The 57,671-nt window shown below is 59.6% G+C and carries 42 protein-coding genes, 1 other RNA gene and 1 pseudogene (1 of these 44 running past the window's edge); 17 read left to right on the top strand and 27 right to left on the bottom strand.

Annotated features, from left to right (window positions below; all coding sequences use genetic code 11):
- The 7 genes from ACIPIN_RS16595 to ACIPIN_RS16565 all read right to left on the bottom strand — a co-directional run.
- On the bottom strand, positions 1-622 hold the 5' end (the start) of the coding sequence (locus ACIPIN_RS16595; RefSeq protein WP_401120260.1) for a molybdopterin-dependent oxidoreductase. The gene continues 2,096 nt to the left of window position 1, outside the view; 622 of the gene's 2,718 nt are visible here — the first part of the coding sequence; its start codon is at positions 620-622; its stop codon lies beyond the left edge, outside the window.
- A complete protein-coding gene (gene nirD, locus ACIPIN_RS16590; RefSeq protein ID WP_054593246.1) occupies positions 622-939 on the bottom strand; it encodes a nitrite reductase small subunit NirD in 318 nt (105 codons plus the stop codon). Before nirD ends, ACIPIN_RS16595 begins: the two co-directional genes overlap by 1 nt.
- Positions 936-3,389, bottom strand: coding sequence for a nitrite reductase large subunit NirB (gene nirB, locus ACIPIN_RS16585; RefSeq protein WP_401120258.1), 2,454 nt, complete (start codon positions 3,387-3,389; stop codon positions 936-938). Before nirB ends, nirD begins: the two co-directional genes overlap by 4 nt.
- A gap of 369 nt (positions 3,390-3,758) precedes the next feature.
- A complete protein-coding gene (locus tag ACIPIN_RS16580; RefSeq protein WP_401120257.1) occupies positions 3,759-5,429 on the bottom strand; it encodes a protein kinase in 1,671 nt (556 codons plus the stop codon).
- 7 nt (positions 5,430-5,436) lie between these two features.
- Complete coding sequence (locus ACIPIN_RS16575; RefSeq protein ID WP_401120256.1) at positions 5,437-6,648, bottom strand: nitrate/nitrite transporter; 1,212 nt, start codon at positions 6,646-6,648, stop codon at positions 5,437-5,439.
- Between the two features lie 320 nt (positions 6,649-6,968).
- Positions 6,969-7,547, bottom strand: a complete 579-nt coding sequence (locus tag ACIPIN_RS16570; protein ID WP_401120255.1) for an ANTAR domain-containing response regulator — start codon at positions 7,545-7,547, stop codon at positions 6,969-6,971.
- Positions 7,548-7,562: 15 nt separating this feature from the next.
- Positions 7,563-8,774, bottom strand: coding sequence for a CmpA/NrtA family ABC transporter substrate-binding protein (locus ACIPIN_RS16565; protein ID WP_401120254.1), 1,212 nt, complete (start codon positions 8,772-8,774; stop codon positions 7,563-7,565).
- A 249-nt stretch (positions 8,775-9,023) separates the two neighbouring features.
- Here ACIPIN_RS16565 and ACIPIN_RS16560 point away from each other — a divergent pair, with 249 nt between their 5' ends.
- A complete protein-coding gene (locus ACIPIN_RS16560; protein WP_401120253.1) occupies positions 9,024-10,043 on the top strand; it encodes a quinone-dependent dihydroorotate dehydrogenase in 1,020 nt (339 codons plus the stop codon).
- A gap of 290 nt (positions 10,044-10,333) precedes the next feature.
- Here the strand turns inward: ACIPIN_RS16560 and rmf are convergent, their stop codons facing one another.
- On the bottom strand, positions 10,334-10,549 hold the full coding sequence (gene rmf, locus ACIPIN_RS16555) for a ribosome modulation factor (RefSeq protein ID WP_003223300.1): 216 nt from the start codon (positions 10,547-10,549) through the stop codon (positions 10,334-10,336).
- A gap of 546 nt (positions 10,550-11,095) precedes the next feature.
- Between rmf and rlmKL the strand changes: the two genes are divergently transcribed.
- Both rlmKL and ACIPIN_RS16545 read left to right on the top strand, forming a co-directional pair.
- Positions 11,096-13,366: a bifunctional 23S rRNA (guanine(2069)-N(7))-methyltransferase RlmK/23S rRNA (guanine(2445)-N(2))-methyltransferase RlmL gene (gene rlmKL, locus ACIPIN_RS16550; RefSeq protein ID WP_401120251.1), complete on the top strand. Its 2,271-nt coding sequence runs from the start codon at positions 11,096-11,098 to the stop codon at positions 13,364-13,366.
- Between the two features lie 138 nt (positions 13,367-13,504).
- Positions 13,505-15,904, top strand: coding sequence for a diguanylate cyclase (locus ACIPIN_RS16545; RefSeq protein ID WP_401120250.1), 2,400 nt, complete (start codon positions 13,505-13,507; stop codon positions 15,902-15,904).
- 109 nt (positions 15,905-16,013) lie between these two features.
- On the opposite strand, the gene dacB is transcribed toward ACIPIN_RS16545, so the two are convergent.
- Positions 16,014-17,474, bottom strand: a complete 1,461-nt coding sequence (gene dacB / locus ACIPIN_RS16540) for a D-alanyl-D-alanine carboxypeptidase/D-alanyl-D-alanine-endopeptidase (RefSeq protein ID WP_401120249.1) — start codon at positions 17,472-17,474, stop codon at positions 16,014-16,016.
- Between the two features lie 233 nt (positions 17,475-17,707).
- Between dacB and ACIPIN_RS16535 the strand changes: the two genes are divergently transcribed.
- Complete coding sequence (locus ACIPIN_RS16535) at positions 17,708-18,052, top strand: YggL family protein (RefSeq protein ID WP_401120248.1); 345 nt, start codon at positions 17,708-17,710, stop codon at positions 18,050-18,052.
- Between the two features lie 136 nt (positions 18,053-18,188).
- On the opposite strand, the gene ACIPIN_RS16530 is transcribed toward ACIPIN_RS16535, so the two are convergent.
- Complete coding sequence (locus tag ACIPIN_RS16530) at positions 18,189-19,379, bottom strand: benzoate/H(+) symporter BenE family transporter (protein ID WP_401120246.1); 1,191 nt, start codon at positions 19,377-19,379, stop codon at positions 18,189-18,191.
- A gap of 356 nt (positions 19,380-19,735) precedes the next feature.
- Between ACIPIN_RS16530 and ACIPIN_RS16525 the strand changes: the two genes are divergently transcribed.
- Positions 19,736-20,500, top strand: coding sequence for a GntR family transcriptional regulator (locus ACIPIN_RS16525; RefSeq protein WP_401120245.1), 765 nt, complete (start codon positions 19,736-19,738; stop codon positions 20,498-20,500).
- 207 nt (positions 20,501-20,707) lie between these two features.
- Here ACIPIN_RS16525 and guaD read toward each other — a convergent pair whose 3' ends face one another.
- The 4 genes from guaD to xdhA all read right to left on the bottom strand — a co-directional run bounded on the left by guaD (position 20,708) and on the right by xdhA (position 26,848).
- Entirely contained in the window at positions 20,708-22,012 is a 1,305-nt protein-coding gene (guaD, locus tag ACIPIN_RS16520) for a guanine deaminase (RefSeq protein ID WP_401120244.1), read from the bottom strand.
- A 9-nt stretch (positions 22,013-22,021) separates the two neighbouring features.
- Positions 22,022-22,864, bottom strand: coding sequence for a xanthine dehydrogenase accessory protein XdhC (xdhC, locus tag ACIPIN_RS16515; RefSeq protein WP_401120242.1), 843 nt, complete (start codon positions 22,862-22,864; stop codon positions 22,022-22,024).
- A 137-nt stretch (positions 22,865-23,001) separates the two neighbouring features.
- Positions 23,002-25,401 carry a xanthine dehydrogenase molybdopterin binding subunit gene (gene xdhB / locus ACIPIN_RS16510; RefSeq protein WP_401120240.1) on the bottom strand — a complete coding sequence of 800 codons (2,400 nt, stop codon included), beginning with the start codon at positions 25,399-25,401 and terminating at the stop codon, positions 23,002-23,004.
- Positions 25,394-26,848, bottom strand: a complete 1,455-nt coding sequence (gene xdhA / locus ACIPIN_RS16505; RefSeq protein ID WP_401120239.1) for a xanthine dehydrogenase small subunit — start codon at positions 26,846-26,848, stop codon at positions 25,394-25,396. The genes xdhB and xdhA overlap by 8 nt, the downstream gene beginning before the upstream one ends.
- 266 nt (positions 26,849-27,114) lie before the next feature.
- Here xdhA and ACIPIN_RS16500 point away from each other — a divergent pair, with 266 nt between their 5' ends.
- The 6 genes from ACIPIN_RS16500 (at position 27,115) to ffs (ending at position 36,683) form a co-directional block, all read left to right on the top strand.
- A complete protein-coding gene (locus ACIPIN_RS16500; protein WP_401120238.1) occupies positions 27,115-27,774 on the top strand; it encodes a GntR family transcriptional regulator in 660 nt (219 codons plus the stop codon).
- Positions 27,775-27,776: 2 nt separating this feature from the next.
- The gene (smc, locus tag ACIPIN_RS16495; RefSeq protein ID WP_401120237.1) at positions 27,777-31,265 is read left to right on the top strand and encodes a chromosome segregation protein SMC; all 3,489 of its coding nucleotides are present in this window, start codon (positions 27,777-27,779) and stop codon (positions 31,263-31,265) included.
- Between the two features lie 256 nt (positions 31,266-31,521).
- Positions 31,522-32,370, top strand: coding sequence for a cell division protein ZipA (zipA, locus tag ACIPIN_RS16490; RefSeq protein ID WP_401120236.1), 849 nt, complete (start codon positions 31,522-31,524; stop codon positions 32,368-32,370).
- 177 nt (positions 32,371-32,547) lie between these two features.
- Positions 32,548-34,905, top strand: a complete 2,358-nt coding sequence (ligA, locus tag ACIPIN_RS16485; RefSeq protein ID WP_401120234.1) for an NAD-dependent DNA ligase LigA — start codon at positions 32,548-32,550, stop codon at positions 34,903-34,905.
- A 237-nt stretch (positions 34,906-35,142) separates the two neighbouring features.
- Entirely contained in the window at positions 35,143-36,309 is a 1,167-nt protein-coding gene (locus ACIPIN_RS16480) for a putative zinc-binding metallopeptidase (protein WP_401120233.1), read from the top strand.
- 277 nt (positions 36,310-36,586) lie between these two features.
- Positions 36,587-36,683: signal recognition particle sRNA small type (gene ffs, locus ACIPIN_RS16475), an RNA gene on the top strand.
- A 120-nt stretch (positions 36,684-36,803) separates the two neighbouring features.
- Here ffs and ACIPIN_RS16470 read toward each other — a convergent pair.
- Both ACIPIN_RS16470 and ACIPIN_RS16465 read right to left on the bottom strand, forming a co-directional pair.
- A complete protein-coding gene (locus tag ACIPIN_RS16470; protein WP_401120232.1) occupies positions 36,804-37,172 on the bottom strand; it encodes a VOC family protein in 369 nt (122 codons plus the stop codon).
- A 139-nt stretch (positions 37,173-37,311) separates the two neighbouring features.
- Positions 37,312-37,626, bottom strand: a complete 315-nt coding sequence (locus ACIPIN_RS16465; RefSeq protein WP_054593225.1) for a helix-turn-helix domain-containing protein — start codon at positions 37,624-37,626, stop codon at positions 37,312-37,314.
- A 490-nt stretch (positions 37,627-38,116) separates the two neighbouring features.
- Between ACIPIN_RS16465 and ACIPIN_RS16460 the strand changes: the two genes are divergently transcribed.
- Entirely contained in the window at positions 38,117-39,817 is a 1,701-nt protein-coding gene (locus ACIPIN_RS16460; RefSeq protein ID WP_401120231.1) for a putative bifunctional diguanylate cyclase/phosphodiesterase, read from the top strand.
- Between the two features lie 3 nt (positions 39,818-39,820).
- On the opposite strand, the gene ACIPIN_RS16455 is transcribed toward ACIPIN_RS16460, so the two are convergent.
- Positions 39,821-40,582 (bottom strand): substrate-binding periplasmic protein, encoded by a 762-nt coding sequence (locus tag ACIPIN_RS16455; RefSeq protein WP_401120229.1) that lies wholly within the window; start codon positions 40,580-40,582, stop codon positions 39,821-39,823.
- Positions 40,583-40,727: 145 nt separating this feature from the next.
- Here ACIPIN_RS16455 and dnaX point away from each other — a divergent pair, with 145 nt between their 5' ends.
- From dnaX to ACIPIN_RS16435, 4 genes are all read left to right on the top strand, one after another.
- Positions 40,728-42,839 (top strand): DNA polymerase III subunit gamma/tau, encoded by a 2,112-nt coding sequence (dnaX, locus tag ACIPIN_RS16450; RefSeq protein WP_401120227.1) that lies wholly within the window; start codon positions 40,728-40,730, stop codon positions 42,837-42,839.
- Positions 42,840-42,906: 67 nt separating this feature from the next.
- Positions 42,907-43,245, top strand: coding sequence for a YbaB/EbfC family nucleoid-associated protein (locus ACIPIN_RS16445; RefSeq protein ID WP_008028561.1), 339 nt, complete (start codon positions 42,907-42,909; stop codon positions 43,243-43,245).
- A 180-nt stretch (positions 43,246-43,425) separates the two neighbouring features.
- Positions 43,426-44,028, top strand: a complete 603-nt coding sequence (recR, locus tag ACIPIN_RS16440) for a recombination mediator RecR (protein ID WP_401120225.1) — start codon at positions 43,426-43,428, stop codon at positions 44,026-44,028.
- Positions 44,029-44,216: 188 nt separating this feature from the next.
- Positions 44,217-45,365, top strand: a complete 1,149-nt coding sequence (locus tag ACIPIN_RS16435; protein WP_401120223.1) for an acyl-CoA dehydrogenase family protein — start codon at positions 44,217-44,219, stop codon at positions 45,363-45,365.
- Positions 45,366-45,502: 137 nt separating this feature from the next.
- Here ACIPIN_RS16435 and ACIPIN_RS16430 read toward each other — a convergent pair whose 3' ends face one another.
- The 9 genes from ACIPIN_RS16430 to ACIPIN_RS16390 form a co-directional block, all read right to left on the bottom strand.
- Complete coding sequence (locus ACIPIN_RS16430; protein WP_401120222.1) at positions 45,503-46,051, bottom strand: adenine phosphoribosyltransferase; 549 nt, start codon at positions 46,049-46,051, stop codon at positions 45,503-45,505.
- A 78-nt stretch (positions 46,052-46,129) separates the two neighbouring features.
- Positions 46,130-46,864, bottom strand: coding sequence for a fumarate/nitrate reduction transcriptional regulator Fnr (gene fnr / locus ACIPIN_RS16425; protein ID WP_401120220.1), 735 nt, complete (start codon positions 46,862-46,864; stop codon positions 46,130-46,132).
- A 79-nt stretch (positions 46,865-46,943) separates the two neighbouring features.
- The gene (gene hemN, locus ACIPIN_RS16420; protein ID WP_401120218.1) at positions 46,944-48,326 is read right to left on the bottom strand and encodes an oxygen-independent coproporphyrinogen III oxidase; all 1,383 of its coding nucleotides are present in this window, start codon (positions 48,324-48,326) and stop codon (positions 46,944-46,946) included.
- A gap of 258 nt (positions 48,327-48,584) precedes the next feature.
- A complete protein-coding gene (locus tag ACIPIN_RS16415; protein ID WP_103315349.1) occupies positions 48,585-49,268 on the bottom strand; it encodes a sulfite exporter TauE/SafE family protein in 684 nt (227 codons plus the stop codon).
- Entirely contained in the window at positions 49,261-49,491 is a 231-nt protein-coding gene (gene ccoS, locus ACIPIN_RS16410) for a cbb3-type cytochrome oxidase assembly protein CcoS (protein ID WP_401120217.1), read from the bottom strand. The genes ACIPIN_RS16415 and ccoS overlap by 8 nt, the downstream gene beginning before the upstream one ends.
- A 22-nt stretch (positions 49,492-49,513) precedes the next feature.
- Positions 49,514-51,964, bottom strand: a complete 2,451-nt coding sequence (locus ACIPIN_RS16405; protein WP_401120216.1) for a heavy metal translocating P-type ATPase — start codon at positions 51,962-51,964, stop codon at positions 49,514-49,516.
- A 141-nt stretch (positions 51,965-52,105) separates the two neighbouring features.
- Positions 52,106-52,645: a FixH family protein gene (locus tag ACIPIN_RS16400; protein WP_401120214.1), complete on the bottom strand. Its 540-nt coding sequence runs from the start codon at positions 52,643-52,645 to the stop codon at positions 52,106-52,108.
- A gap of 11 nt (positions 52,646-52,656) precedes the next feature.
- Positions 52,657-54,072, bottom strand: a complete 1,416-nt coding sequence (gene ccoG, locus ACIPIN_RS16395; protein WP_401120212.1) for a cytochrome c oxidase accessory protein CcoG — start codon at positions 54,070-54,072, stop codon at positions 52,657-52,659.
- A 257-nt stretch (positions 54,073-54,329) separates the two neighbouring features.
- Positions 54,330-55,328 carry a phosphoesterase gene (locus ACIPIN_RS16390; protein ID WP_401120210.1) on the bottom strand — a complete coding sequence of 333 codons (999 nt, stop codon included), beginning with the start codon at positions 55,326-55,328 and terminating at the stop codon, positions 54,330-54,332.
- 254 nt (positions 55,329-55,582) lie between these two features.
- Here ACIPIN_RS16390 and ACIPIN_RS16385 point away from each other — a divergent pair.
- Positions 55,583-56,593: pseudogene (locus ACIPIN_RS16385) on the top strand (metallophosphoesterase family protein).
- 78 nt (positions 56,594-56,671) lie between these two features.
- Here ACIPIN_RS16385 and ccoP read toward each other — a convergent pair.
- Positions 56,672-57,649 (bottom strand): cytochrome-c oxidase, cbb3-type subunit III, encoded by a 978-nt coding sequence (ccoP, locus tag ACIPIN_RS16380; protein ID WP_401120209.1) that lies wholly within the window; start codon positions 57,647-57,649, stop codon positions 56,672-56,674.
- Between the last annotated feature and the right edge of the window lie 22 nt (positions 57,650-57,671).

The following is a 57,671-nucleotide window of genomic DNA, read 5'->3' as shown; positions in this document are numbered from 1 at the left end:
TGTCGGTACGCCGTGGGTCGATGACGATGACTTTCATCTGCGGGCGGCGGGTTTTGGCTTCTTCCAGGCGACGAAACAGCACCGGATGGGCGTAGGCCATGTTGCTGCCGACGATCATCACGCAATCACTCAATTCAAGGTCTTCATAGCTGCAAGGCGGAGCGTCTGCACCCAGGCTGCGCTTGTAGCCGACTACCGCCGACGACATGCAGAGTCGCGAATTGCTGTCGATGTTGTTGGTGCCGACCAATGCTCGGGCCAGTTTGTTGAAGGCGTAGTAGTCCTCGGTCAGCAGTTGCCCCGAGATATAAAACGCCACGCTGTCCGGGCCGTGCTCGGCGATGGTGTCGGCGAAAACGCTGGCGGCGTGATCGAGGGCGGTGTCCCAATCGGTACGGCTGCGGGCCATACCTTTGCCGAGGCGCAGTTCCGGGTACAGCGCTCGCGCCGCGAGGTCGCCAGTGAGGTGCAGCGTCGAGCCTTTGCTGCACAGCTTGCCGAAGTTGGCCGGGTGCGTCGGGTCGCCGCTGACGCCGAGGATCTGCTCGCCGTCATGCTCGATCAGTACGCCGCAACCCACCCCGCAGTAACAGCAGGTCGAGGCGGTCGTCTGGCGGCTCATCAGCCTGCTTCCCGCAGAGCCAGCATGACCCGACCGTTCTCCACCCGTGCCGGATGGTGATGGGCGCAGCCGACATCAGGCGCCAGGGCTTGACCGGACTCGAGGTCGATCTGCCAATTGTGCAACGGGCAGGCGACGCGTTTGCCGTAGATCAGTCCCTGGGACAGCGGCCCGCCCTTGTGCGGGCAGCGGTCGTCGAGGGCGAAAACCTCATCGTCGCTGGTGCGAAAAATCGCGATGTCACCTTTTGGTCCGCTGACGATGCGCGAGCCCAAGGCATTGATTTCTTCGAGTGCGCAGATATCCAGCCAGTTCATGCCGGCACCTCCAGGTTTTTCACGGGGATGACATCGAATTCCTTCTTCAGCAGCGGCTGCTCAAGGCGTTCTTTCCACGGGTCCTGTTCGAACGACAAGGAGAATTGCAGGCGATCGTTGAGCGCTTTGCGACGCTCCGGGTCCTCCAGCACGGCTTTCTTGATGTGTTCCATGCCGACCCGCTGCAGGTAGTGCACGGTGCGCTCGAGGTAGAAGGCTTCTTCGCGATACAGCTGCAGGAAAGCGCCGTTGTATTCGCGCACTTCTTCGGCGGTTTTCAGTTTGACGAAGAACTCCGCGACCTCGGTTTTGATCCCGCCGTTGCCGCCGATGTACATCTCCCAACCAGAGTCGACGCCGATGATCCCTACGTCCTTGATCCCGGCTTCCGAGCAGTTGCGCGGGCAGCCAGAGACCGCCAGCTTGACCTTGTGCGGCGACCACATGTTGAACAGGTCATGCTCCAGTTCGATGCCCAGTTGCGTGGAGTTTTGTGTGCCGAAGCGGCAGAACTCGCTACCGACGCAGGTTTTCACTGTACGAATCGATTTGCCGTAGGCATGGCCGGACGGCATGTCGAGGTCCTTCCAGACACCGGGCAGATCCTGCTTCTTGATCCCCAGCAAGTCGATACGCTGGCCGCCCGTGACCTTGACCATGGGCACGTTGTACTTGTCGGCCACATCGGCAATGCGCCGCAGCTCCGACGGATTGGTCACACCGCCCCACATCCGTGGGACTACCGAGTAAGTGCCGTCTTTCTGAATGTTGGCGTGGGCCCGTTCGTTGATCAGGCGTGATTGCGGATCGTCCCTGGCCTCGCCCGGCCAGGTGGAAATCAGGTAGTAGTTGAGCGCCGGGCGGCAGGTGGCGCAGCCATTCGGGGTGCGCCAGTTCAGGTAGCTCATGGTCCCGGCGATCGTCAACAGATGCTCTTCGCGGATCGCTTGGCGGATCTGTCCGTGGTTGAGGTCGCTGCAACCGCAAATGGCTTTTTCGCTTTTCGGTTTGACGTCCGCCGCGCCGCCGACAGTGTTGATCAGAATCTGCTCCACCAGCCCGGCGCAGGAACCGCAGGAACTGGCCGCCTTGGTGTGCTTCTTGACCTCGTCGACGCTGAACAGGCCGTGTTCCTGAATCGCCTTGACGATGGTGCCCTTGCAGACGCCATTGCAGCCGCAGACTTCGGCGCTGTCGGCCATGCTCATGGCTTTGTCCTGGCCCTGGTGGCCTACATCGCCTAACGCATTTTCACCGAACATCAGGTGATCGCGGATTTCGCCGATGGCGTGGTTCTCACGAATCTGCCGGAAATACCAGCCGCCATCCGCTGTGTCGCCGTACAGACAGGCGCCGACCAGCACGTCATCCTTGATCACCAGTTTTTTGTAGACCCCGCCGATGGGGTCGGAGAGGGTGATGGTTTCGGTGCCTTCGCCGCCCATGAAGTCGCCGGCGGAGAACAGGTCGATGCCGGTGACTTTCAATTTGGTTGAGGTCACCGAGCCCGAATAGCGGGCAAACCCCAGTTGCGCCAGGTGGTTGGCGCAGACCTTGGCTTGCTCGAACAGCGGCGCCACCAGGCCGTAGGCGATGCCACGGTGACTGGCGCATTCGCCGATTGCGTAGATGCGTGGGTCATAGGTTTGCAGGGTGTCGTTGACCAGAATCCCGCGGTTGCACGGGATGCCGGATTTTTCCGCGAGTTCGGTGTTGGGACGAATGCCGGCCGCCATCACCACCAGGTCAGCGGGGATGATGTCGCCGTTCTTGAACTGCACCGAGCCGACCCGGCCATTGCCGGCATCGTGCAGGGCCTGGGTCTGTTCGCACAGGCGAAAGTGCAGGCCACGACCTTCCAGGGCGGTTTGCAGCAACTGGCCGCTGGTTTTGTCCAGTTGCCGTTCCAGCAGCCACTCGCCAAGGTGCACCACGGTCACGTGCATGCCGCGCAGCATCAGCCCATTGGCCGCTTCAAGGCCCAGCAGGCCGCCGCCGATGACCACCGCGTGCTTGTGGGTTTTGGCGGTGTTGATCATGGCCTGGGTGTCGGCGATGTCGCGGTAACCGATGACGCCCTGCAAGGTATTGCCAGGGATCGGCAGGATGAACGGTGTCGAACCGGTGGCGATCAGTAGACGGTCGTATTCGGCTTCGCTGCCGTCTTCGGCGATGACCCGGCGTTTGACCCGGTCGATCTCCACTACTTTGCGGTTGAGCAGCAGCTTGATGTTGTTGTCCAGGTACCAATCCAGGTCGTTGAGCACGATTTCGTCGAAGGTCTGCTCACCCGCCAGCACTGGCGAAAGAAGAATGCGGTTGTAGTTGGTATGGGGCTCGGCGCCGAAGACCGTGATGTCGTACAGCTCGCTACTCAGCTTGAGCAATTCTTCCAGGGTGCGAACCCCGGCCATGCCGTTGCCGATCATCACCAGTTTTAGTTTTTTCATCAGGTTCTCCGGGGAGCTCAGACTTGCCTCATCAGGGTGGTCAGGCTGGCTCGAGATATTTTGCGCAAACAAAAAAAGGCGTCCCGCTAGTTACCTAGCGAGGACGCCTTTGTCCTGGTCCCGTTCTCTCGGGAAGCCCGGCCTTCGTCGTTGAAGGCTGGGCTTTATGTATGGTGAAAAAGGTAATGCAGCGGTCGTGCCAAGTGGCGCAAGGGCGTATTTACGGACGTTTCATATGAGTAACGGGCATTTTTAATGCACCAGATAAAGGCGCAATGCCCGGTTTTGAAGCAGAAAAATCAAAAGATCGCAGCCTACGTGGGATCGCGTACACCTGTAGGAGCTGCCGAAGGCTGCGATCTTTAAAAATCAACCATGAAATGCCAGATACAACAGCACCACATTGATCATCAACAACACCAGCGCCAACGTGCGCCACACCTTCAATGGTTCACGCTCCAGCAACGGCCTGGGTCGCACACTCAAACTGCGCCGTTCGCCTTGCTCCAGCAGCAGCAACCATTCCTCCGCCGTTTCATAACGTTGCGCCGGATCGGCGCACACCGCGCGTTCCAGGCTTTGCCCTAGCCAGTCCGGCAGGTCCGGCCTATAGCGGTTGGCGCTGACTGGCGAGCCAAAGCGCGGACGTTGAAAGGCTTCGATTTCTCCGTAGGGATAATGCCCGGTGGCCAGGTAATAGAGCGTCACGCCGACCGCATACAGATCCTGTTGCGGTGTTGGTGAAATCCCGTTGAACGCTTCCGGGGCAATGTAGCTCGGGGTGCCCGGCAGCGCGTTCGATTGGTCTTCGGATAAGCCAGTGCAGTACGCCAGACCGAAATCCAGCAGCCGTAACTCGCCGTCCTCAGCCAGCAGCAGGTTTTCCGGTTTGATGTCGCGATGGAAGATCTGCCGCCGATGCAGCATGCCCACGGCCCGCAGCAGACGTTCGGCCAGTTGTTGCCATTGGGGCAGCGGCAACGGACCGTTCTGCGCGAACAGTTCAGCCAGGGTCAGCCCCGGATACTCGCGCATCACGTAATACAGGTGCTGACGTTGAGCTGCCGGGTGTATTTCCGGAAAGCTGCGACCGGCAACGCGCTTGAGAAACCACTCTTCGGAGAGCAGCGCCTGTGCGGCCGCGGTGTCGTTGTTCAACTGCAAGGGGAGTGTTTTCAGTAGCCAAGGCTGTTGCTGCCCATCACGAACACGGTAGATCAGCGACTGCTGACTCTGCCCGAGCAGCCTCTCGACGTGCCAGCCTTCGAAGGATTGACCGGGTTTGAGCGGCGGCGGCAATGGCCATTGCTGCAGTTGAATCAGCGTATCACCGATGCTCGTTTCACCGAGGGTGTCGACCCGCACCAGCAGCGCGCTGGCGTTGTCCTGACTGCCGGCCAGGTGAGCGGCGTTGACCAGGGTTTGCGCAGCACTGTCGAGGTCGGGCTGATCGCGCAGAATGGCCGCGATGGCGGTGTCGCCCAGCGTCGCCCAAACGCCATCGCTCAGCAGGACGAAACTCTCGCCGGTGCGCAGTTCGCCGTCGAGAAAGTCCAGCACCAGATGCTGATCCAGTCCCAAGGCGCGCTTGAGCACATGCTGCATGCCCGGTTGTTCCCAGACGTGGTCCTCACTGATGCGCAGCAATTGGTCGGCGTGCCAGCGATACACCCGACAATCGCCGACATGCGCCAGGGTGAAGCGTCGACCGCGCAGCACCAGCGCACTGACGGTGGTGAGCAACGGCTGGCCACCGCCGTTGGCCTGCAACCAGCGATTCTGCGCCAGCAGCAGGCGGTCCAACGCTTGCGCCACAGCCCAGGTCTGCGGCGTGGCGTAGTAGTCGAGGGCCAGAGCCTGCAAGGTCGCGCGGGCCGCGAGTCCGCCATCGGCGCATTGGCTGACGCCGTCGGCGATGGCGAACAGGAACCCTTTGCTCGCCGCCAGTTCAGCGGCGGGCGTGACCAGGCGCAGGGCGTCCTGATTTTCGTCCCGTGGGCCGATGGCGCTGGCCTCGGCGAAGCTCAATTGCAGGCTCATTGGTGCATCATACCCGCGCTGCGGTCACAGCGGCCGAACCCCAGGTGGTTCTCCAGCGGCGTTTGACCCCGTGCAGGCCAAACCAGGCCAGAACGCCGAGGCTGGCGAACAACCACAAGGCCATCTGATAGCTGCCGGTGCTCTGCTTGATCGCACCCATGCCGGCCGCGAGGGCGAAGCCGCCGATACCGCCCGCCATGCCGATCAGTCCGGTCATCACGCCGATTTCACGCCGAAAGCGCTGCGGCACCAACTGGAACACCGCGCCGTTACCCGCGCCAAGGCCGAGCATGGTGCAGACAAACAGCGCCAGCGCAGCATAGGAGCTTGGCAGGTTGAAACCCACGACAGCAATGCAGATCGCCGCGACGGTATACATGACCAACAAGGTGCGAATACCACCGAAGCGATCCGCCAGTGCGCCACCGAGAGGCCGCATCAAACTGCCACCAAACACACAGGCTGCGGTGTAATAACCGGCGGTGACCGGGCTCAGGCCGTATTGGTCGTTGAAGTAGCCGGGCAGGGCGCTGGCCAGGCCGATGAAACCGCCGAAGGTCACGCTGTAGAAAAACATGAACCACCAACTGTCGCGGTCACCGAGGGCCTTGAAGTAGTCGGCCATGGATTTGGCTTTCGGCCGTTCAGGTGCGTTTTTCGCCAGCCAGGCGAAGATGATCAGCGTCAGGATCAGTGGAATCAACGCGAAGCCAAAGACGTTGCTCCAGCCAAATGACGCCGCCAACAGCGGGGCGATCAGCGCAGCGAACACCGTGCCCGAGTTACCAGCGCCAGCAATGCCCATCGCCTTGCCCTGATGCTGTGGCGGATACCACTGCGAAGCCAAGGGCAGGGCGACGGCGAACGAAGCACCGGCCATCCCGAGGAACAAGCCCAGCAGCAGCGCTTGCTCGTAGCTGTGGATGCCAAGTTTCCAGGCGCCGAACAGGGCGCAGATCACGATCACCTGACCGATCAGCCCAGCGGTTTTCGGTGACAGACGATCCGCCAGCAATCCCATCGCGAAGCGCAAGAAGGCCCCGGCCAGAATCGGCGTGGCCACCACCAGTCCGCGTTGCTGGGTGGTCAGGTGCAGGTCGGCGGCGATTTGCACCGCCAACGGGCCGAGCAGGTACCAGACCATGAAGCTCAGGTCGAAATACAGAAAGGCCGAGAAGAGTGTCGGGGTATGGCCGGATTTCCAGAAGCTTGAATTCATCGCGCACCTCAGCTGTGAAGAGTCTCGAAGGGAGTCATGAGCTTTGCGGTGGGGCGCCGCGACGGCCGCACCACCGGCCCCGGGCTGTGGGGCCAAAACGAAAAAACGCCGCAACCCGCTGCGCTTGTGCGAAAGGGGTGTGCGACGTCTTTGTCGTAGGTGGGGCAACCGCCGTTGGCTACCTGTGTGGTTTACGTAGCGAGATCTGTGCCAGATCCGGAATTTGTAGTGGGACCGGAAAGATCGCAGCCTTCGGCAGCTCCTACATTGGAATGGCGTACACCCTGTAGGAGCTGCCGAAGGCTGCGATCTTTTGCAGGTCAACCACCCAACAACTCACTCATGGCAATGATCTGCTCGGCCACCTGGATCAGCTTTTGTTGGCGGCTCATGGCTTGGCGACGCATCAGGGTGTAGGCCTGCTCTTCATTGCAGTCCTTCATTTTCATCAGTAATCCCTTGGCCAGCTCGATGCGCTTGCGCTCGGCCAGTTGCTGGTCGCGGGCCTGGAGTTGGGCGCGCAGGGCCTGATCGCTTTCAAAGCGCGCCATGGCCACGTCGAGGATCGGTTGCAGGCGTGCGGCATGAATGCCTTCGACGATGTAGGCGCTGACGCCGGACTTGATCGCCTGACGCATGACGTCGGGGTCGTGCTCGTCGGTGAACATCACGATCGGATGAGGCTGGTCACGGCTGACCAGCACCACTTGCTCCAGCACATCACGGCTCGGTGACTCGGTATCGATCAGGATCACGTCTGGACGCACCATTTCGACGCGCGCAGGCAGGTCGATGGTCAGGCCGGACTCGTCGACCACCTCAAACCCGGCCTCGGTCAGTGCCGCCTTGAGGCGTCCGACCTTCTTCGCAGTGTCGTTGATCAGCAGGATACGCAACATGTTTGCAGGCTCCTGTCAGCGGCGGGCGAGAAGGGCGGGGGTGTCGGTCATGGCGTGCAGCTTGAAACTGCGGGCATACGCCGCCGGGTCCGAACCATTCCATATTTTACCGTCGATCAACTGACTGCTGCGCATTTCCTGCCCCTGGGTCGCAACGCCCAGCGCGCTGGCTGCGTCGCGGTAGACACCGAGTTGCTGGACCTGACGCGCCACTTGCAGATAGTCCGGGTCTTCTCGCAATAAGCCCCAGCGCCGGAATTGGGTCATGAACCACATGCCGTCGGACAGGTACGGCAAGTTGACGTCGCCGCCACCGTGAAAGCGCAGCGCGTGAGGGTCCTGCCAGCGATTGCCGAGGCCGTCGGCATAATCGCCCAACAAACGCGGTTCGATGCAGTCGAGCGGTGCGTCCAGATATTCGGCAGCGCTCAACAGTTGCGCGGTGCTTCGGCGATTTTCCGTGCTTTGTTCGATGAAACGACTGGCCTCGAGGATCGCCATGACCAGCGCCCGAGCGGTGTTCGGGTATTGCTCGACGAAGGCGCGGGTGCAGCCAAGGACTTTTTCCGGGTGGTCGGGCCAGATGGTCTGGGTCGTCGCCATCGTGAAGCCGAGGTTTTGTTTCACCGCGCTGGCGCTCCACGGTTCACCGACGCAGAAACCGTCGATACGCCCGGCCTGCAAGTGCGCGACCATTTGTGGCGGTGGCACCACGACGCTGTCGACATCCCGCAACGGATGGATGCCTTGGCTCGCCAGCCAGTAATACAACCACATGGCATGGGTGCCGGTGGGGAAGGTCTGGGCGAAGGTGAGTTTTGGGCGACTTTGGTGCACGTGGCGGTCCAGCGCTTCAGGACTGGTCACGCCCAGCCCTTGCAGGCCGTGAGAGAGGTTGATGCTCTGGCCGTTCTGGTTCAGCCCCATGAGCACGGCCATGTCCGTCGCCGCAACGCCGCCGATGCCCAGGTGCACCGCATAGATCAAGCCATAGAGGCTGTGGGCGGCATCGAGTTCACCGCTGACCAGTTTGTCCCGCAGGTTGGCCCACGACGATTGGCGCTTGAGGTTCAAGGTCAGCCCGTAGGGTTGGGCGAAGCCCTGAGTCGCGGCAACCACCACTGACGCACAGTCGGTCAAGGCCATGAAGCCAAGGTTGATCGCGGTTTTTTCCGGGGCATCGCTGCCGTTGACCCAGGCCAGCGGTCCTGCTTCAGGTTCAATCATCAAATAAGCACCTTGCATGAAAAAAGCGCCGTCCCCAGGCCCCTTGTGTAAACCAGGCCAGGTGACGACGCCGTTGTCCTTTCGATTCGCAACCTGGCACTCATCCCGCCGTTGGCATGGGTGCACATAACCCAGTTGGTGCAAGGCATATGCCATTGACGGCTGATTTCGTCGTGCGCCTCGCTTGCGACCCCGATGCCCGGCTATAATCGCCGCCTTATTTCGCCGCCAACCGAGTCAAATTCGCCCATGTATACCCTGGCCCGCCAACTGTTGTTCAAACTCTCCCCGGAAACCTCCCACGATCTGTCCCTGGACCTGATCGGCGCAGGTGGGCGTTTGGGTCTCAATGGCTTGCTGTGCAAGGCGCCAGCGAAGATGCCGGTGAATGTCATGGGCCTGGACTTCCCGAACCCGGTGGGGTTGGCGGCTGGTCTGGACAAGAACGGTGCGGCCATCGACGGGTTTGCTCAATTGGGTTTCGGCTTCGTCGAAATCGGCACCATCACTCCGCGTCCACAGCCAGGCAATCCAAAACCACGGATTTTCCGCCTGCCGCAAGCCGAAGCGATCATCAACCGCATGGGGTTCAACAACCTCGGCGTCGATAATCTGCTGGCACGTGTAGCGGCTGCCAAATACAAAGGCGTGCTGGGGATCAACATCGGCAAGAACTTCGACACGCCGGTTGAACGTGCGGTCGACGATTATCTGATCTGCCTGGACAAGGTCTACGCCCATGCCAGCTACGTGACGGTCAACGTCAGTTCGCCGAACACCCCGGGCCTGCGCAGCCTGCAGTTTGGTGACTCGCTCAAGCAATTACTCGCAGACCTGGCTCAGCGTCGGGAAGAACTGGCACTGCGCCACGGCAAGCGTGTACCGCTGGCGATCAAGATCGCACCGGACATGACTGACGAAGAAACCGTTCAGGTGGCGCAAGCGCTGATCGAAACCGGGATGGACGCGGTGATCGCGACCAACACCACCCTGAGCCGCGTAGGCGTCGAAGGCATGGAGTACGGTGACGAGGCCGGCGGCTTGTCCGGTGCACCGGTACGCGACAAGAGCACTCACACGGTCAAGGTGCTGGCGGCTGAGCTGGCCGGGCGTTTGCCGATCATCGCGGTTGGCGGCATTACTGAAGGCAAGCACGCGGCTGAGAAAATCGCTGCGGGTGCCAGTCTGGTGCAGCTGTATTCGGGCTTCATTTACAAGGGCCCGGCGCTGATTCGTGAATCCGTGGATGCCATCGCCGCGTTGCGCTAACGAAAATCGTCCCCCGTAGCAGCTGGCGTAGCCTGCGTTCGGCGGCGCAGCCGTCGTGAAATCAGACACTGCGGTTTTTCAGGTACACCGTGCACATAGGGTTTACGACTGCTTCGCAGCCGAACGCAGGCTACGCCAGCTGCTACGGGTACGGTACGGGTGCGGGAAGTGAGTGAACATAAAAAAGGGCTCCTCGAAGGAGCCCTTGGGCCGAAGCCCGCCGTCCGGAGAGGACGTGCGTGGTTAAGTCATTGCGTAATCAGATTGTCGTGTCGGAATGTGTGCCCTGTTTAGCCGACGGCGTGAAGTTCGTTGAGTCTATGGATCCCCGCAGTGCCGGTCATACCGTCCCAGTTGTCGCCGCGTCCTTCTCGCCAGCCGTTGATCCAGGCTTGACGTACCGACGGTAGAGTAAATGGGCAAAGCTCACGGGATTTTCCACCAACGCCATATTGATATCCGCGCAAAAATGCTCTTTCCAACGGATCACGCTTAAGTCTTCTCATAGGGTGTTTCCCTCACTTGTTGACTGTATTTGTCGCGTCGACCTCTATCGAGGTCAGGCAGAAAAATTTCTGCCGTTGGTGGCTCGCTGCCGGCGTCACGAGCCAAGGTGTTGACGTCGTTGCGGCGTCAACCTGTATTGAGTTCTAACCAATGCGTCACATCGAGGGAATGATCGTTTTGTCATAAGAACGTAACGATAAAGATGCTATGGCCATAAGTAACACGATGTAATTCCCGTGGTCATTGGTCAAAGCCCGCTATGATCAGCCTCTCGCTAGATGATGAGGCTAATACTTTAGTGAGAATGGCCACCCGTAGCACTCGGGTATTATTCGACGAAGGGTCGAGTTATGACATTTTGTTGCATAGAATTTTTTATCTGCCCGGGCATCTAAGCTCATTCAACCGGTTGGTTGGCTGTGCGGCCAGGGTGGGACGGCACACTTTCGTGCCACGCGAGCGCTCTTCAAGAAAAGCGCTTGATTGAAAAACGAGCGGTCAATGCGTTGCCCGTTCACTTATTTGCTAAAGGCCCTGGAACTCCCATGTCGGATCGTTACGAACTCTTCCTCACTTGCCCAAAAGGCCTCGAAGGTCTGCTTATCGAGGAAGCCGTCGGGCTTGGCCTTGAGGAAGCGCGCGAGCACACTTCTGCCGTGCGCGGCATGGCCGACATGGAAACGGCTTATCGCCTGTGCCTGTGGTCACGTCTGGCTAACCGGGTGCTGCTGGTGCTCAAGCGTTTCCCGATGAAGGATGCCGAAGACCTGTACCACGGCGTGCTGGATATCGAGTGGCAAGACCACATGCTCAATGACGGTACCCTGGCCGTTGAATTCAGCGGTCACGGCTCGGGCATCGACAACACCCACTTCGGCGCCCTGAAAGTGAAGGACGCTATCGTCGACAAACTGCGCACCCCATCGGGCGAGCGTCCATCTATCGACAAGCTCAACCCGGACCTGCGCATTCACCTGCGTCTGGACCGTGGTGAAGCGATCCTGTCCCTCGACCTGTCCGGCCATAGCCTGCACCAGCGCGGTTACCGCTTGCAGCAAGGTGCGGCGCCGCTGAAGGAAAACCTCGCGGCAGCGATTCTGATTCGTTCCGGCTGGCCGCGCATTGCCGCTGAAGGCGGCGCCCTGGCTGACCCGATGTGCGGTGTCGGTACGTTCCTGGTCGAAGCTGCGATGATCGCCGCCGACATGGCGCCGAACCTGCGTCGCGAGCAGTGGGGCTTCACCGCCTGGCTCGGTCACGTGCCGGCGCTGTGGAAAAAACTTCACGAAGAAGCCACCGCCCGCGCCGCTGCCGGTCTGGCCAAGCCACCGCTGTGGATTCGCGGTTACGAAGCCGATCCACGCCTGATTCAACCGGGCCGCAACAACGTCGAGCGCGCAGGCCTGAGTGAGTGGATCAAGATCTACCAGGGCGAAGTCGCCACCTTCGAGCCGCGTCCGGACCAGAACCAAAAAGGCCTGGTGATCTGCAACCCTCCGTACGGCGAGCGTCTGGGCGACGAGGCGAGCTTGCTCTATCTCTACCAGAACCTCGGCGAGCGTCTGCGTCAGGCCTGCCTGAACTGGGAAGCGGCGGTGTTCACCGGCGCGCCGGAGCTGGGCAAGCGCATGGGGATTCGCAGCCACAAACAGTATTCGTTCTGGAACGGCGCCTTGCCGTGCAAATTGCTGCTGATCAAAGTGCTGCCGGATCAATTCGTCACCGGTGAACGTCGTACCCCGGAACAGCGCCAGGCCGAACGTGAACAGGCTGCCTACGATCAGTCCCCGGTCGAGCCGCAAGAGCGTCAGTACAACAAGAACGGCAACCCGATCAAACCTGCACCGGCGCCGGCTCCCGTTGTTGAACAGGCGCGTCTGAGCGAAGGCGGGCAGATGTTTGCCAACCGCCTGCAAAAGAACCTCAAAGCCCTGGGCAAATGGGTCAAGCGCGAAGGTGTCGACTGCTACCGCGTTTACGATGCCGACATGCCGGAATACTCCATGGCCATCGACCTGTATCACGACTGGGTCCATGTTCAGGAATACGCGGCACCGAAATCGATCGATCCGGAAAAAGCCTCGGCGCGTATGTTCGATGCCCTGGCAGCCATTCCGCAGGCCTTGGACATCGACAAGAGCCGCGTGGTCGTCAAGCGTCGCGAACGTCAGAGCGGCACCAAGCAGTACGAGCGCCAGAGCGCCCAAGGCAAGTTCACCGAGGTGAACGAAGGTGGTGTGAAGTTGCTGGTCAACCTGACCGACTACCTCGACACCGGGCTGTTCCTGGATCACCGTCCAATGCGTCTGCGGATTCAGAAAGAGGCGGCCGGCAAGCGTTTCCTCAATCTGTATTGCTACACCGCGACGGCCAGCGTCCATGCGGCCAAGGGCGGCGCGCGCAGCACTACCAGCGTCGACCTGTCGAAAACCTACCTGGACTGGGCGCGCCGCAACCTGTCGCTGAACGGTTTCTCTGACAAGAACCGCCTGGAGCAGGGCGACGTGATGGCCTGGCTGGAAGCCAACCGTGACGAGTTCGATATGATTTTTATCGATCCGCCAACCTTCTCCAACTCCAAGCGCATGGAAGGGATCTTCGACGTGCAGCGTGACCACGTGCAGTTGCTGGACCTGGCCATGGCCCGTCTGGCGCCGGGTGGCGTGTTGTATTTCTCCAACAACTTCCGCAAGTTCCAGCTCGAAGAAAACCTCACGGCGCGCTATGCCGTCGAGGAGATCACCGCACAAACCATCGACCCGGACTTTGCCCGTAATGGCAAGATCCATCGCGCCTGGAAAATCATGGCGCGCTGAGGTCTGACTGGATCCACAGGGCCTTGATTTTTCCAGGCTCTGTGGTCTTTTTGCGCTAGCTAATCTAATGGCTAATAGCTATAACTTCACTCAAAGCCAAGGTGACACCAAAGCACGCCGGCGTTTTGAGTTTTGCTTATGCCGTTGCACGCCGTACGACCCAAGATCCTGGGCTTCATCAGCGAAGATGTTTCGGCCTGGCTGGTTGCGCTGCTGGTTTTACTGGCTGGTGGCGTGCTGACGGGGCTGCTCGCCTGGGCCAGCTTCAATGTGCACCATCAGCAGATGGCGCAGAGCTTTCAATTGCTGGTCAACGAACGCAAAAGCCGGATTGCCGAGCGTTTCGACGATCAGGAACAGCGCCTCGATAGCCTGCGGCGATTCTTCGTCAACTCCGAATCGGTGTCCCGTGAAGAGTTCGACGGTTTTACCAAAGCACTGTTGCAAAGAACTCAGGCCTACGCCTGGGCGCCGTTGATTGCCCGCAGTGAACGTGCCGCGTTCGAACAAAAGGTGCGCGAGCAGGGTAAAACAGGGTTTTCCATCCGCGATCTGACGCCTTCCGCAGAGTTGCAACCTGCCGCCTTGCGTGATGAATATACGCCGGTGTTGTACAGCGAGATGCAAAACTCAAAAGACGCGCCGCTGGGTTTTGATTTGCTCTCGGAACCGGCACGTCGGGCAACCCTGCAAAGGGCCCGCAACCTGAACACGATGGCGGTGTCCGAGCCGGTGCAGCTGATTGGAATCGATTCTGAATATGCCCGTGGCGTGCTGCTGGTCGAACCGGTTTTGCGCATTGGCGCAGCGTCCGCTCATGATGCCGCGCCCCTTGGTTACGTGCTGGCTGTCATCAGCATGCGTCAGTTGGTGGCCGATGGTTTTCCGATGCCAGGTCAGGACAACCTTGTGGTGCAGATTCGTGGTCGGGCGCAGGACGGCCAGTCAGAAGCGCTCTACGAATCGACTAACCCGGTGGCGGATCAACCGTTGCATTACAGCTCGATGTTGCGACTGGGCGATCATGTCTACGATCTCGATATTCGCACCAGCGCGGTGTTTGAGCGTGCCAATCATTCGGCGGGTGCCAGCCTGATCGTGATGGGGGCTCTGTTGAGCGTGCTGCTCAGTGCCTTGCTCTACATTCTGGTCAGTCAGCGGCAACGGGCGCTGGCGCTGGTTGAGCAGCGTACCCGCGAGTTGCGCCTGCGTGAGCAGGAGTTGAACAGCGCTCATGGGCAGTTACGCGGAGTGCTGGACGCTGCGACCCAGGTGGCGGTGATTGCCACCGACCTGCGCGGCGTGATCACAACCTTCAATGCCGGTGCCGAGCACATGTTCGGTTATCGCAGCGCCGATGTGCTGGGGCATATGACCCTCGAGAGCCTGCACCTGCCCATTGAGCTGCAAGCGCGCGCCGCGGAGCTCAGTCAGCGTTACGGCAAGCCGGTGCCGAGCTGTCAGGCAATGCTGGTGGAAGGAGGCGAAGAGAGTGGGCATGAAGCGCGTGAATGGACCTTGGTGCGTCAGGATGGCAGCCATCTGACGGTGAACATGCTCGCCACGGCCGTGCTTGATAAGCAGGGGCTTTGGGTCGGGCATCTGGCGATCTGCATCGACATCACCGAACGCAAGCGCGTGCACGAAGCGTTGGCGGCGCGCGATTTGCTGCTCAAGAAACTCAGCGCGCATGTGCCGGGCGGCATTTATCAGTTCAAGATGGCGGCGGACGGGCGCTTCAGTGTGATCTACGCCAGTGACGGCATCCGCGATATTTACGAGATCGATCCAGACGTGCTGCAACAGAATGCCGAGGCCATTTTCGAGCGGATTTATCCGCAGGATGTGGCTCGGGTGCGTGCCTCGATCCGGATCTCTTCGCAAAAGCTCAGCCCATGGCGCGAAGAGTACCGTGTGCAATTGCCTGTCCGTGGTCTGCGTTGGGTGCGCGGTGAGGCAACGCCGGAAGAGCTGCCCGGCGGTGGAGTGCTGTGGCATGGCTATATTTCGGATATTTCCGACCTCAAACGGGTCGAGGAAGAGCTGCGCGCGCTGTCGGTTACCGACTCGCTGACCGGGATTCACAATCGGCGCTATTTCCAGGAGCGGCTGACCACGGAAATGGCCCGGGTCGAGCGCGGTACCGGGGAATTGGCGGTGATCATGCTGGATATCGATCACTTCAAACGCATCAATGATGTGTACGGCCACGCGGCGGGCGATCGGGTGTTGCAGGCGATCTGTCAGCGCATCCGCCACCGCTTGCGACGCACCGATGTGTTCTGTCGTTTGGGAGGCGAGGAGTTCATGGTGCTGTGTCCGGACACCGACGGGCAGCAAGCCCATACGTTGGCCGTCGAACTATGGAAGAGCTTGCGTAATACGCCGATCGACGGATTGGGCACGGTGACTGCCAGCTTCGGCATCGCCAGTTGGCGTTCCGGAGAAGGTGCGGATGCCTTGCTGTTGCGCGCTGACTCAGGGGTTTACGCGGCGAAACAGGCGGGACGGGATCGAGTTGAGGTGGAGCTGGTTTAGCTGAGGATCAAAAGATCGCAGGCTTCGCCAGCTCCTACCCGAGTAATCATCCGTGCATACGGTCGGCGTAGGAGCTGGCGCAGGCTGCGATCTTTTGGCCTTTAAGGGCTTAAAGCGCCGACTCAGCTGTCGCCAGTTTCGGCTGGCGGTACAGGTCCAGCAGCACCTGATCGAGCACCGTATGTGCGCCAAATGGCGCGGGATCGTTGAGGATCGCGACCACTGCCCAGGTGTTGCCGTTGATGTCGCGGCTGAAACCGGCGATAGCGCGCACAGTGTTCAGGGTGCCGGTCTTGACGTGCGCTTCACCTCTCATCGCGGTGGTCTTGAGGCGTTTGCGCATGGTGCCGTCGGTGCCGGCAATTGGCAGCGAGCTGATGTACTCGGCGGCATACGGGCTACGCCAAGCGGCTTGCAGCATGCTCGCCATTTCACGGGCGCTGACCCGTTCTGCACGCGACAGGCCAGAGCCGTTCTCCATCACCAGGTGCGGCGCGGTAATGCCTTTCTTCGCCAGCCACTGACGGACCACGCGTTGTGCAGCTTTTGCATCGTCAGCATCCGCGTCGGTGCGGTATTTCGCGCCCAGGCTGAGGAACAGCTGCTGAGCCATGGTGTTGTTACTGTATTTGTTGATGTCGCGGATGATTTCCGCCAGGTCCGGTGAGAATGCCCGGGCCAATACCTTGGCGTCTTTCGGTACGGCGGCCAGAAGATCCTTGCCTTGAATGCTGCCACCCAGCTCCTGCCAGATCGCGCGTACGGCGCCAGCGGTGTAAGTCGCATGGTCGAGCAGCGAAAGGTAAGTCTGCGAGCTGCAACCATCGCCCAACTGGCCCGCCACCGTTACGGACACGCTGCCGTCGGCCTGGGTCACCGGGTTGTAGCGCACGCCGCCGGTGCACTGTTTTGCGTTGATGGCCTTGACCTGGTTGTCGATGCGAATGCTGGCGATCGGAGGTTCGACCGATACCAATACCTTGCCCGAATCGTTACGAGCCACGAAGCGCAGGGCTTTGAGGTTGACCATCAGCGCGTCGGGTTTGACCAGGAATGGCTTGTTTTCGTCATTGCCGTCGTCATTGAATTCAGGCAGTTGCGGTTGGACGAAGAAGCTGCGGTCCAGCACCAGGTCACCGGTGACTTGCTGCACGCCATTGGCCCGCAGGTCACGCATCAGCAACCAGAGTTTTTCCATGTTCAGTTTCGGATCGCCGCCACCCTTGAGGTATAGGTTGCCGTGCAGGATGCCGCCACTGAGGGTGCCGTCGGTGTAGAACTCGGTTTTCCACTGGTGGTTCGGGCCAAGCATTTCCAGCGCGGCGTAGGTGGTCACAAGCTTCATGGTCGAGGCCGGATTGACCGAAACGTCAGCGTTGAAAACGGTCGGTGTGCCAGGGCCATTGAGTGGAATCATCACCAGCGACAGGGCGCTGTCCTTCAACTTGCTGGCTCTGAGAGCCTTTTCAACATTGGGTGACAGGGCTGTGTTGATCGGGGCAGCGGAAACCGGGAAGGCCAGAGGCACAAGCAGACTGGCGAGAAGCAATGGACGCAAAGATTTGATCATCTGAAGTAAAACCCTACAGCCGAGGGGAAAAAGATGAGGGCATGAAGATAAATTCCCTCAGTGGTCACGAAAGTGTCGGCATTATGCCCCAAGGTATGGCGCCTTGTGCCGTACACAGAGTGCCGAATCCGCTATTTTTTTACCGGCGGTAGGCACAAGCTCCCAGAGAGTCGGGCAAACAGCGGCTTAAACTGCTAAAGTGCCGCCCGTTATTACTTTTGAGGATTGTTCCAATGGCGACTAACCGTTCCCAGCGTCTGCGCAAAAAACTCTGCGTCGATGAATTTCAAGAGCTGGGTTTCGAACTGAACCTGGATTTCAAAGAAGATTTGGCTGATGCAGCCATTGACGCTTTCCTCGACGCGTTCCTGAAAGAAGCCATGGAAGCAAACGGCCTCGGCTACGTTGGCGGCGACGACTTCGGTCTGGTTTGCCTGCAAAAACGTGGCTCGGTATCCGAAGAGCAGCGTGCCGCTGTTGAAGCCTGGCTCAAAGGCCGCAGCGAACTGACCGAAGCAACCGTCAGCCCGCTGATCGACGTCTGGTACCCGGAAAAGCCCATCAATCCGGTAGTTTGATGTTCTAAAAAACGGCGACCCAAGGGTCGCCGTTTTTGCAAAGATCAAAAGATCGTCCGAACGCGGCCCGAACCTTCGGCAGCTCCTACAGGGTGTACGCATGTAGGAGCTGGCGAAGCCTGCGATCTTTTGCGTTTCAGGCCTTGCGCCAATTCAGAATCATCAGCGTCACCACCCCCGCCACAATTCCCCAAAATGCCGAACCGATGGAAAACAGCGTCAGCCCCGACGCAGTGACCATAAAGGTGATCAACGCCGCTTCACGTTCCTTCACTTCGCTCATGGCGATGCTCAGGCCGTTGATGATCGAACCGAACAGCGCCAGCGCGGCAATCGACAGCACCAGTTCTTTCGGCAAGGCGGCGAACAATGCGGCCAGGGTTGCACCGAAGACCCCGGCAATCCCGTAGAAAATCCCGCACCAGACGGCTGCGGTGTAACGCTTGTTGCGGTCTTCATGGGCATGCGGCCCGGTGCAGATCGCCGCGCTGATCGCTGCCAGGTTGATCCCGTGGGAGCCAAATGGCGCCAGCAACAGTGAGGCGATGCCGGTGGTGGTGATCAGCGGCGAGGCCGGCACGTTGTAGCCATCGGCGCGCAACACGGCGATGCCGGGCATGTTCTGCGAGGTCATGGCCACCACGAACAGTGGAATACCGATGCTGATGGTCGCCGCGAGGGAAAAGTGCGGAGTGGTCCAGACCGGCGTTGCCACTTCGAGGTGGAAACCGCTGAAATCCAGCAACCCCATGAAACCGGACAATGCAGTGCCGATCAGCAGTGCTGCCAGCACCGCATAACGCGGTGTCAGGCGCTTGACCACCAGATAGGTGAAAAACATCCCCAGCACCAGGCCGGTGCGGTGCTGGGCGGCGACGAAGATTTCGCTGCCGATCTTGAACAGAATCCCCGCCAGCAAGGCAGCTGCCAGGGATGCCGGAATGCGTTTGACCAGCCGTTCGAAGCTGCCGGTCAGGCCGCAAATAGTTACCAATATGGCGCAGGTGATGTAGGCGCCAATCGCCTCGCCGTAGGTCACGCCCGACAGGCTGGTGATCAGCAGCGCCGCACCGGGCGTCGACCAGGCGATGGTGATCGGTGTGCGATAACGCAAGGACAAACCGATCGAGCACACGGCCATGCCAATCGAAATCGCCCAGATCCACGACGAAATCTGCCCGCTGGTCAGGCCCGCAGCCTGGCCGGCCTGGAACATCAGCACCAGCGAACTGGTGTAGCCGGTCATCATGGCGATGAACCCGGCGACGATGGCTGAAGGTGAAGTGTCGGCCAGTGGGCGAAGTTGCACGTGAGTGGCGTCGGTCATGGCGCGGTGTTCCTTGTTCTGTTGAAGATCTCGATAACGCATTGACCCCACGTAGGAGCTGCCGAAGGCTGCGATCTTTTGATCCTGGCTTTGCGGTGCCAGCGAGAAAAAGATCGCAGCCTTCGGCAGCTCCTACACGGGGGATCATGCATAAGCCACGGGTTTTGTGTTCAAGCCTAAACTCAAACGTGACGGGGCGTTGCTATACAGCCGGGGGCGTATATGGCCGTACAGTCGTGTTGCCACCACCGGTTGTGTACAATGTGCTCTGTTTTTTACGCAATACTTGCCAGCGACCCACTGTGCCGTATTACAGTCACAGTCAATTCGCCGCAGTTCTCCCGACTCGAGTGCCCATGAACGAACAGTTGCAGCCCCTCAAGAAACAACCGCGAGCAGGTAAAGCCGGCCGCAGCGGAACCCAGGACGATATCGTCTATGCGCATATCTTCGAGGCCATCCTCGAACAGCGTCTGGCGCCCGGTACAAAATTGAGCGAAGAGGCGCTGGGGGAAATTTTCGGGGTCAGTCGCACTATCATTCGCCGCGCTCTGTCGCGTCTGGCCCACGAAGGTGTGGTGCTGTTGCGTCCCAACCGTGGCGCCGTGGTTGCCAGCCCGAGTGTTGAAGAGGCCCGTCAGGTATTCATGGCGCGGCGTCTGGTTGAACGGGCGATCACCGAATTGGCAGTAGAGCACGCAACGGCCGAGCAGATTGCCGAGCTGCGGCAGATGGTCAACGACGAGCGCGACAGCTTCTCGCGTGGCGACCGTGGCGCCGGTATCCGTCTGTCTGGCGAGTTCCACCTGAAGCTGGCCGAGGCGGCGAAAAATGCTCCGCTGATCAGCTTCCAGCGCAGCCTGGTGTCGCAGACTTCCTTGATCATCGCCCAGTACGAAAGCGGTAACCGCTCGCACTGTTCTTACGATGAGCACACTCAACTGATCGATGCCATCGAGGCCCGCGACGCCGAACTGGCGGTGAACCTGATGATGCATCACATGGATCACATCGACAGCAAGCTCAACCTCGACGAAGAAAGCGCCTCGGACGATTTGCACGCGGTGTTCTCGCACCTGCTGCAGACCAAAAAGCCAGGGCGGCCAACCGCGAAACTCTGAATTGTAAACGGTGAGTCAGGCTCACCGAGTCGCGTCTTTCGCGAGCAAGCCCGCTCCCACATTAGATTTATGCCAAACCACAGATAGTGGATTCAGCACATAACAAGTGTGGGTGCGGGCTTGCTCGCGAAAGCGGTCTTAAAGACACAAAAAATCCCCCGTTGCCTGTATCTCAAGGCAGCGGGGGATTTTTCGTTTCAGAAGGGCTTAACGCTGGTGCACCAGGTTACCCGCCGCGTAAGTCTGCAACACCGTCCGGTCATCACCCAGCGTCATCAGCACAAACAACGTCTCGGCGATGGTGTTGGCCTGTTTCAGGCGATAGCTGAGCAGCGGCGTGGCGTTGTAGTCCAGCACCAGGAAGTCGGCGTCGGTGCCTGGTTGCAGGGTGCCGATCTTGTCTTCCAGGCGCAGTGCGCGGGCGCCGCCGAGGGTCGCCAGGTACAGCGACTTGAACGGGCTCAGGCGTGCGCCTTGCAGTTGCATGACTTTGTAGGCTTCGTTCAGGGTCTGCAGCAACGAGAAGCTGGTGCCGCCGCCGACGTCAGTGCCCAGGCCTACGTTCAGGTTGTGCTTCTCGGCCATCGGCAGGTTGAACAGACCGCTGCCGAGGAAGAAGTTCGAGGTCGGGCAGAAGGCGATGGCCGAACCGGTTTCAGCCAGACGTGCGCATTCGTCATCGCACAGGTGCACGCCGTGCGCGAATACCGAGCGTTCGCCGAGCAATTTGTAGTGGTCGTAGACGTCCAGGTAACCCTTGCGCTCCGGGAACAGCTCCTTGACCCATTCGACTTCCTGCAGGTTTTCACTGATGTGCGTCTGCATGTACAGGTCGGGGTATTCGCTGAGCAACTGGCCGGCGAGGGTCAGTTGCTCCGGAGTGCTGGTCGGTGCAAAACGTGGTGTTACCGCGTAGTGCAGACGACCCTTGCCGTGCCAGCGTTCGATCAGCGCCTTGCTTTCGACGTAGCTGGATTCAGCGGTGTCGGTCAGGTAGTCCGGGGCGTTGCGGTCCATCATCACCTTGCCGGCGATCATCCGCAGGTCGAGCGTCCGTGCGGCTTCGAAGAACGAGTTCACCGACTGCGGGTGCACGCTGCCGAACACCAGTGCGGTGGTGGTGCCATTGCGCAGCAATTCCTTGATGAAAATGCCGGCGACTTCTTCGGCGTGGGCCTTGTCGGCGAACTGGCTTTCGCACGGAAAGGTGTAGGTGTTGAGCCAGTCCAGCAGTTGTTCGCCGTACGCGCCGACCATGCCGGTTTGCGGCAGGTGAATGTGCGTGTCGATGAAGCCTGGGGTGATCAGCGCATCCTGATAATGAGTGATTTGAAGGTCGGCGGGCAGGCTGGCGAGCAGTTCGCTGGCGTGGCCGATGGCACTGATCCGACCGTTTTCAGTCACCAGCAAGCCATCTTCGAAATACTCGTAAGAGGCTTCAATGCCAACCACGGCTGGGTCGGCGATGCTGTGCAGAATGGCGGCGCGGTAGGCTTTGCGAATCAAAGGCATGAGGTATTCTCAGTTTGTGGCTTGACTGCGGCGCGAGGCGGGCAGCAGTTTGGCAATAGGTTCGGCTTTCGCGGTGTGCTGGCCGAAATTCGCGTTATAGGTGGCGATGATTTCGCCGGCGATGGAGATGGCGATTTCCACAGGCAATTTGCCTTTGACCTCGCCCAGGCCCATCGGGCAGCGCATGCGTTGCAGCACGGCGTTGTCGAAACCACGCTCACGTAGACGATGTTCGAATTTCACCCGTTTGGTCTTCGAGCCGATCAGGCCGAAGTAGGTAAAGTCGTTGCGCTTGAGGATAGCCGCGGTGAGTTCCAGGTCGAGCTGGTGATTGTGGGTCATGACGATGCAGTAACTGCCAGCGGGCAGGTCGTCGATTTCGTCCACCGGTTCTTCGGCGACGATTTTACGCACGCCGTGGGGGATCTGTTCGGGGAACTCCGCTTCCCGCGAGTCGATCCAGCGCACGCGGCAGGGCAGGCTGGCCAGCAACGGCACCAGCGCCCGACCGACGTGGCCGGCGCCGAATACGGCGATCTGTGCTTGCACCTGGCCCATGGGTTCGAACAGCAACACGGTCACGCCGCCGCAGCATTGGCCGAGGCTGGCGCCAAGGGTGAAGCGCTCCAGGTGAGTGTCCTGTTTGCCGCTGGCAAGCATCTCCCGGGCGACCTGCATCGCCTTGTATTCCAGATGCCCGCCACCGATGGTGTCGAACGCCTGCGTGGCGCTGATGACCATCTTCGAACCGGCATTGCGCGGCGTCGAGCCGAGCTCTTCAATGATGGTCACCAACACACAGGGTTCACCCTGGGTTTGCAGGTCGGCGAGGGCGTCGATCCAGTTGTACATGTTCACCTCAACATTTCTGTTGTCTGTCCGGCCGTCATCGCTGGCAAGCCATGCTCCTACAGGGGGTGGCGGCCACCATCGCGACCGCGCCATGCCCTTGTAGGAGCAAGGCTTGCTCGCGAAGGCCGCGCCTCGGTCTACAGCGAAGCCAGCTCGGTCTCGGCTTCCACGGCTTTCACCGCCTTCAACTGGCGCATCTGCTCACAGCCCCACAACACCCGCTCCGGTGTGGCCGGTGCGTCGATTTTTGGCTGATGTTTGTAATCGCCCAGGCTTGCCACCGCATCCTTGATCGCACACCAGGCGGCGATACCCAGCATGAACGGCGGTTCACCCACGGCTTTGGAATGGAACACCGTGTCTTCCGGGTTCTTGCGGTTTTCCACCAGCTTCACGCGCAAATCCAGCGGCATGTCGGCGACTGCCGGGATCTTGTAGCTGGCCGGGCCGTTGGTCATCAGTTTGCCCTTGGCGTTCCACACCAGTTCTTCCATGGTCAGCCAGCCCATGCCCTGGATGAAGCCACCCTCGACCTGGCCCATATCGATGGCCGGGTTCAGTGAGGCACCGACGTCATGCAGGATGTCGGTACGGAGCATTTTGTATTCGCCGGTCAGGGTGTCGACGATCACCTCGGCGCAGGCTGCACCGAAGGCGAAGTAGTAGAATGGCCGACCGCGTGCCTGGCTACGGTCGTAGAAGATTTTCGGGGTCTTGTAGAACCCGGTGCTCGACAGTGAAACCTGAGCGAAATACGCCTGCTGGATCAGCTCTTCGAAGGTCAGGATGTGATCGCGGACCCGTACGTGGCCGTTGTGGAACTCCACGTCTTCTTCGCTGACCGCAAACTTGCGCGCGGCAAATTCCACCAGGCGTTGCTTGATGATTTCGGCGGCGTTTTGCGCAGCCTTGCCGTTCAGGTCGGCACCGCTGGACGCAGCGGTCGGCGAAGTGTTCGGGACCTTGTCGGTGTTGGTCGCGGTGATCTGCACACGGTCGATTTCAACCTGGAACACTTCGGCCACGACCTGTGCGACTTTGACGTTCAAACCCTGGCCCATTTCGGTGCCGCCGTGGTTCAGGTGGATGCTGCCGTCGGTGTAGATGTGAATCAGCGCGCCCGCCTGGTTGAGGAAGCTGGCGGTGAAGGAAATACCGAATTTCACCGGGGTCAGCGCCAGGCCTTTTTTCAGGATCGGGCTGTTGGCGTTGTAGCGCCGGATCGCTTCGCGGCGTTCAGCGTACTGGCTGCTTTCTTCCAGCTCGGCGGTTATTTCCTCGAGCATGTTGTGCTCGACGGTCTGGTAGTAATGGGTGACGTTGCGCTCGGTCTTGCCGTAGTAGTTGGCCTTGCGCACCGCCAGCGGATCGAGGGCTAAATGACGGGCGATGGCGTCCATCACTTCTTCGATGGCGACCATCCCTTGCGGGCCGCCAAAGCCGCGATAGGCGGTGTTCGACGCGGTGTTGGTTTTGCAGCGGTGACCGTTGATGGTCGCGTCGCCCAGGTAGTACGAGTTGTCCGAGTGGAACATCGCCCGGTCAACGATCGACGCCGACAGGTCCGGTGAGCAACCGCAATTACCGGCCAGTTCCAGCTGGATGCCGTGCAGGCGCCCGGTGTCGTCAAAGCCCACATCGTATTCAATGTAGAACGGGTGACGTTTGCCGGTCATCAGCATGTCTTCGACCCGTGGCAGACGCATTTTGGTCGGCTGCCCGGTCAGGTGTGCGATCACCGCACAGAGGCAGGCCGGGCTTGCTGCCTGGGTTTCCTTGCCGCCGAAACCACCGCCCATGCGACGCATGTCGACGACGATTTTGTTCATCGACACGTCGAGCACTTCCGCCACCAGTTTCTGTACTTCGGTGGGGTTCTGGGTCGAGCAGTAGACGATCATGCCGCCGTCTTCAGTCGGCATCACCGAAGAGATCTGGGTTTCCAGATAGAAGTGTTCCTGGCCGCCGATGTGCAGCGAGCCCTGGATGCGGTGTTCTGCGGTAGAGAGTGCGGTGGCCGAATCGCCGCGCTTGTGAGTGTGGCTGTCGAGCACGAAGTGGCGTTTGCGCAGGGCTTCGACCACGTCGAGCACCGGCTCCAGATCTTCGTATTCGATGATCGCCGCCATTGCTGCTTTGCGTGCGGTTTCCAGATCCTTTGCCGCCACCGCCAGCACCACTTGACCGACGAATTGCACGTCATCAATGGCCAGCAACGGGTCGCCGGGCATCAGCGGGCCGATGTCTTTCAGACCCGGCACGTCTTCGTGGGTAATGGCGATGCGCACGCCTTCAAAGGCGTAGCAGGGCTTGGTGTCGATGCTGATGATTTTCGCGTGGGCGCGATCCGAGAGCCGTGCGTAAACGTGCAGCTGATTCGGGAATTCCAGCCGATCGTCGATGTACTGCGCTTCACCGGACACATGCTTGTCGGCGCTGTCGTGCTTGACGCTGCGACCGACGCCGGTAGTCAGGTCCTTGGCAAACAACTCGGCCAGTTCGGCTTGGGTCTTTTCGACTTTGTGATGGTTAGACATAAGCGGTCACCCGAGTCTCGATGTGCGGTGTTTGCAGTTCGATGAAGTATTTACGCAGCAGGTTTTGCGCGCTGAGCAGGCGGTATTCCTTGCTTGCACGGAAGTCCGAGAGCGGTGTGAAATCTTCCGCAAGAGCGGCGCAGGCGTGTTCGAGTGTGGTGTTGTTCCACTGCGCGCCGAGCAATGCGGCTTCACAGCTTTTCGCGCGTTTCGGAGTGGCGGCCATACCGCCGAAGGCGACCCGAGCGTCGGCGATCACACCGTTTTCGATGCGCAGATTGAATGCCGCACAGACGGCAGAAATGTCATCGTCCAGACGCTTGGAAACCTTGTAGGCGCGGAACAGTTGTTCAACGCTGGCGCGCGGCACGATGATCTTCTCGATGAACTCGCTTTCCTGGCGGGCAGTGACCCGGTAATCGATGAAATAGTCTTCCAGCGCCAGGGTGCGACGGGTCTCGCCTTTGCACAAAACAATCTGCGCGCCCAGAGCAATCAGCAGCGGTGGCGAGTCACCAATCGGCGAGGCATTGCCGATGTTGCCGCCCAGGGTGCCCTGGTTGCGGATTTGCAAGGATGCGAAACGTTGCAGCAATTCGCCGAAGTCCGGGTACTCGGCCTTGAGGGCGTCATAGCAGTCGGACAGGGCGGTGGCGGCGCCGATTTCCAGGCGATCGTCAAAGCGTTCGATGCGCTTCATTTCTGCAACGTTGCCGACGTAGATCATCACCGGCAGCGTGCGGTGGAATTGGGTCACTTCCAGTGCCAGGTCAGTGCCGCCGGCCAACAGCTTGGCTTGCGGATAGGCGTCATAGAGATCAGCCAGATCGGCGACGGTCAGCGGCACCAGGCAGCGTTTGTCGCCGCTATTCAACTCACCGGTTTCAGTCGGCGCGATGGCTTTCAGGCGAGCGATGGTTTCGGCTTCGCGAGCATCGAACTGGTCGGTCTGTTTTCCGCAGCACACTTGTTCGGCGGCGGCGAGGATCGGCCGGTAACCGGTGCAGCGGCAGAGGTTGCCGGCAAGGGCTTCGTGGGCTTTATGGGAATCGGGGTGATCGCTGTTTTTCTGTAAGGCGAACAGCGACATGACGAAGCCCGGGGTGCAGAAGCCGCATTGTGAGCCGTGGCACTCGACCATGGCTTTTTGCACGCTGTGCAGTTGACCCTGGTGCTTGAGGTCTTCGACGCTGATCAGCTGTTTGCCGTGCAGCGACGAAACAAACGTCAGGCACGAGTTGAGGCTGCGATAGCGAATGAGTTCGCGCCCGGTGTCATCGGTCTGCAATTCACCGACCACCACCGTGCAGGCGCCGCAGTCACCGCTGGCGCAACCTTCTTTGGTACCGGGTTTGCCCAAATGTTCGCGCAGATAGTTCAGCACGGTCAGATTCGGGTCCAGGGCGTGCTCGCTACGGAGTTCCTGGTTAAGTAAAAACTGGATCACGGAAGGCCTCGCAGACTCATTATTGTTGTTAACCGCTTTGAGCCGAATTTATCAGGTCTGACTTTTCGGTCAATGATTTTCTGACTTAAGGGTCAGGAAAATTGGTTTTGCCGATCAACAACCGTTTCTTTCATTATTGACCCTCTCGGGATACCTCGCTTTTTGCTTGAATCGTGCCAAATTCCGCTGGCTGGGCCCTGCGCCATTACGTATCAATTGCGCTACACTGCGCCGCTTGTGCAGATCGAAGAGTTTGAAGGAATACCATGACGTTCAAGGCGCCGGACAGCCTCGCCGAGCAAATCGCTCACCACCTCGCCGAACGCATCATTCGCGGCGACCTCAAGCCGGGAGAGCGCATCCAGGAACAGAAGGTCACGCTGGCCCTCAATGTCAGCCGCGGCTCGGTTCGTGAAGCCTTGCTGATCCTCGAACGCCGGCACTTGATCGCCATCCTGCCGCGTCGTGGCGCCCACGTGACCGAACTCACCGCACACAAGGTGCAGAGCCTGTGCACGCTGATGAGCGAGCTGTACATCCTGCTCGGCAATTCGGTGGCCAAAGACTGGCAAGTCCAGGCCGACATGGCGCCGTTCCTGCAAATCCAGCAGCGCCTGAGCGCCAGTTACGAGCGTCAGGACATCCGTGCCTTTGTCGAAGACAGCTTCAATGTGATGCGGGCGGCGTACCCCTTCGCTAATAACCCGTACTTGCAGGAAACCGTCGAGAACCTGCAACCGGCCATGAGCCGTGCGTATTTTCTTGCCCTGGAACAGCGCAAGGCCGAGATGAGCGAGTTCCTCGAACTGTTCGAGCGCTTGCTCGCCGCCGTGCTGGCCCGTGATCTGCCACAGATTCGCGTCGTGCTCTCGGCCTATGCCCAGCGCAGTTGCGATCTGGTGCTGTCTGCCTTGCCGGCTGCCTGAGCGTGCGGCTCAAGTGCATCAAACTGGCGGGGTTCAAATCCTTCGTCGACCCGACCACGGTGAACTTCCCCAGTAACATGGCGGCGGTGGTCGGGCCCAATGGTTGCGGCAAGTCGAACATCATCGACGCCGTACGCTGGGTGATGGGCGAGAGCTCGGCAAAGAACTTGCGCGGCGAGTCGATGACCGATGTCATCTTCAACGGTTCCACCAGCCGCAAACCGGTGAGCCAGGCGAGTATCGAACTGGTGTTCGACAACTCCGATGGCACGCTGATCGGCGAATATGCGGCTTACGCAGAGATTTCCATTCGCCGCAAAGTCACCCGCGACAGCCAGAACACCTATTTCCTCAACGGCACTAAATGCCGTCGCCGGGACATTACCGATATCTTCCTCGGCACTGGCCTCGGTCCGCGCAGCTACTCGATCATCGAGCAGGGGATGATCTCCAAGCTGATCGAAGCCAAGCCCGAAGACCTGCGTAACTTCATCGAAGAAGCGGCGGGGATCTCCAAGTACAAGGAGCGTCGGCGCGAGACTGAAAACCGCATTCGTCGTACCCACGAAAACCTTGCACGGCTGACCGACCTGCGTGATGAGCTGGAGCGTCAGCTTGAACGCTTGCATCGTCAGGCCCAGGCGGCCGAGAAGTATCAGGAATACAAAGCCGAAGAGCGTCAGCTCAAGGCTCAACTGTCGGCGTTACGCTGGCAGGCATTGAACGAGCAGGTCGGCCAGCGCGAGGCGATCATCGGCAACCAGGAAATCAGTTTCGAAGCCCTGGTCGCTGAGCAACGCAACGCTGATGCGAGCATCGAACGGCTGCGCGACGGTCATCACGACCTGTCTGAGCGCTTCAATCTGGTGCAGGGACGTTTCTATTCGGTCGGCGGCGACATCGCCCGGGTCGAGCAGAGCATCCAGCACGGCCAGCAGCGTTTGCGTCAGTTGCAGGACGACCTCAAGGAAGCCGAGCGTTCATGCCTGGAAACCGAGTCGCACCTGGGCCATGACCGCACCTTGCTGGCGACCCTCGGCGAAGAGCTGGACATGCTCACGCCCGAGCAGGAAGTTACCAGCGCCGCCGCGGAAGAAGCTGCCGCCGCGCTGGAAGAATCCGAAACCACCATGCACGGCTGGCAGGAGCAGTGGGACAGTTTCAACCTGCGCTCGGCCGAGCCACGGCGTCAGGCTGAAGTCCAGCAGTCGCGCATCCAGCAGCTGGAAACCAGCATGGAGCGCCTGGCCGAGCGTCAACGTCGCTTGGCAGAAGAGCGCGACCTGCTGTCGGCGGACCCGGAAGACGCGGCGATCCTTGATCTCAGCGAGCAACTCGCTGCCAGCGAAGCGACCCTCGAAGATTTGCAGGCCAGCGAAGAAGCGCAGGTCGAGCGGCTTGAGCAATTGCGTCAGGAACTGCAACTGGCCCTGCAAAACCAGCAGCAGGCGCAGGGCGACTTGCAGCGGCTCAACGGGCGTCTGGCCTCGCTTGAAGCGTTGCAGCAGGCGGCGCTCGATCCGGGCACCGGCACCGCTGAGTGGTTGCGTGAGCAGCACTTGGCCGAGCGCCCACGTTTGGCCGAAGGCTTGAAGGTTGAAGCGGGTTGGGAGTTGGCGGTGGAAACCGTGCTCGGCGCCGACCTGCAAGCGGTGCTGGTCGACAACTTCGCTGGCTTCGATCTGTCCGGGTTTACCCAAGGCGATCTGCGTTTGCTCAGCCCGGCCAGCGACGGTGTGCGGATCCCCGGCAGTCTGCTCGACAAGGTCGAGGCGCAGATCGATCTGTCGCCGTGGCTGGGGCAGGTCAAACCGGTGGAGAGCCTCGAACAAGCACTATCGCTGCGTGGTCAGTTGTCGGTCGGCGAAAGCTTGATCAGCCGTGACGGCTATTGGGTCGGGCGGCACTTTTTGCGGGTGCGCCGCGCCAGTGAAGCCGAGAGCGGCATGTTGGCACGCGGGCAGGAGATCCAGCGGCTGGGGCTTGAGCGCGAAGAGCGCGAAGCGACCGTGGAAACCCTGGAAACCACCTTGCAAAACTTGCGCGCCCAGCAGCGGCAGCAAGAGAACGGTCGCGAACACCTGCGTCGTTTGCTGCAAGACGAAGCGCGCCAGCAGGGCGAATTGAAAGCTCAGTTGTCTGCCGGTAAAGCCAAGGCCGAGCAACTGACATTGCGTCGCACGCGGCTCGACGAAGAGCTCGGCGAGCTGGCTGAGCAGCGTGCGCTGGAACATGAACAGGTTGGCGAGTCGCGCCTGCAATTGCAGGAAGCCCTCGACAGCATGGCGATCGATACCGAACAGCGCGAGTTGCTGCTGGCTCAGCGCGACAGCTTGCGCGAGCGCCTTGATCGAGTGCGGCAGGAAGCCCGCCAGCATAAAGACCACGCGCACCAACTGGCGGTGCGTCTGGGCTCGCTCAAGGCGCAACATGATTCAACCCGTCAGGCGCTGGAGCGGCTGGAATTGCAGTCTGAGCGCCTGACTGAAAAGCGCGAACAGCTCAGCCTCAATCTGGAGGAGGGCGAAGCGCCGCTGGAAGAGTTGCGACTCAAGCTTGAAGAGTTGCTCGACAAGCGCATGAGCGTCGACGAAGAACTGAGAACCGCGCAGATCGCCCTGGAAGATGCCGACCGCGAATTGCGTGATGCCGAGAAGCGCCGCAGTCAGGCCGAGCAGCAATCGCAGCTGATCCGTGGTCAACTCGAACAGCAGCGCATGGAATGGCAAGCCTTGAGCGTGCGCCGCAAAACCTTGCAGGATCAATTGCTCGAAGACGGCTATGACCTGCACGGTGTGCTCGCCACGCTGGTGGCTCAGGCCAACGAAAAAGAAGCCGAAGAAGAACTCGAGCGCATTGCTGCGCGAATTCAGCGACTGGGTGCGATCAACCTCGCGGCCATCGACGAGTATCAGCAGCAGTCCGAGCGCAAGCGTTATCTGGATGCTCAGGACGCCGACCTGGTGGAAGCGCTCGACACTCTGGAAAACGTCATTCGCAAGATCGACAAGGAAACCCGCAATCGTTTCAAAGATACCTTTGATCAGATTAACGCTGGATTGCAGGCTCTTTTTCCAAAAGTTTTCGGTGGCGGCAGCGCTTATTTGGAACTGACGGGCGAAGATCTACTCGATACAGGGGTAACGATCATGGCGCGTCCGCCCGGGAAGAAGAACAGCACCATCCATTTGCTGTCAGGCGGTGAGAAAGCCCTGACGGCATTGGCGCTGGTTTTTGCGATCTTCAAACTCAATCCTGCACCGTTTTGCATGCTCGACGAAGTTGACGCGCCGCTGGATGACGCTAACGTTGGACGCTACGCCCGATTGGTGAAAGAGATGTCACAAACGGTGCAGTTCATCTATATCACCCACAACAAGATCGCCATGGAAATGGCCGACCAATTGATGGGGGTTACGATGCACGAGCCCGGTTGTTCACGTCTGGTAGCCGTGGATGTCGAGGAGGCGATGGCGATGGTGGACGCCTGAGTCATGGCGCGTAGGCCATATGTTTGCGGGAAGCAGGGATTTTTACCCGCAGAGATTGCTGGCCAATCGACATAATGGCTGAAGCCATTGTGACTGACGGTGTAAAGTTATCTTTGGTCGTGCTAGTTTAATGTCAATTTTTCGTATGCGTGGGCAAAACGCCATTCAGAACATAGAGTTGGCGCCACGTTTTAAAGCGGTTTACAGCTTGTAAACCCCTTATTTTTCAGCATTTTTTATAGAGGCACGGGATTACATGGAAATCGGTCTGCGCGAGTGGCTGATCGTCATCGGCATTATTGTCATTGCCGGTATTCTTTTTGATGGCTGGCGGCGCATGCGCGGCGGCAAAGGCAAGCTGAAATTTCGCCTGGACCGCAGCCTGTCCAACCTGCCGGACGAGGACAGCGGCGCCGAGCTGCTGGGCCCGCCACGCGTACTGGACACCCATAAAGAGCCGCAGCTCGACGAGCATGACTTGCCGTCGGTGAGCATGCCTGCCCGTGAACCGCGTGAATCGGGTTCCAAGCGCGGCAAGCGTGGCAGCGAGCCATCTCAGGGCGACCTGAATTTGAATCTGGATCTGGACGGTGGCCCGAGCTTCAGCAGCCGTGACGATTTCCCGGACGAAACCAAAACGTCGAGCGCTGCGGCAGATAAAGAGCAGCCACAGGCAGAAGAAGTACTGGTTATCAGCGTGATCTGCCGTGACCCGGGCGGTTTCAAAGGCCCGGCTCTGTTGCAGAACATTCTGGAAAGCGGCTTGCGCTTTGGCGAGATGGATATTTTCCACCGTCACGAAAGCATGGCCGGCAACGGCGAAGTGCTGTTCTCCATGGCCAACGCGGTCAAACCTGGCGTGTTCGATCTGGACGATATCGATCTGTTCAGCACCCCGGCCGTCAGCTTCTTCCTCGGCTTGCCAGGCCCGCGTCACCCAAAACAGGCCTTCGATGTGATGGTTGCGGCTGCACGCAAGCTGTCTCAGGAGCTCAATGGCGAACTGAAAGACGATCAACGCAGCGTGCTGACCGCTCAGACCATCGAGCACTACCGTCAGCGGATCGTCGAGTTCGAGCGTCGCGCCCTGACCCAGAAGCGCTGATATTGGCAACCTGCAGGAGATTGCGCCGCGACTTCTGCCTCCTGTAGGAGCTGAGCTTGCTAGCGATGGCGATCTCAAAGGCGCCATCGCCGGCAAGCCGTGCTCCTACAGGAGGCAGAAGTCGCGCTAATAGATTGAGCAGCCTCGGCTGCTCTTTTGCTTTATGAGAGAACACCCATGACCGCCGCCGAAAACCGCATTCTAGAGCTGCGCGCTGAGCTGGATCAGCACAACTACCGTTATCACGTCCTCGACGAACCGAGCATTCCGGATGTCGAATACGATCGGCTGTTCCATGAGCTCAAGGCGTTGGAAGCGGCAAACCCTGAACTGATCACCAGCGACTCGCCGACCCAGCGGGTTGGCAGTGCCGCGCTCTCGGCGTTCACTCAAGTACGGCACGAAATGCCGATGCTGAGTCTGGGCAACGCCTTCGAAGAAAACGATATGCGTGAGTTCGATCGCCGGGTCACCGAAGGTCTGGATTTACCGGCCGGCGATTTGTTTGGCGGTGGCGCCGAGGTTGAATACAGCTGCGAGCCGAAGCTCGATGGTCTGGCAGTCAGTTTGCTGTATCAGGACGGCGTGCTGGTGCGTGGCGCTACTCGCGGCGACGGCACCACCGGTGAAGACATCAGTGTCAACGTGCGCACCGTGCGCAACATTCCGCTCAAGCTGCAAGGCAGTGGCTGGCCGGCGACTCTGGAAGTGCGCGGCGAAGTGTATATGTCCAAGGCCGGTTTCGAGCGCCTCAACGCCACGCAGCTGGAAGTCGGCGGCAAGACTTTCGCCAACCCGCGCAACGCCGCGGCAGGCAGCTTGCGACAACTGGATTCGAAGATCACTGCCAGTCGTCCGCTGGAGTTCTGTTGCTACGGTCTCGGTCAGGTCTCGACCGAGATTGCTGACACGCACACCGGCAATTTGCAGCAACTCAAGCAATGGGGCATGCCGGTCAGTCGCGAGCTGAAACTGGCCAAGGGCATCGACGAATGCCTGGATTACTACCGCGACATCGGCGAGCGCCGTAATGCGCTGCCTTATGAAATCGACGGTGTGGTGTTCAAGGTCAACAGCATCGCCTCGCAGCGTGAGTTGGGCTTCCGTGCGCGCGAGCCGCGCTGGGCGATTGCCCACAAGTTCCCGGCGATGGAAGAGCTCACCGAGTTGCTCGACGTGGAATTCCAGGTCGGCCGAACCGGCGCGGTAACCCCGGTTGCACGTTTGAAACCGGTGAAAGTGGCCGGCGTGACCGTGTCCAACGCGACGTTGCACAACATGGATGAAGTGGCGCGTCTGGGCTTGATGATCGGCGATACGGTAATCATCCGCCGCGCCGGTGACGTGATCCCGCAAGTGGTGCAAGTGGTCACCGAGCGTCGTCCGGAAAACGCCCGTCCTGTGCAGATTCCCGAGTGCTGTCCGGTCTGTGGTTCCCATGTCGAGCGCACGCAACTGGTCAAGCGCAGCAAGGGGCGTGAGACCGTCAGCGAAGGTGCGGTGTATCGCTGCGTCGGGCGTCTGGCCTGCGGTGCGCAGCTCAAACAGGCAATCATCCATTTCGTTTCGCGCCGGGCCATGGACATCGAGGGCCTGGGCGAGAAGAGCGTCGAGCAGTTGGTGGATGAAGGTCTGGTCGGCTCGCCGGCGGATTTGTACGCCTTGAACTTTGAGCAAATCGTCGACCTGGAAGGCTTCGCCGAGCTGTCGAGCAAGAACCTGCTGAGTGCCATTGCCGACAGCAAGAAACCGGGATTGGCGCGTTTCATCTACGCCCTCGGTATTCCGGATGTCGGCGAAGAGACGGCCAAGGTCCTGGCACGCTCGCTGGCGTCGCTGGAACGGGTTCAGCAGGCGTTGCCGCAAGTGTTGACGTACTTGCCGGATGTCGGGCTGGAAGTCGCCTACGAGATTCACAGCTTCTTTACGGATGCGCACAACCGGAAGGTGATCGAAGAACTGCTCAAGCATGGTCTGGAGATTCAGGATCAGGGCGAGTTGGGCGCCGAGTTCGCCGCCAGTACCACGTTGGGCGGGATGATCGACAAGCTGAACATTCCCTCGGTCGGACCGGGCGGGGCGCAGAAGCTGGCCGACAAGTTCGGTTCGCTGGAAGCAATCATCAGCGCCGACTGGCTGGACATGCGTCAGGCGCTGCCGGAGAAGCAGGCCAACGCCGTTCGGGAGTTCTTCGCCGTCGAACAGAATCGTCAGTTGGCGCTGGATGCCGAGAAGCAATTGCGCGATTTCGGCATGCATTGGCAAAGCGAGAAAAAAGTCGTCGAAGGTTTGCCGCTGGCTGGCCAGACCTGGGTCCTCACCGGCTCCCTGGAGTTGATGAGCCGCGACGTCGCCAAGGACAAGCTCGAAAGCCTCGGCGCCAAGGTGGCGGGCTCGGTGTCGGCCAAGACTTATTGCGTGGTGGCGGGGCCTGGCGCCGGTTCCAAATTGGTCAAGGCCAATGAGTTGGGGTTGAAGGTGCTGGACGAAGAAGCGTTCGTGGCGTTTTTGGCCGGGTATGGCATAACGGTGTAGGTGGGAATTTTGCGACTGCTGTGCAGTCGATCGCGGGCAAGCCTTGCTCCTACAAATATCGCGGGCACGCCTTACTCCTGCAAGTTATGTGTCGTGCGCCTGTTTCGCGACTAATACACACTCTGTAGGAGCAAGGCTTGCCCGCGATGGCGTCATCACGGCTGGCGCAAAATCTCAATGGGAGCGATGGGCGCCATGACATGATCTAGTCTTGGCAGGCCTCAGGGAGAGATCGCCATGTACCGCTTTTTCGAGCAACTCAGCTCACGTATTGCCGCGCCATTCATTGGCGAAAGCTCGCGTAACAGCAAAGTCTGGCATTGCCGTTGCGGGCAGTCGCTGTTTTTTCGCAACAGTCAGTGCCTGGCCTGTTCGGCTGCCTTGGGTTATCAGCCTGAGCAGAATCGTTTGTCATCGCTCGCGCCGGGGTTCGAAACCGACTCCTGGCAGCTCGACAGCGAGCCTGAGGCGGGGCTGTTTCGCCGTTGCGCCAATCTTGATACGCCGGCCGCCTGTAACTGGTTGCTCCCGGCTCATGGTTGGGGCGTGCACTGCATTGCCTGTGCTCTGAACCGGACCATTCCCGACCTGTCGATCCCCGAGAACCATGATCACTGGCGCAAAGTGGAAATCGCCAAGCGGCGGCTGGTCGCGCAGTTGGTAAGTCTGGGCTTGCAGGTGATCCCCAAGTCAATCGATGAAGAGTGTGGGCTGGCGTTTGATTTCGTCGGTGTCGACCTTGAGGGCGCGTCGCCGACCACTGGCCATGCCAATGGCCTGATTACCCTCGATATCAAAGAGGCTGACGATGCTCACCGCGAGCGAGTCCGCGTGCAGATGCGCGAGCCGTATCGAACCTTGCTCGGGCATTTTCGCCATGAGGTCGGGCATTACTACTGGGATCGCTTGATCGCCAATGGCCCTTGGCTGGAAGCGTTTCGCGGGCTGTTTGGCGACGAGCGTGCCAGTTACGCCGAGGCGTTGGAGCGGCATTACCGGCAGGGCGCTCCACTGGACTGGCAGCAAAGCCATGTCAGTGCTTACGCCACCATGCATCCATGGGAAGACTGGGCGGAAACCTGGGGGCACTACTTGCACATGATGGACGCGGTGGACACGGCGCTGGGGTTTGGCATGAGTGCCCGGGAGATGGATTTCGACTACCAGCCATTCCCGCCGAGCACTCTCTACGATCCGCAGCATCCCGGCGGCGCGGCATTCCTGTCGTTCGTCAACGCCTGGATCGAACTGGCCGGCATGCTCAACGAGCTGTCGCGCAGCATGGGTCAACCGGATTTCTACCCCTTCGTCCTGCCGCCTGCGGTCATCGCCAAGCTGCATTTCATTCACCTGGTGATCCAGCAGGAAGGCGGCAGGGCGGACGAGGTTTTACGCACCCAGTAAGGTGGATCTCGTAGCAGCTGGCGAAGCCTGCGTTCGGCTGCGCAGCAGTCGTAAAGTCAGACAGCGCGGTTTTTCAGATAAGCCGTGTGCAACGGATTCACGACTGCTGCGCAGCCGAACGCAGCCTCCGGCAGCTGCTACGGGTTGCGATCTTTCCGGGTCTGCGCATGTCCTTGACCTGACTCATATTTTTTAATCCGTACCAACGGTTGTAACTTCGTCTCAGATAGGTACAATGGCGCGGCTCGCCGTCAGGTGAGCGTCGTTATGGTGACCCCATCGGTCCCCCCGCAACGATCAGCCGTGAACCCGGTCAGGCCTGGAAGGGAGCAGCCGCAGCGGTGACATTGTGTGCCGGGGTGTGGCTGGTGGGGTTACCACCTTAACGCCAGGCCTTCATTCGCAAGGCTTGTACTCCCTCCAAAAAATCCAGACTTTTTATCTCATTGATCTTTCCTGATCGATGCCTCGTTTTGTCTGAAATAACCTCACCATCATTCCGAAAGCGCAAACACCCGCAACCGATGCCCATCAGGATCGAGCGCCACGAAGGTGTAGCCGAAATCCAGTGCAGTCGGTGTTTGGGCGATGCGCAGCCCTTGTGCGGTCCATGCGGCGTACAGCGTGTCGACCGCCTGTTCGTTGGCCACCGAGAATCCCAGTTCGCCACCACCGCCCGCTGCTTCGGGCGCAGGTTCCACGGTATGCCTGGACCACAGCCCAAGCTTTACGCCCGAATCAAGAATGAACAACGCGAAGGTCGGTTGCAGTTCAACCGGTGGTTTGTCCAGCAGGTGACTGTAGAAGTTGGCACTGGTGGCGGGGCTGTCGACGTACAGCAGCAGATAATGTTGGGCGTTCATGGCGACTCCGATGTCATGGGCGTTGATGGCTCAAGCCTAAACGGTCGGGTTGTCAGATTCTGTCAGTAGTCGATAACAAAAGAGCAGGCGTTTGTATCAATCCGATACGCACGCCTGCTCTTTTTTTTTGTTTCTGGCTCTAAGGCTTGGACAAGGCCTGGTCTACCGCCGCGATCAGCTTTCCCAGATCCTTCGGGGTGGCTTTGTGTATGACACCGAATAAATACGCTCGCTGTTCGTCTTCGTCGCCAAGATCGGCAAAAAACGCTTTGAGCTTCACTCCCAGCACATCGGCAAGCATGAACAGGGCTTCCACGCTGGGGGTATAGGTGCCGGTTTCGAAGCGGCTGATGGTTTTGGGGTCAAAACCGGTTTTTTCACCGAGTTCAGCCTGAGTAAGCCCCGCCACCTTGCGATAGCGTCTTATGGCTGGACCCAAACTTGAAATTTGCATCGCTCAATTCCCATTTAGAATCAAGAACTTAACGATAGATTTTTGCATTAGACAACTGCATGATCCATCACCTTGCTTTGCAAAATGTGATGTATTTCGTAGAATCCCAGTTTCGTACGGGCATTTGGTGACCTGGCTTCATAAGTCCAGGCGATATGAGACAGCCAGCATTGCGTTACCTCGCAAGGTGTGCAGAGATGCCGCTGACGACGCGAAATGCCGTTTCAATATTACCAGAGTCAGTGTTTTTGACGTGCCTGTACGAGGCCTCTGAGCCTAGTTGATCTTCGTCTGTTCGGGGGCCATCAAATGCTGTTCATGGAGTTTTAACGTGCATCTGAATTTGCTGGCCCGCTCTATTGCAAGGATGTTGCCCAGGCAGCATCACGCGCTGCGATCCCCTGCGCAGTGCCGCATCTTTCAAAACATCTCTTCCGGGCGTTGTGCGCTGGTCGAGCGGTACAACCGCTAGCCACAGTGAGCCGGACTCATGGATGAGAAGTACCGCAGGGCCGTAGATGCAGCCGCCATTTTCTCCGAGACAGACCTGGCGGGGCGCATTACTTACGTCAACGATTTGTTTTGCGAGGTGTCTGGTTATAGCCGCGAGGAGTTGCTGGGCGCCAACCACCGCGTCCTCAACTCAGGCCTGCATTCTGACGATTTCTTCGCGACGATGTGGCGCACCATTGCCCTGGGCAAGGTCTGGAAGGGCGAAATCTGCAACCGGGCCAAGGACGGTAGCCTGTATTGGGTCGATAGCACCATGGTGCCGGTGCTGGACGAGTCGACCGGGCGGGTCCATCGGTACCTGTCGATTCGTTTCGATATCAGTGAAAAGCGTCAGTTGCTGCACTCTTTGCAATGGCGGGTCGGCCATGACGTACTGACCAGTCTGCCCAATCGGGCGTATCTCTCCGACTTGCTCGAGCAGGCCCTGGATTATTCCCGCGTCGAGAACGTGCCGTTGGCGGTGTGCATGCTCGACCTCGACGGCTTCAAGGCAGTGAATGACGGCTATGGCCACGCCAGCGGCGACTTGTTGCTGGTTGAAGTGGCCAAGCGTCTACGCACCATCGTTCGTGGCGAGGATGTGGTGGCGCGGCTGGCCGGGGACGAGTTTGTGTTGATCTTGCGGTTTGTGCGCGATATGCCGGAATTGCGCGCGGCGCTGCATCGAGTGCTGGGGGCGATCTCTGCGCCGTATTCGATTCTGGGCAAGGACATCAATGTCTTTGCCAGCATCGGCGTCACGCTGTTCCCGGTCGACAGCGAAGACGCGGAAACCCTGCTGCGACACGCTGATCAGGCGATGTACGTAGCCAAGCAAAGCGGGCGTAACCGTTTTCACCTGTTTGATGTGGTGCGCGACCAAGAGGTCAAAGCGACTCATCAGACGGTCGCGCGGGTCCGTCAGGCATTGCTCAACGATGAGCTGCGCCTGCATTTTCAGCCCAAGGTCAATATGCGTTGCGGTGCAGTGGTGGGCTTTGAAGCGTTGCTGCGCTGGGAGCATCCGCAGAACGGCCTGGTGCCGCCCAGGGAGTTTTTGCCGTTTGTGGAGGAGACGGATCTGATCGTCGATATTGGCGAGTGGGTGATGGAGCAGGTTCTGGCGCAGTTGTCCCAATGGCAAAAGGACGGTCAACGTTGGCCGGTCAGCGTCAACATCGCTGCTCGGCATTTTCAGCGGGCGGACTTTTTTGATCGGCTCAAGAACGTGCTCGAACGGCACGCGTGGGTCGCGCCCCAGTTGCTCGACCTGGAGATTGTCGAGTCGGTGGCGATCGAGAATATTCAGCACGTCAGCACCTGCCTGCAAGCCTGTCAGGCGCTGGGCGTGAGGTTCTCTCTGGGGGATTTTGGCACGGGCTATTCGTCGCTGAGTTACCTCAAGCGCCTGCACACGCAAACCATCAAGATCGATAAGTCATTTGTGCGCGACATACTGCATGATCGCGACGATCTGGCGCTGACCACCGCGGTGATCGGCCTTGCCAGGGCCTTTGGGCGAGAGGTGATCGCCGAGGGGCTGGAAAGCATCGAGCATGGCGAGTTGCTGTTGCGCCTGGGCTGCGAGGTGGCGCAGGGCTATTTCATTGCGCGGCCGATGCCGGCCAGTGAGGTGCCGGGTTGGGTCGAGGCCTTCGTCGCGCCGACCCAGTGGCAGGCGCTGGACCAGGCGGTCTGAGGCTTATGGTGGATCGGTCTGGGTCGGTTCGTCCGTTCCGGTGTAGAGCCTGATGATGTCGTCGATTTCCCCGGACATTTTCATCTTGAGCAGTATTTGCATAATCCGCTGGACCGGCAGTTTCGGGTCGTTTCGCACATAGCAACCGACGTATTGTTCCTGCAACACGGCGACTCCGTGCAATTGCCGGTCGGGCATCAATTTCTGATTGAACCAGTCCAGAGCCCATTGATTGCTGACTGCATAGTGATAACGGCCGGCCAGCAGCTTTTGCAACACTTGTTCCTGGTTGCGTGCGTCGTCGCGCTTGAGCTGTCCGTTGTCGAACAGCGCTTGCAGGGTCGGGTAGCTGTAACCGAGCACGGTGCCGATCGGTTGCACAGAAAGGCTGGAGGGGATGACCGAGGCAGGAGCGCCTTGCGTACTGATCAGCAAGTCGCGCTGAAACCACAACGGAACGCTCCAGATGTAATCCCCTGACTGGTTCGGCAGCCAGGATTGCGCCGCATAGCAGCGAATGTCGATTTCCCCGTGCTCCATGCTGCTTTGCAAGCGTGCGCGGGCCAGCACATGGAACTCGGCCGGCAGACCCACCTGCGTGGCCAGGCTGAGCATCACGTCGTACAGAATGCCCTGGGTCGGCCGACCGTGCTCGATTTGCACCATGGGCATCGCCCAGCTGTCGGTGATCGCAAAGCGCAAGGGTGCAGGCGCGCTATTAGCGCTGATGCCGATCAACAGCAAAGCCCCCAAGGCTAAACGCATAAACTCTCCAGCAAAATACCGGCAGGAGCCGATTAAAACGCCCCCAAAGACCAGCTTAGCCAGATTAGCCGAGCGCACCGGATGCAATTTTGCCCTTGCTCCGCTAGCATTACCCGCTTCCGCTTCCCAGTCGCGACGGTTTTCGATGAGTTATCAGGTTCTTGCACGTAAATGGCGTCCGCGCTCGTTCCGCGAAATGGTCGGCCAGACCCATGTGCTCAAGGCTCTGATCAATGCCTTGGACAGCCAGCGGCTGCACCACGCCTATCTTTTTACCGGCACCCGCGGTGTGGGCAAAACCACGATTGCGCGGATCATTGCCAAATGCCTGAACTGTGAAACAGGTATCACTTCGACGCCGTGTGGCGAGTGCTCGGTGTGCCGCGAAATCGATGAAGGGCGTTTTGTCGACCTGATCGAGATCGACGCCGCGAGCCGGACCAAGGTCGAGGACACCCGTGAGCTGCTCGACAACGTGCAGTACGCGCCGAGCCGTGGGCGCTTCAAGGTCTACCTGATCGACGAAGTGCACATGCTCTCCAGTCATTCCTTCAATGCGCTGTTGAAAACCCTCGAAGAGCCGCCGCCCTACGTCAAGTTCATCCTGGCGACCACCGACCCGCAGAAACTTCCTGCAACGATTCTGTCGCGGTGCCTGCAATTCTCGCTGAAAAACATGACGCCGGAGCGTGTGGTCGAGCATTTGACCCATGTGCTCGGCGTCGAGAATGTGCCCTTCGAAGACGATGCACTGTGGCTGTTGGGCCGTGCTGCCGACGGTTCGATGCGCGATGCGATGAGCCTCACCGACCAGGCCATTGCCTTCGGTGAAGGCAAGGTCATGGCGGCCGATGTGCGGGCGATGCTCGGTACACTCGATCATGGCCAGGTCTACGACGTCCTGCACGCGCTGCTCGATGGCGACGCCAAGGCTTTACTCGAAGCGGTGCGGCATCTGGCCGAGCAGGGCCCGGACTGGAATGGCGTGCTTTCGGAAATACTTAACGTGCTGCACCGCGTCGCGATTGCCCAGGCCTTGCCTGAAGGCGTCGATAACGGTCATGGCGACCGCGACCGGGTGTTGGCGCTGGCTCAGGCCTTGCCGGCCGAAGATGTGCAGTTCTATTACCAGATGGGCCTGATCGGACGCCGCGATTTGCCGCTGGCACCCGACCCGCGCGGCGGTTTCGAAATGGTCTTGCTGCGAATGCTCGCGTTCCGACCGGCAGACACTGCCGACGCACCGAGGCAGCCGCTAAAGACAGTGGGGATCAGCCAGGCCACAGTTGATTCCGCAAACTCAGTGGCTGGCGCACCGCGTGTTGCGCCGGTAGTCGCTTCTGCTCCCGTTGCTGCTGCGTCTGTCGCGGCGGCGCCGGTTCAACCGGTTGCCGAGGTGGTTGCACCCGTGCCGGCACCTGAGCCGGTTGCTCCAGTGGTCGTGCCTACGCCTGTGGTTGAGGTGGTGGCTGAGCCTGTGGAAATCGTCGAGGAAGTTGTCGACTTGCCCTGGAACGACCCGGTAGAGCCTGAGATCGTGCAGCAACCGGCCGTCGAGCCGGTGCTGGAGACGGCTGCCGAACAGCCCGACCTGACGCCAATGCCGACGCCGACTCCGGACAGCGTTGTACCCGATGCGCCGGAATGGGCGGCAGCGCCGATTCCCGAGCCGTCGGTGGCTGAGGTCGACGCTGCGACGCCGGGTGTGGATCTGGATGACGAGCCGCCGCTGGATGAGGACTATATCGAGCCGGACATGGATTCGGCCTATAGTTACCTCGATGAGCTGGCCAGTGAGCACGCCGCAGAACCAACGCCTGAGCCCGAACCTGAACCGGCCGCGATGCCGGCCACAGGGCTGGCATTGCAATGGCTGGAGCTGTTCCCGAAATTGCCGATTTCCGGCATGACCGGCAGCATCGCCGCCAATTGCACGTTGATCGCAGTCGATGGCGATCATTGGCTGCTGCACCTGGACCCGGCCCACAGCGCGCTGTTCAACGCGACTCAACAACGCCGGCTGAACGATGCACTGAACCAGTATCACCAGCGCACCCTGACGGTGAGTATCGAGCTGATCAAGCCAGAGCAGGAAACCCCGGCGCAGGCGGCTTCGCGTCGACGTGTCAACCGTCAGCGCGAGGCCGAGGATTCGATCCACGGCGATCCGTTCATCCAGCAAATGATGCAACAGTTCGGCGCGGTGATCCGTAACGATACTATTGAACCTGTCGAGGCTCTGGTCAGCCAGGGCTAATAACTGAAGGCGTTCGGCCCACTGGGCCGGGCGCTGTTTTGATCCAAGTACTTTTGAGGTGATTCCCATGATGAAAGGTGGCATGGCCGGCCTGATGAAGCAGGCGCAGCAGATGCAGGAAAAAATGGCCAAGATGCAGGAAGAACTGGCCAACGCCGAAGTCACCGGTAAAGCCGGTGGCGATATGGTCACCGTGGTGATGACCGGTCGTCACGACGTCAAGCGCGTGACCATCGATCCAAGCCTGGTGGAAGGCCTGAGCGAAGACGACAAGGAGATGCTGGAGGCCGTGTTCGCCGCCGCCGTCAACGATGCCGTGCGCAAGATCGAAGCCAACAGCCAGGACAAAATGTCCGGCATGACCGCAGGCATGCAACTGCCACCGGGCATGAAACTGCCATTCTGATTCGCGCTAACGCATCGGATGGACTACAAAAATGCCAGGCATCGCGCCTGGCATTTTTGTTTCTGCGACAAACTGATCGTTCCTACGCAGGGTCAGGAACTGCCCCGTGGATGAGCATTTGACGCTGGACAGAGGCGCGGGTATAAACCGCGTCTCGTTGATATGTCGGACGTTTCCCCCATGAGCTTCAGCCCTTTGATTCGCCAACTGATCGACGCCTTGCGTACCTTGCCCGGCGTCGGTCAGAAAACCGCCCAGCGCATGGCGTTGCAACTGCTCGAGCGTGATCGCAGCGGTGGCTCGCGGCTGGCGCTGGCCTTGAGCCAGGCCATGGAAGGGGTCGGTCATTGCCGACTGTGCCGCACGCTGACTGAAGACGATCTGTGTCCGCAATGCGCCGACACTCGCCGCGACGACACCTTGCTGTGTGTGGTCGAAGGTCCGATGGACGTCTATGCGGTGGAGCAGACCGGGTATCGCGGTCGCTACTTCGTACTCAAGGGGCATTTGTCGCCACTCGACGGTTTGGGGCCGGAAGCCATCGGCATTCCGCAATTGCTGGCGCGGATCGAAGAAGCGGGTACTTTCACTGAAGTCATCCTGGCTACCAATCCGACGGTTGAAGGTGAGGCGACGGCCCACTACATCGCCCAGTTACTTAGCAATAAAGGCCTGATCGCCTCGCGCATTGCCCATGGTGTGCCGTTGGGTGGCGAGCTGGAGCTGGTGGATGGCGGGACATTGGCGCATTCCTTCGCGGGGCGTAAGCCCATCGTTCTGTAGTGTGTGAACTGACGCCATCGCGAGCAAGCTCACTCCCACAGTTGACCGAGTTGTCCTGGCGAATGCGGTCCAATGTGGGAGCGAGCTTGCTCGCGATGCAGACGCCTCGGTCCAACTGATTCACACAATTCTATTGAAAACCAAGCAAGCGCTAGGTAAGTTCGCTGAACCTTCAGTGGAGCTCGCCGATGCCTGCCTTTCAGGAATACTTCGACCCTGGCCATCAGTTGGTCCGTGACAGCGTGCGACGTTTCGTCGAGCGCGAGATTCTTCCGGACATCGATCAGTGGGAGGAAGCCGAGAGTTTTCCTCGTGAGCTCTACCTCAAGGCCGGCGCTGCGGGGATTCTCGGCATTGGTTATCCCGAAGCGCTCGGTGGCAGCCACGAAGATGACCTGTTCGCCAAGATCGCTGCGAGTGAAGAGCTGATGCGCTGTGGTTCCGGCGGGTTGGTGGCGGGGCTGGGCTCACTGGACATCGGTCTGCCGCCGATCCTCAAATGGGCCAGGCTTGACGTGCGCGACCGGGTGGTGCCGCAAGTCCTTTCAGGCGAAAAGATCAGCGCGTTGGCAATCACCGAGCCCAGCGGCGGCTCAGACGTAGCTAATCTGCAAACCCGTGCCGTGCGTGATGGTGACTTCTACCGGGTCAGTGGCAGCAAAACCTTTATCACCAGTGGTGTTCGTGCGGACTTCTATACCGTCGCGGTGCGCACCGGTGAGCCGGGGTTTGGTGGCATCAGTCTGCTGCTGATCGAGAAGGGCACACCGGGGTTCACCGTCAGTCGTCAGCTCAAAAAAATGGGCTGGTGGGCATCGGATACCGCTGAGCTGTTTTTCGACGATTGCCGCGTACCGCTGGGCAATCTGATCGGCACCGAGAACATGGGGTTCGCCTGCATCATGGGCAACTTTCAAAGCGAGCGTCTGGCGTTGGCGCTGATGGCCAACATGACCGCGCAACTGGCGCTGGAAGAAAGCCTGAAATGGGCTCGGCAACGCGAAGCGTTCGGCAAGCCGATCGGCAAGTTTCAGGTGCTCAAGCATCGTCTGGCGGAGATGGCCACGGCGCTGGAAGTCTCCCGAGAGTTCACCTATCGCCAGGCAGCGAAAATGGCTGCGGGGCAGAGTGTGATCAAGGAAATTTCCATGGCCAAGAATTTTGCCACCGACACGGCTGATCGCATCACCAGCGACGCTGTGCAGATCCTCGGTGGGCTGGGTTACATGCGTGAAAGCCTGGTAGAGCGGCTGTACCGCGACAACCGGATCCTGTCCATTGGCGGCGGCACGCGTGAAGTGATGAATGAAATCATCAGCAAGCAGATGGGGCTTTGAACCAGGCGGTGCTGCGGCTGGCGCCATCGCGAGCAGGCTCGCTCCCACATGGATCTTTGTCATACACAAGATTTGTGTACACCGAAGATCCATGTGGGAGCGAGCCTGCTCGCGATGGCGGCAGTGAAGACGCCGAATTATCTTTCGCTCAACGCAAACTGCGTCAGGCAGAACGTCGGGATGCCCATGTCTTCCAGGCGCTGGGAGCCGCCCAGTTCCGGCAGGTCGATAATGGCCGCGGCTTCGAAAATCCGTGCGCCCATGCGCCGAGCCAGATTGGCCGCAGCGATCAGCGTGCCGCCGGTGGCAATCAGGTCATCGAACATCAGCACCGAGTCACCTTCGCACAGGCTGTCGGCGTGGACTTCAAGGAAGGCTTCGCCGTACTCGGTCTGATACCCCTCGGACAGCACGTCAGCCGGCAGCTTGCCTTGCTTGCGAAACAGCACCAGTGGCTTGTTCAGCTGATAAGCGAGGATCGAGCCGATCAGGAAACCGCGAGCGTCCATGGCGCCGATGTGCGTGAAGTCGGCCTCGACATAGCGGTGCGCAAAGCTGTCCATCACCAGGCGCAAGGCCTTGGGCGACTGGAACAGTGGAGTGATGTCGCGAAAGATCACGCCCGGCTTTGGAAAATCGATCACGGGGCGGATCAGGGATTTGATGTCGAAGGAGTCGATGACCATCGTCGAAGTGTCCTGGTGGGCTACAAACGCCGAAGTATAACTGCGGCTGAGCGGGTTCGCTCAGCCGCAATCGCAACATCAACCTTCGAGCGAACCACCGGCCAGCGCACACAGCTGGATCGGGTCGAGAATGTGCACTTCCTTGCCTTCGGCGGCGATCAGCTCGTTCTGCTGGAAGCGCGTGAACACGCGGGACACAGTTTCCACCGCGAGGCCCAGGTAGTTGCCGATTTCATTGCGCGACATGCTCAGACGGAACTGGTTGGCCGAGAATCCGCGAGCGCGGAAACGTGCCGACAGGTTGACCAGGAACGTGGCGATACGCTCGTCAGCGGTTTTCTTCGAGAGCAACAGCATCATCTGCTGATCGTCACGAATCTCGCGGCTCATCACCCGCATCAATTGACGGCGCAACTGCGGCAGTTGCAAGGCCAGTTCATCGAGGCGTTCGAAGGGAATTTCGCATACCGAGGTGGTTTCCAGCGCCTGAGCTGAAACCGGGTGGCTTTCGGTGTCCATGCCGGACAGGCCGACCAGCTCGCTCGGCAGATGGAAGCCGGTGATCTGCTCTTCGCCGCCATCGCTCAGGCTGAAGGTTTTCAAGGCGCCGGAGCGTACTGCAAAGACGGAATCGAACTGGTCGCTCTGGCGGAACAGGAACTCGCCTTTCTTCAGCGGGCGACCACGTTTGACGATCTCGTCCAGCGCTTCCATGTCTTCCAGATTCAGAGAAAGTGGCAGGCAGAGAGGGGCCAGGCTGCAATCCTTGCAATGTGCCTGGCTATGAGCGCGCAGTTTAACTGGCTCGGACATTTCTTAGATCCTTGTGGGAAAACACACATAAGATGTAAGGGTAACTCACGCAATGACCTGGAGGCCAGCCTGGGGTGTTTTAAATCACCCGAGAGAAACGCTGGCGATTCTGTTGCTCCAGGTAAGCGTCGAAGACCATGCACACCGAACGGACCAGCAGTCGCCCGGCCGGCAGGACCACTATTTTTTCGCTGTCGAGTTCGATCAGGCCATCCTCGGCCATGGCGTGCAGCTGCGGCCAGAGCTCGCTGAAGTAGCCGCGAAAATCAATGTTGAAGGCCTGCTCGATCTGGGCGAATGCCAGGCTGAAACTGCAGATCAACTGCTGAATCACAGCCCGCCGCAGGCGGTCGTCCTGGTTGCACAGCAAACCACGACTGGTGCCCAGTTGCGCACTCGCCAGGGCGTTTTGGTACTGATTCAAATCGCTGCTGTTCTGGCAATACAGATCGCCGATCTGGCTGATGGCCGACACACCAAGACCGATCAGGTCGCAATGGCCGTGGGTGGTGTAACCCTGGAAGTTGCGTTGTAGCGTCGACTCTTCCTGGGCGATGGCCAGCTCATCATCGGGCAGGGCGAAATGATCCATGCCGATGTAGCGATAGCCGGCGGCGGTCAGTTGCTCGATGGTGCGTTGGAGCATGTTCAGCTTTTCGGCGGGTGCCGGCAGGTCGCTGCTATTGATTCGCCGCTGCGGCATGAAGCGCTCGGGCAGGTGGGCGTAGTTGAACACCGAGAGTCGGTCCGGTTGCAGGTTGATGACTTCGTCCACCGTGCGGGCGAAGCTCTCGGCGGTTTGCTTGGGCAGGCCGTAGATCAGGTCGATATTGATCGAGCGGAACTGCAAGGTACGCGCCGCCTCGATCACTGCACGGGTTTCTTCAAGACTTTGCAGGCGATTGACCGCGCGCTGCACTGCAGGGTCGAGGTCTTGCAGGCCGATGCTGACCCGATTGAAGCCTAACTCGCGCAGCAGGCCCATGGTTGACCAGTCGGCTTCTCGTGGGTCGATCTCGATGCCGTAATCGCCGGAGTCGTCGTCCAGCAAGTTGAAATGCTTGCGTAACTGGGTCATCAACTGGCGCAGTTCGTCGTGGCTGAGAAAGGTCGGGGTACCGCCGCCAAAGTGCAATTGTTCGACTTTCTGGCTTGGGTCCAGGTGACAGGCGATCAGCTGGATTTCCTGTTCCAGGCGCTGCAAGTAGGGCAGGGCGCGGCCGCGGTCCTTGGTGATGACCTTGTTGCAGGCGCAGTAGTAGCAAATGTTCGCGCAGAACGGCACATGGACGTACAGCGACAATGGTCGCTGGGCCTTGCGGCTATCACGCAGGGCGTGGAGCAGGTCGAAGGTGCCGACCTGGCTGTTGAATTGCACCGCGGTCGGGTACGAAGTGTAGCGTGGCCCCGCCAGGTCATAACGGCGGATCAGATCTGTGTCCCAACGAATGGCGTCGAGCATGCGGGCATTCCCCCGGATAGGCTGGCAGTGTTGGCGAGTCTAGGGGGTTCACACAATGGTCATCTTGATTTGCATCAACGGTGATCGGAAGTGGTGCGGCCCTTTGTAGCAGCTGCCGAAGGCTGCGTTCGGCGGCGAAGCCGTCGTAAAACCATCCACCCCGGTGCCTCAGTGAAACCGCGCACACAGCATTTGCGAGGACTGCGTCCTCGAACGCCGCCTGCGGCAGCTGCTACAAGTATGCGGCGCACCGCCGATCTAATGCCCCATCAGCCAATGCTGATGCGGCCCTGGCAAGGTCCAGATACCAAACAGGATCACCAGCAAGCCGCCGGTCATGCGCACGCTGCGTTTGCGCAGTAACGCTGTGACGCGTTCGGCGGCAAGCCCGGTGGCGAGCAGCACCGGCCAGGTGCCAAGACCAAACGCGAGCATCAACAACGCGCTATCGATGGCGTTGCCCTGGCTGGCGGACCACAAAAGCGTGCTGTAGACCAGACCGCAAGGCAACCAGCCCCAAAGTGCGCCGAGCAACAATGCCCGCGGCAGGCTCGACACTGGCAGCAGGCGGTTGGCAACCGGCTGTATGTAGCGCCACAAGCCGCGCCCCAGGCTTTCGATGCGGGTCAGGCCGCTCCACCAGCCGGCCAGGTACAGGCCCATGGCGATCAGCAGCAATCCGGCCAGGATGCGCATGAACATCGCCGCGGGGCTGTTGGCCACGGCCCATCCCGCGAGGCCGATCAGCAGGCCGGCGGTGGCGTAGCTGAGAATCCGCCCGAGGTTGTACGCCAGCAGCAGACGGAAACGTCGGCTGCGTTGCTCCTTGGGGATCGCCAGGGTCAACGCGCCCATCAACCCGCCACACATGCCCAGACAATGCCCGCCGCCGAGCAGGCCGAGGATCACCGCAGAAACCAGCAGTGGCGCCAACTCAAGCATGAGGCGGAGCCTTGTCGCTCGGTTTGGCCGGATCAGCCGGTGAATGACCGCTGGCTTCGTCGACAGCCGCCTGATGGTTCGGGTCCTGGTCGTCGAACAAAATGCTGTGGGCCGGACCGTCGAGGTCGTCGTACTGACCGCTGTCGACCGCCCAGAAGAAGATGTAAATGGCGATGGCGACGATCAGCAGCGCCGCCGGGATCATCACATAAAGAGCTGGCATCTGGACTCCATGCTCACGCGGCTCAGGCCGGCAGCGGGCGGGTTTCTGGCGTGGTGCGCAATGACGGCATGCTCGGCATGCGAGTCAGGCGCAAGGCGTTCAGCACCACGGTCAACGAACTGATGGACATGCCGACCGCGGCCCATACCGGAGTGATCCAGCCGAGGGCGGCGAACGGTAACATGAGGCCATTGTACAGCCCGGCCCACAGCAGGTTCTCGATGATTACCCGGCGTGTACGTCGGGCCAGGCTGAAGGCTTGCACCAATGCGTCGAGACGATTGGACAGTAACACCGCGTCGGCGCTGGTTTTCGCCAGATCGGTGGCCGAGCCCATGGCCACGCTGATGTCGGCGGCGGCCAGCACCGGCACGTCATTGACCCCGTCACCGAGCATCAGCACCTTACGGCCTTCCTGGTGCAGTTGCTTGAGCACCTGCAGTTTGTCGTCCGGGCGCAATCCGCCACGGGCTTCGTCGATACCCAATTCAGCAGCGACACTCGCAACCATCGGCGAGCTGTCGCCGGACAACAGCAACGTGCGCCAACCGCGTGCCTTACACGCCGCAAGCAACGCCGGAGCGTCGCTGCGCAGACGGTCATCGAGCACGAACCAGGCCAGCGCGCCATGGTTGTCGCCGAGCAACAGCCATTGGCCGGCTTCATCGGGCATTGCAGGCGCAGCGCAACCGCTGAGTTCGCAGACAAACGCCGGTTGACCGATGCGCAGGCGCTGTTCGCCGACCAAACCCTCAAGGCCCAATCCTGGGGTGCTGAGTACTTCTTCAGCCGCCAGCGGCGCCCGGCCAAAGGCGCGGGCGATCGGGTGTTCGGAGCGGTTTTCCAGAGCGGCGGCGAGGCCCAGGCACTGGTCGCTATTGAGTGCGCCCAGTGGTCGAATCGAACGCAAGGCCAGGCGACCTTCGGTGAGGGTGCCGGTCTTGTCGAAAATCACTGTGTCGATCTGATTCAGGCCTTCCAGCACGTGGCCGCGTGTCAGCAGCAGGCCGAGTTTGTGCAAGGTGCCGGTAGCGGCGGTGAGCGCGGTCGGCGTGGCCAGCGACAAGGCACAAGGGCAGGTCGCGACCAGCATCGCCAGAACGATCCAGAACGCTCGGGACGAATCCAGTTCCCACCAGAGTAAACCGATGGCTGCGGCGGCAATCAGTGACAACAGCAGGAACCACTGCGCAGCGCGGTCGGCAATTTCCGCGAGGCGTGGTTTCTCGGCCTGAGCGCGATCCAGCAGACGGACGATGGCGGAGAGGCGAGTGTCCTGGCCCAGCGCGAGCACTTCGACGGTCAACGCACCTTCGACGTTCAGAGTGCCGGCCGTCACCGCATCGCCCAGCGTTCGAGGTTGTGGCAAGTACTCGCCGGTCAGCAGCGACTCATCAATGCTCGACTGGCCGTCGAGGATCTTGCCGTCGGCCGGAAGGATCGCGCCGGGATGCACCAGTACCCGGTCACCGAGACGCAGCTCGCTGAGCAGGATGCGCTCGCTCTGGCCGTCGGTGCTCAGGCGCAGGCACGACGCGGGCAACAGGTTCACCAGTTGCGCGGTGGCGGCGGCAGTGCGTTCGCGGGCGCGGCGCTCCAGGTAGCGGCCCGCCAATAGAAACAGCGCGAACATCCCGACCGCGTCGAAATACAGCTCGCCGACTCCAGTTATCGAGGTCCAGATTCCGGCGAGGTAGGCGCCGCCGATGGCCAGCGAAACGGAAACATCCATGGTCAGGTGGCGGGTGCGCAGGTCGCGCATCGCGCCTTTGAAAAACGGCGCGCAGCTGTAGAACACAATCGGGGTGGTCAGGAACAGCGCGACCCAGCGCAGGATGGTGTGCAGCTCGGGGCTGAGATCGATGTTGAATTCCGGCCAGGTGGCCATGGTCGCCATCATCGCCTGGAACCACAGCAAACCGGCGACGCCCAGTTGGCGCAAGGCCAAACGGTTTTCGCTGGCCAGTTGTTCGCAGGCGCGGTCGGCCTGATAGGGGTGGGCGGCGTAACCGATGTGGCGCAGTTCGCTGAGCAGTTGGCTCAACGGCAACTGGCTGTCGACCCAGCGCACGTGCAGGCGATGGTTGGACAGGTTCAGCCGCGCCTCGGCCACGGCCGGCAGGCTGCGCAGGTGTTTCTCGATCAACCAGCCGCAGGCCGCGCAACTGATGCCTTCCATCAGTAAAGTGGTTTCAGCCAGCTCGCCTTCGTGGCGAACAAAAGGTTGTTGCACGTCGGCGCGGTCATACAGCGCCAATTCGTCCACCAGTTGCACCGGCAAGGCTTGCGGGTTGGCCGAGGCCTCGCTGCGGTGGCTGTAATAATGTTCCAGGCCACCCGCGACAATCGCTTCGGCCACGGCCTGGCAGCCCGGACAGCAGAGCTCGCGGGTTTCGCCGAGGATGACGGCGGTAAACCGGCTGCCGGATGGGACGGGCAGGGCGCAGTGGTAGCAGGGAGTGGGCGTGGTCATAGGTTGGATCTATGTCGTTTGGGAGGGCCTCATCGCGAGCAAGCTCGCTCCCACATTTGATCGGCGTCGTGCACAAAGTTTGTGTACGCCGAGATCCACTGTGGGAGCGAGCTTGCTCGCGATGCGCGAAGCGCAGGCTCTTTACTGCTTCAGGTCTTCAGCACCTTGCAGCGGTTCATCACCCAGCAGCAGGTCCTTGTCATGGCTGATCTGTTCTTCTTCGAACATGCGCCACACATGATCGTCCTGGCTGCCCAGCAGCTCGACGAAGCGCCGGCCTTCGATCTTGTCGGTCAACTGGCCGATATAACGACCCTGTTCGGTCTCGCTGCGGGTCAGGGTGATTTTGCGATCCTTCTCCGGCTGGGTCGGCGAAATCAGGTTCAGTTCCAGGGTCGCAGGTGTGCTGTTACCCGTCAGGTGCAAGTCGACCTCACCGGTCACGTCATCCAGGCGCACGCGGGCATGCATCAGCAGGCTCTGGGCCAGCAACTCGCGGTCCAGCGAACGGTTGATGCCTTTGCCGGCCTCGTAGTAGTTGTCGTTGACCAGGTTATCCGGGTTTTTCACCGCAATGGTCACCATGGACAGGGTCAGTGTCACCGAACAGGCCAGAATACCGATGATGATCCATGGCCAGAGGTGCTTGTACCAAGGGCTGGTGGCAGTTGCTGCGGGCATGATGACTTCTCTCAACGAATTTGTGGGCCGATGAACCGGCTCTTGGCTTCAACGTGGACGCTGCTGTCGTCGGCATCCTTGAGGATGAATTTCACCTCGTTGGTGCTCGACGGCAGTTGTTCCGGTGCACTCGACAACTCGGCCGGCATGCTGAAAATTTCCCCGGCGGCGACCTTGATCTCGCGCTTGCCTTGCAGCTTGAGATCCGGCAGGCCGGAGGCTTCCAGCACGTAGGTGTGATCGCGCTGGTCCTTGTTCATGACTTTGAGGCTATAGACGTTTTCGATCCGGCCTTCGGCGTTTTCGCGATACAGCACGCGGTCCTTGCTGACATCGAAACCGACCAGCGAGCGCATGAAGAACGCGGTGATCAGCAAGCTGATCATGGCCAGTAACACCAGCGCGTAACCGATCAGGCGCGGACGCAGTTTATGGGTTTTTTGCCCGGACAGGTTGTGCTCGGTGGTGTAGCTGATCAGCCCGCGCGGGTACTCCATCTTGTCCATGATGCTGTCGCAGGCGTCGATGCAGGCTGCGCAGCCAATGCATTCGATCTGCAAGCCGTCACGGATGTCGATGCCGGTCGGGCACACCTGAACGCACATGGTGCAGTCGATGCAGTCGCCCAGGCCCTGAGCCTTGTAGTCGATGCCTTTTTTGCGTGGACCACGGGTTTCGCCGCGACGTGGGTCGTAGGAGACGATCAGCGTGTCCTTATCGAACATCACGCTCTGGAAGCGTGCATACGGGCACATGTAAATGCACACTTGCTCGCGCAGCCAGCCGGCGTTGCCGTAGGTGGCGAGGGTGAAGAAGCCGACCCAGAAGTACGACCAGCCGTCGGCCTGGCCAATGAAGAAGTCGATGGTCAGTTCACGAATCGGCGAGAAGTAGCCGACGAAGGTCATGCCGGTGACGAAGCCGATCAACAGCCACATCGTGTGTTTGCTGAGCTTGCGCAGGAATTTGGTGGCGCTCATTGGCGCCTTGTCGAGCTTGATGCGTTGGTTGCGGTCGCCTTCGGTGACCTTCTCGCACCACATGAAAATCCACGTCCAGACGCTCTGCGGGCAGGTATAGCCGCACCAGACACGTCCGGCATACACGGTAATGAAGAACAGGCCGAAGGCGCTGATGATCAACAAGCCGGAGAGCAGAATGAAGTCCTGCGGCCAGAAGGTTGCACCGAAGATAAAGAACTTACGCTCCGGCAGATTCCACCAGACGGCCTGGTGGCCGCCCCAGTTGAGCCAGACCGTGCCGAAATACAGCAGGAACAACGCGGCACCGCCGGTCATCCGCAGATTGCGGAACAGGCCGGTGAAGGCGCGGGTGTAGATTTTTTCCCGAGAGGCGTAGAGGTCGACGCTGTTATTCGCGTTCTTGGCAGGCGGGGTGACGTCGTGTACCGGAATCTGGTTACTCATCATTGCATCCCACGGCAGTGGAAAAATGCCTCGGTCAGTACGTGCCGACCGCGGTCAAAAAGAGGTGTTGCAGTGGCGCAATGATACGCCTGTAGCTCTAGCGCAAGGGTGCGACCTTTGGTCGCGTTGGGTAAAAATCGTGGATGGTGTAGCAAATGTAACAAATCATGATGCAGGTCAATTGACTTGTTGAGTATAGCTGTCTGGTTGTTGGTCATTGATGCCAGCGGGATCGCCCGCTGGCGTCGCTCTGCTCTCTACTTGACCGGGGTGGTGTGTGTGGCGACGGGATTACGCCAGTCGTTGCCCGCGATGACGTTGACCGTCAGTTGCTTTCTGTCGGGAGAGACACTGGCATACAACCAGGTTTGCTGGGTCGCTGAGCCACTCATAAACAAGGGTATGTCGCCGTAGATGTAATTGCTGGACTCGTACTTCCCGCTTTGCTTGTGCGCATTGGCGGAAAACACGGCGGTCACGCCGTAATCATCAATAAGCTTTTTGAATCGCATGATTTCGGTTTCCTTGGCCGGCCAGTGAAATGGCTGATGCAAGTTCAGCAGAATGATTTTGCCTTGAGCGCGTGCTCGCTGTAGATCTCGCTCCAGCCAGTTAAGCGACGAGGTGATTTCATAGGCTGTCGTATTGATAAAGGAGTGAGTGGAAAAATTGACTGCATAGGTAGGCTCGTTATGCAGTTGCACAAGGTGAACATCACCAAAGTCTTTGGAGTAGGCCAGGCTTCCGTACCAGGTTTTCGTCAGGCCGGACGCTCTGGCGGCGAGGTCCATGTTCTCGACTTTCCCCCAATAACGATCCTTGAGGTCGTTGATGCTTCCAGCTGCGCAACTGGTGCAGCTGGCGACGTTGAAATCATAGTCATGATTGCCCAGGCCATAGTCATAGAGGTTGCTCAGTTTGTTCTGCAGCACCGCATGGATGTAAGAGCGTTCGCTGTCGCGTCCGGAGGCGGTCAGGTTGCCGTTGATCATCACCGGGACGGCGGCTGCCCCGCCGGATTGGCTTCTGAAGTCGGCGATGCTGCTGTACTGGGCGTCAATCAGCCACCGTGATCGGACTTCTTTGTCTGTGATGGATTCGGGCTCTCTGCTGTCGGACTTTTCGCTTGAGGGAAATTTCGGGTCCGAAGCAAACACTAGATGCTGTGGCTGAAGATCAGCAGCTGTCGAGTACATGGCTGGTACACAAGCCACTATCAGGAATGTCAGGAGTTTGCAGTTGTTTGAGAGTTTCATGGAAATCCATTTCCGTTTTTATGAAGGGTGTTTGTTTTTTTAAGCGGCACTTGCCGGTGCTTGCGACTGTATGTGAGTGTCTTTGTTGATACAAATGACTATTTTGTTTACAGCGATAAAATATGTTTCCAGTGGTGGCTCGACATATATGTTATTGATTTTCGAATGTTGTTTATTTGCGTCTGTGGCTAGTTTGTATGGCGGGCTTCCGCTGTTGCGGAGTGAGTATCAAATAGTGAAGGAAATGGATTTTTATGAAGTTATATGGAAAGAGCAATCTGCTGGCGGCTATGGCATTATCGCTCGTTGCTCCTGTGGTCTACGCGGCTTCATCGGTTGAAACGCCGCGCCACATGGTGTTTGTTTCGGATTCGCAATACCCCTGGAGTGATCTTACTGATGAAGATCTCCCGGATCCAAACAAGGAGGAACGTTCAAAATAACTGATAGGGCTGCAATATTCCGACATATCGAGCTTCAGGAAGCTGAATGGTGGCGCGTCTCGTATACCGGTGATGATTAACGGTGACATAACCGCCTTTGGTCATGGTAGTGAGCGCTCATACATGAGGTCGGTTTTCGAGAATAAACTCGAGGGGATCTATGACTACGGTTTGGGTAATCATGATTACGCCAATAACGTGAATGACTGCTTCCTGAATAATTGTGCGGCTGGAAGTGTCAATGATCTCAAGGATCGCTACTGGGGAAAAGTCGAATCCATGGATTTGGCGGCAAGAAGCTCAGGCGTGGGGAAGGTCTATTATGGCAGTCTCGCCTACTCGAAAAGTGTCGGTGATGTGCACATGGTTCAATTGAATAATGAACCGACCTATACCGTGAGTTTCACCTCCGGTAATCCGCTTGCTCCGACAGCCTTTGAAATTACGTCTGCACTTGACTGGCTGGAGCGGGATTTAAAGTGCGCTCGAGAGAATGGAAAAATCATTATTCTGAATATGCACAAGGTTTACCGGTGGAATGGCAACGACGAGCAAATATCGAGATTCAAACAGATGATCGAGAAGTACAAGGTAACGGCGGTCTTTGGTGGGCATGATCACTGGGGCGCGGGGGCTTATTTTGATTGGGATAAGTCGAAGCATTTTGGCGATGTGCCGGTATTTATGAGCGGCTCTGCTTCTCAACAAACCTATCTGATTGCCAGTTTCTCTAATGACAGGCAGTTCCTGACGGTTAGTATTGTTCGCAATAGCAACTGGCCGAGCCGTAAAGTCGACGAGGTCATCCGGGTCTTGAAGTAAGCGGTTGAGTGGTTGAAATGAAAACGGCCCCGTCAGATCACTGGCGGGGCCGTTTGGTGTTGCAGTCAAGCGTTTGCCTTACTGGGCGTCAGCCGCTTTCTCGCCGTGAGAGAGGCTGTAAACATAAGCAGCCAGCAGGTGAACCTTGTCGTTGCCTTGCAGCTGCGCTTGCGCAGGCATCTGGCCCTGACGGCCGTAACGGATGGTCTGCTGCAGTTGAGCGAAGCTCGAGCCGTAGATGAACGCTTCCGGGTGAGTCAGGTTCGGCGCGCCCATTGCCGGGGTGCCTTTGCCTTCCGGACCGTGGCAAGCCACGCAGTTGGCGGCGAAGATTTTCTGGCCGGCAACCGGGTCAGCCTTGGCGCCTTCCGCCAGCTTGCGGCCATGGAGGTTGGTCAGTACGAAAGAGGCGACGTCGCTGACGCCTTGCTCGCCGATGACTTCACCCCAGGCTGGCATCATCGCGTGACGGCCGCCCATGATGGTGGTCTTGATGGTTTCCGGCTCGCCGCCCCAGCGCCAGACTTTGCCGGTCAGGTTAGGGAAGCCATAAGCGCCTTTGGCGTCGGAGCCGTGGCAAACCGAGCAGTTGGAGGCGAACAGGCGGCCACCCATCTTCAGGGCTTGCGGGTCCTTGGCGACTTCTTCAATCGGCATGGCGGCGAATTTGGCAAAGATCGGACCGAACTTGGCGTCCGATTTGGCCATTTCCTTTTCCCACTCGTGAACGCCGGTCCAGCCGGACTGGCCGTTGGCGAATGGGGTCTGCTTCTCGTTGTCGAGGTAGCCGTAACCCGGCAGCAGGCCTTTCCAGTTGCCCAGACCCGGATACAGCGCCAGGTAGCCGAGGGCGAAGATGATGGTGCCGACGAACAGCATGAACCACCATTTCGGCAGCGGGTTGTCGTACTCCTCGATCCCGTCGAAGGCGTGGCCAACCGTCTCATCCGTCTGTTCGGCGCGCTGGCCCTTGCGGGTCGACAGCAGCAGCCAGGTCAGGGCGAAGATGGTACCCAGACTGAGGACTGTGACGTACAGACTCCAGAACGTAGTCATTCTTTGTTACTCCTAGAAGCTT

The organism is Pseudomonas sp. NPDC087697, from assembly GCF_044743155.1.
Lineage (GTDB): Bacteria > Pseudomonadota > Gammaproteobacteria > Pseudomonadales > Pseudomonadaceae > Aquipseudomonas.
Note: the sequence above shows the minus strand (reverse complement) of the source record. Positions and strands in the feature narration are given on the sequence as shown.

What these genes read in the sequence shown, in the direction of transcription:
- nirD (WP_054593246.1), bottom strand. Translation starts at nt 939, where the DNA reads ATGAACTGGCTGGATATCTGCGCACTCGAAGAAATCAATGCCTTGGGC.
- nirB (WP_401120258.1), bottom strand. Translation starts at nt 3,389, where the DNA reads ATGAAAAAACTAAAACTGGTGATGATCGGCAACGGCATGGCCGGGGTT.
- ACIPIN_RS16580 (WP_401120257.1), bottom strand. Translation starts at nt 5,429, where the DNA reads ATGAGCCTGCAATTGAGCTTCGCCGAGGCCAGCGCCATCGGCCCACGG.
- ACIPIN_RS16575 (WP_401120256.1), bottom strand. Translation starts at nt 6,648, where the DNA reads ATGAATTCAAGCTTCTGGAAATCCGGCCATACCCCGACACTCTTCTCG.
- ACIPIN_RS16570 (WP_401120255.1), bottom strand. Translation starts at nt 7,547, where the DNA reads ATGTTGCGTATCCTGCTGATCAACGACACTGCGAAGAAGGTCGGACGC.
- ACIPIN_RS16565 (WP_401120254.1), bottom strand. Translation starts at nt 8,774, where the DNA reads ATGATTGAACCTGAAGCAGGACCGCTGGCCTGGGTCAACGGCAGCGAT.
- ACIPIN_RS16560 (WP_401120253.1), top strand. Translation starts at nt 9,024, where the DNA reads ATGTATACCCTGGCCCGCCAACTGTTGTTCAAACTCTCCCCGGAAACC.
- rmf (WP_003223300.1), bottom strand. Translation starts at nt 10,549, where the DNA reads ATGAGAAGACTTAAGCGTGATCCGTTGGAAAGAGCATTTTTGCGCGGA.
- rlmKL (WP_401120251.1), top strand. Translation starts at nt 11,096, where the DNA reads ATGTCGGATCGTTACGAACTCTTCCTCACTTGCCCAAAAGGCCTCGAA.
- ACIPIN_RS16545 (WP_401120250.1), top strand. Translation starts at nt 13,505, where the DNA reads ATGCCGTTGCACGCCGTACGACCCAAGATCCTGGGCTTCATCAGCGAA.
- dacB (WP_401120249.1), bottom strand. Translation starts at nt 17,474, where the DNA reads ATGATCAAATCTTTGCGTCCATTGCTTCTCGCCAGTCTGCTTGTGCCT.
- ACIPIN_RS16535 (WP_401120248.1), top strand. Translation starts at nt 17,708, where the DNA reads ATGGCGACTAACCGTTCCCAGCGTCTGCGCAAAAAACTCTGCGTCGAT.
- ACIPIN_RS16530 (WP_401120246.1), bottom strand. Translation starts at nt 19,379, where the DNA reads ATGACCGACGCCACTCACGTGCAACTTCGCCCACTGGCCGACACTTCA.
- ACIPIN_RS16525 (WP_401120245.1), top strand. Translation starts at nt 19,736, where the DNA reads ATGAACGAACAGTTGCAGCCCCTCAAGAAACAACCGCGAGCAGGTAAA.
- guaD (WP_401120244.1), bottom strand. Translation starts at nt 22,012, where the DNA reads ATGCCTTTGATTCGCAAAGCCTACCGCGCCGCCATTCTGCACAGCATC.
- xdhC (WP_401120242.1), bottom strand. Translation starts at nt 22,864, where the DNA reads ATGTACAACTGGATCGACGCCCTCGCCGACCTGCAAACCCAGGGTGAA.
- xdhB (WP_401120240.1), bottom strand. Translation starts at nt 25,401, where the DNA reads ATGTCTAACCATCACAAAGTCGAAAAGACCCAAGCCGAACTGGCCGAG.
- ACIPIN_RS16500 (WP_401120238.1), top strand. Translation starts at nt 27,115, where the DNA reads ATGACGTTCAAGGCGCCGGACAGCCTCGCCGAGCAAATCGCTCACCAC.
- zipA (WP_401120236.1), top strand. Translation starts at nt 31,522, where the DNA reads ATGGAAATCGGTCTGCGCGAGTGGCTGATCGTCATCGGCATTATTGTC.
- ligA (WP_401120234.1), top strand. Translation starts at nt 32,548, where the DNA reads ATGACCGCCGCCGAAAACCGCATTCTAGAGCTGCGCGCTGAGCTGGAT.
- ACIPIN_RS16480 (WP_401120233.1), top strand. Translation starts at nt 35,143, where the DNA reads ATGTACCGCTTTTTCGAGCAACTCAGCTCACGTATTGCCGCGCCATTC.
- ACIPIN_RS16470 (WP_401120232.1), bottom strand. Translation starts at nt 37,172, where the DNA reads ATGAACGCCCAACATTATCTGCTGCTGTACGTCGACAGCCCCGCCACC.
- ACIPIN_RS16465 (WP_054593225.1), bottom strand. Translation starts at nt 37,626, where the DNA reads ATGCAAATTTCAAGTTTGGGTCCAGCCATAAGACGCTATCGCAAGGTG.
- ACIPIN_RS16460 (WP_401120231.1), top strand. Translation starts at nt 38,117, where the DNA reads ATGGATGAGAAGTACCGCAGGGCCGTAGATGCAGCCGCCATTTTCTCC.
- ACIPIN_RS16455 (WP_401120229.1), bottom strand. Translation starts at nt 40,582, where the DNA reads ATGCGTTTAGCCTTGGGGGCTTTGCTGTTGATCGGCATCAGCGCTAAT.
- dnaX (WP_401120227.1), top strand. Translation starts at nt 40,728, where the DNA reads ATGAGTTATCAGGTTCTTGCACGTAAATGGCGTCCGCGCTCGTTCCGC.
- ACIPIN_RS16445 (WP_008028561.1), top strand. Translation starts at nt 42,907, where the DNA reads ATGATGAAAGGTGGCATGGCCGGCCTGATGAAGCAGGCGCAGCAGATG.
- recR (WP_401120225.1), top strand. Translation starts at nt 43,426, where the DNA reads ATGAGCTTCAGCCCTTTGATTCGCCAACTGATCGACGCCTTGCGTACC.
- ACIPIN_RS16435 (WP_401120223.1), top strand. Translation starts at nt 44,217, where the DNA reads ATGCCTGCCTTTCAGGAATACTTCGACCCTGGCCATCAGTTGGTCCGT.
- ACIPIN_RS16430 (WP_401120222.1), bottom strand. Translation starts at nt 46,051, where the DNA reads ATGGTCATCGACTCCTTCGACATCAAATCCCTGATCCGCCCCGTGATC.
- fnr (WP_401120220.1), bottom strand. Translation starts at nt 46,864, where the DNA reads ATGTCCGAGCCAGTTAAACTGCGCGCTCATAGCCAGGCACATTGCAAG.
- hemN (WP_401120218.1), bottom strand. Translation starts at nt 48,326, where the DNA reads ATGCTCGACGCCATTCGTTGGGACACAGATCTGATCCGCCGTTATGAC.
- ACIPIN_RS16415 (WP_103315349.1), bottom strand. Translation starts at nt 49,268, where the DNA reads ATGCTTGAGTTGGCGCCACTGCTGGTTTCTGCGGTGATCCTCGGCCTG.
- ccoS (WP_401120217.1), bottom strand. Translation starts at nt 49,491, where the DNA reads ATGCCAGCTCTTTATGTGATGATCCCGGCGGCGCTGCTGATCGTCGCC.
- ACIPIN_RS16405 (WP_401120216.1), bottom strand. Translation starts at nt 51,964, where the DNA reads ATGACCACGCCCACTCCCTGCTACCACTGCGCCCTGCCCGTCCCATCC.
- ACIPIN_RS16400 (WP_401120214.1), bottom strand. Translation starts at nt 52,645, where the DNA reads ATGCCCGCAGCAACTGCCACCAGCCCTTGGTACAAGCACCTCTGGCCA.
- ccoG (WP_401120212.1), bottom strand. Translation starts at nt 54,072, where the DNA reads ATGAGTAACCAGATTCCGGTACACGACGTCACCCCGCCTGCCAAGAAC.
- ACIPIN_RS16390 (WP_401120210.1), bottom strand. Translation starts at nt 55,328, where the DNA reads ATGAAACTCTCAAACAACTGCAAACTCCTGACATTCCTGATAGTGGCT.
- ccoP (WP_401120209.1), bottom strand. Translation starts at nt 57,649, where the DNA reads ATGACTACGTTCTGGAGTCTGTACGTCACAGTCCTCAGTCTGGGTACC.